47 protein-coding genes and 3 riboswitches are annotated in these 54651 nt (G+C 41.3%); of the genes, 7 read left to right on the top strand and 40 right to left on the bottom strand.

The genetic code is table 11. The features are described 5' to 3' along the window. Positions 1-113: 113 nt before the first annotated feature. The 4 genes from NCY30_RS02330 to NCY30_RS02315 form a co-directional block, all read right to left on the bottom strand. The gene (locus NCY30_RS02330) at positions 114-560 is read right to left on the bottom strand and encodes a hypothetical protein (protein WP_006426338.1); all 447 of its coding nucleotides are present in this window, start codon (positions 558-560) and stop codon (positions 114-116) included. Between the two features lie 40 nt (positions 561-600). Next, entirely contained in the window at positions 601-933 is a 333-nt protein-coding gene (locus NCY30_RS02325; RefSeq protein WP_028087922.1) for a DUF3784 domain-containing protein, read from the bottom strand. 176 nt (positions 934-1109) lie between these two features. Continuing rightward, the gene (locus NCY30_RS02320; RefSeq protein ID WP_008394179.1) at positions 1110-2405 is read right to left on the bottom strand and encodes a tyrosine-type recombinase/integrase; all 1296 of its coding nucleotides are present in this window, start codon (positions 2403-2405) and stop codon (positions 1110-1112) included. Positions 2406-2491: 86 nt separating this feature from the next. Then, on the bottom strand, positions 2492-3121 hold the full coding sequence (locus NCY30_RS02315; RefSeq protein ID WP_015530715.1) for a helix-turn-helix domain-containing protein: 630 nt from the start codon (positions 3119-3121) through the stop codon (positions 2492-2494). Between the two features lie 171 nt (positions 3122-3292). On the opposite strand from NCY30_RS02315, the gene NCY30_RS02310 reads away from it, so the two are divergent. The 5 genes from NCY30_RS02310 (at position 3293) to NCY30_RS02290 (ending at position 6712) form a co-directional block, all read left to right on the top strand. Further along, positions 3293-3523 carry a helix-turn-helix domain-containing protein gene (locus NCY30_RS02310; protein WP_004843519.1) on the top strand — a complete coding sequence of 77 codons (231 nt, stop codon included), beginning with the start codon at positions 3293-3295 and terminating at the stop codon, positions 3521-3523. Between the two features lie 140 nt (positions 3524-3663). Continuing rightward, positions 3664-3978, top strand: coding sequence for a hypothetical protein (locus NCY30_RS02305; RefSeq protein WP_008394181.1), 315 nt, complete (start codon positions 3664-3666; stop codon positions 3976-3978). Further along, positions 3978-4349, top strand: coding sequence for a hypothetical protein (locus tag NCY30_RS02300; RefSeq protein WP_015561462.1), 372 nt, complete (start codon positions 3978-3980; stop codon positions 4347-4349). Before NCY30_RS02305 ends, NCY30_RS02300 begins: the two co-directional genes overlap by 1 nt. Further along, positions 4306-6027, top strand: a complete 1722-nt coding sequence (locus NCY30_RS02295; RefSeq protein WP_015530716.1) for a MobA/MobL family protein — start codon at positions 4306-4308, stop codon at positions 6025-6027. Before NCY30_RS02300 ends, NCY30_RS02295 begins: the two co-directional genes overlap by 44 nt. Continuing rightward, entirely contained in the window at positions 6005-6712 is a 708-nt protein-coding gene (locus NCY30_RS02290) for a DUF6040 family protein (RefSeq protein ID WP_008394183.1), read from the top strand. Before NCY30_RS02295 ends, NCY30_RS02290 begins: the two co-directional genes overlap by 23 nt. A gap of 195 nt (positions 6713-6907) precedes the next feature. Here NCY30_RS02290 and NCY30_RS02285 read toward each other — a convergent pair whose 3' ends face one another. The 13 genes from NCY30_RS02285 to tdh form a co-directional block, all read right to left on the bottom strand. Further along, positions 6908-9235, bottom strand: a complete 2328-nt coding sequence (locus NCY30_RS02285) for an ABC transporter permease (protein WP_006859032.1) — start codon at positions 9233-9235, stop codon at positions 6908-6910. A 14-nt stretch (positions 9236-9249) separates the two neighbouring features. After that, the gene (locus NCY30_RS02280) at positions 9250-9915 is read right to left on the bottom strand and encodes an ABC transporter ATP-binding protein (RefSeq protein WP_006859033.1); all 666 of its coding nucleotides are present in this window, start codon (positions 9913-9915) and stop codon (positions 9250-9252) included. A 151-nt stretch (positions 9916-10066) separates the two neighbouring features. Continuing rightward, a complete protein-coding gene (locus tag NCY30_RS02275) occupies positions 10067-11098 on the bottom strand; it encodes a sensor histidine kinase (RefSeq protein ID WP_006859034.1) in 1032 nt (343 codons plus the stop codon). Further along, positions 11095-11784 (bottom strand): response regulator transcription factor, encoded by a 690-nt coding sequence (locus NCY30_RS02270; RefSeq protein ID WP_009265522.1) that lies wholly within the window; start codon positions 11782-11784, stop codon positions 11095-11097. Before NCY30_RS02270 ends, NCY30_RS02275 begins: the two co-directional genes overlap by 4 nt. A gap of 249 nt (positions 11785-12033) precedes the next feature. Continuing rightward, positions 12034-12273 carry a DUF6061 family protein gene (locus NCY30_RS02265; RefSeq protein ID WP_006859036.1) on the bottom strand — a complete coding sequence of 80 codons (240 nt, stop codon included), beginning with the start codon at positions 12271-12273 and terminating at the stop codon, positions 12034-12036. A gap of 789 nt (positions 12274-13062) precedes the next feature. After that, a complete protein-coding gene (locus NCY30_RS02260) occupies positions 13063-13506 on the bottom strand; it encodes a hypothetical protein (protein ID WP_006426341.1) in 444 nt (147 codons plus the stop codon). Beyond that, positions 13493-13708: a helix-turn-helix transcriptional regulator gene (locus tag NCY30_RS02255; protein ID WP_033119795.1), complete on the bottom strand. Its 216-nt coding sequence runs from the start codon at positions 13706-13708 to the stop codon at positions 13493-13495. The genes NCY30_RS02260 and NCY30_RS02255 overlap by 14 nt, the downstream gene beginning before the upstream one ends. A gap of 259 nt (positions 13709-13967) precedes the next feature. Next, on the bottom strand, positions 13968-14165 hold the full coding sequence (locus NCY30_RS02250; protein WP_161169773.1) for a hypothetical protein: 198 nt from the start codon (positions 14163-14165) through the stop codon (positions 13968-13970). Between the two features lie 46 nt (positions 14166-14211). Next, on the bottom strand, positions 14212-14646 hold the full coding sequence (locus NCY30_RS02245) for a hypothetical protein (protein ID WP_055303552.1): 435 nt from the start codon (positions 14644-14646) through the stop codon (positions 14212-14214). A 158-nt stretch (positions 14647-14804) separates the two neighbouring features. Then, complete coding sequence (gene ppdK, locus NCY30_RS02240; RefSeq protein ID WP_055283630.1) at positions 14805-17429, bottom strand: pyruvate, phosphate dikinase; 2625 nt, start codon at positions 17427-17429, stop codon at positions 14805-14807. Between the two features lie 176 nt (positions 17430-17605). After that, positions 17606-18994: an aminopeptidase gene (locus NCY30_RS02235; protein ID WP_022415103.1), complete on the bottom strand. Its 1389-nt coding sequence runs from the start codon at positions 18992-18994 to the stop codon at positions 17606-17608. Between the two features lie 122 nt (positions 18995-19116). Next, entirely contained in the window at positions 19117-20319 is a 1203-nt protein-coding gene (locus tag NCY30_RS02230; RefSeq protein ID WP_118224548.1) for a glycine C-acetyltransferase, read from the bottom strand. Between the two features lie 58 nt (positions 20320-20377). Next, positions 20378-21439, bottom strand: coding sequence for an L-threonine 3-dehydrogenase (gene tdh / locus NCY30_RS02225; RefSeq protein WP_022415101.1), 1062 nt, complete (start codon positions 21437-21439; stop codon positions 20378-20380). Positions 21440-21719: 280 nt separating this feature from the next. On the opposite strand from tdh, the gene sstT reads away from it, so the two are divergent. Then, entirely contained in the window at positions 21720-22940 is a 1221-nt protein-coding gene (gene sstT / locus NCY30_RS02220) for a serine/threonine transporter SstT (protein WP_022415100.1), read from the top strand. Between the two features lie 133 nt (positions 22941-23073). On the opposite strand, the gene grdD is transcribed toward sstT, so the two are convergent. The 21 genes from grdD to NCY30_RS02115 form a co-directional block, all read right to left on the bottom strand. Further along, on the bottom strand, positions 23074-24228 hold the full coding sequence (gene grdD / locus NCY30_RS02215; protein WP_250818441.1) for a glycine/sarcosine/betaine reductase complex component C subunit alpha: 1155 nt from the start codon (positions 24226-24228) through the stop codon (positions 23074-23076). Positions 24229-24240: 12 nt separating this feature from the next. Beyond that, positions 24241-25779: a glycine/sarcosine/betaine reductase complex component C subunit beta gene (grdC, locus tag NCY30_RS02210; protein ID WP_022415098.1), complete on the bottom strand. Its 1539-nt coding sequence runs from the start codon at positions 25777-25779 to the stop codon at positions 24241-24243. A 114-nt stretch (positions 25780-25893) separates the two neighbouring features. Beyond that, positions 25894-26355 carry a glycine/sarcosine/betaine reductase complex selenoprotein A gene (gene grdA, locus NCY30_RS02205; RefSeq protein WP_080543115.1) on the bottom strand — a complete coding sequence of 154 codons (462 nt, stop codon included), beginning with the start codon at positions 26353-26355 and terminating at the stop codon, positions 25894-25896. 77 nt (positions 26356-26432) lie between these two features. Beyond that, positions 26433-26750, bottom strand: coding sequence for a thioredoxin TrxA (gene trxA / locus NCY30_RS02200; protein WP_022415097.1), 318 nt, complete (start codon positions 26748-26750; stop codon positions 26433-26435). Between the two features lie 55 nt (positions 26751-26805). Next, on the bottom strand, positions 26806-27750 hold the full coding sequence (gene trxB / locus NCY30_RS02195) for a thioredoxin-disulfide reductase (RefSeq protein WP_173819317.1): 945 nt from the start codon (positions 27748-27750) through the stop codon (positions 26806-26808). Between the two features lie 32 nt (positions 27751-27782). Beyond that, positions 27783-29093 carry a glycine reductase complex selenoprotein B gene (gene grdB, locus NCY30_RS02190; protein WP_161169768.1) on the bottom strand — a complete coding sequence of 437 codons (1311 nt, stop codon included), beginning with the start codon at positions 29091-29093 and terminating at the stop codon, positions 27783-27785. 18 nt (positions 29094-29111) lie between these two features. Continuing rightward, on the bottom strand, positions 29112-30392 hold the full coding sequence (locus tag NCY30_RS02185; protein ID WP_250818440.1) for a glycine/sarcosine/betaine reductase component B subunit: 1281 nt from the start codon (positions 30390-30392) through the stop codon (positions 29112-29114). A 72-nt stretch (positions 30393-30464) separates the two neighbouring features. Then, complete coding sequence (locus NCY30_RS02180; RefSeq protein ID WP_006426357.1) at positions 30465-30845, bottom strand: GrdX family protein; 381 nt, start codon at positions 30843-30845, stop codon at positions 30465-30467. Positions 30846-30989: 144 nt separating this feature from the next. Then, a riboswitch (glycine riboswitch) is annotated at positions 30990-31102 on the bottom strand. Between the two features lie 210 nt (positions 31103-31312). Next, entirely contained in the window at positions 31313-32686 is a 1374-nt protein-coding gene (locus NCY30_RS02175; RefSeq protein ID WP_055181299.1) for an alanine/glycine:cation symporter family protein, read from the bottom strand. A gap of 247 nt (positions 32687-32933) precedes the next feature. Next, on the bottom strand, positions 32934-34334 hold the full coding sequence (locus tag NCY30_RS02170; RefSeq protein ID WP_028087060.1) for a glycine--tRNA ligase: 1401 nt from the start codon (positions 34332-34334) through the stop codon (positions 32934-32936). A 74-nt stretch (positions 34335-34408) separates the two neighbouring features. Next, complete coding sequence (gene recO / locus NCY30_RS02165; protein WP_055181300.1) at positions 34409-35128, bottom strand: DNA repair protein RecO; 720 nt, start codon at positions 35126-35128, stop codon at positions 34409-34411. Next, the gene (locus tag NCY30_RS02160; protein WP_155512084.1) at positions 35100-35270 is read right to left on the bottom strand and encodes a hypothetical protein; all 171 of its coding nucleotides are present in this window, start codon (positions 35268-35270) and stop codon (positions 35100-35102) included. The genes recO and NCY30_RS02160 overlap by 29 nt, the downstream gene beginning before the upstream one ends. Positions 35271-35345: 75 nt before the next feature. Then, a complete protein-coding gene (gene era, locus NCY30_RS02155) occupies positions 35346-36242 on the bottom strand; it encodes a GTPase Era (RefSeq protein ID WP_022415088.1) in 897 nt (298 codons plus the stop codon). A 33-nt stretch (positions 36243-36275) separates the two neighbouring features. Next, entirely contained in the window at positions 36276-39197 is a 2922-nt protein-coding gene (locus tag NCY30_RS02150; RefSeq protein ID WP_139010057.1) for an insulinase family protein, read from the bottom strand. A 235-nt stretch (positions 39198-39432) separates the two neighbouring features. Then, the gene (locus NCY30_RS02145; protein ID WP_171054418.1) at positions 39433-41046 is read right to left on the bottom strand and encodes a Na+/H+ antiporter NhaC family protein; all 1614 of its coding nucleotides are present in this window, start codon (positions 41044-41046) and stop codon (positions 39433-39435) included. 182 nt (positions 41047-41228) lie between these two features. After that, a riboswitch (Lysine riboswitch) is annotated at positions 41229-41414 on the bottom strand. 146 nt (positions 41415-41560) lie between these two features. Further along, positions 41561-45103, bottom strand: a complete 3543-nt coding sequence (nifJ, locus tag NCY30_RS02140; RefSeq protein WP_139010055.1) for a pyruvate:ferredoxin (flavodoxin) oxidoreductase — start codon at positions 45101-45103, stop codon at positions 41561-41563. Between the two features lie 186 nt (positions 45104-45289). Then, positions 45290-46870 carry an ABC1 kinase family protein gene (locus NCY30_RS02135; protein WP_022415084.1) on the bottom strand — a complete coding sequence of 527 codons (1581 nt, stop codon included), beginning with the start codon at positions 46868-46870 and terminating at the stop codon, positions 45290-45292. 14 nt (positions 46871-46884) lie between these two features. Continuing rightward, on the bottom strand, positions 46885-47298 hold the full coding sequence (locus tag NCY30_RS02130) for a phasin family protein (protein ID WP_250818439.1): 414 nt from the start codon (positions 47296-47298) through the stop codon (positions 46885-46887). Between the two features lie 21 nt (positions 47299-47319). Then, entirely contained in the window at positions 47320-47697 is a 378-nt protein-coding gene (locus NCY30_RS02125; protein WP_028087068.1) for a diacylglycerol kinase, read from the bottom strand. 249 nt (positions 47698-47946) lie between these two features. Further along, on the bottom strand, positions 47947-49404 hold the full coding sequence (locus NCY30_RS02120) for an alanine/glycine:cation symporter family protein (protein ID WP_284709548.1): 1458 nt from the start codon (positions 49402-49404) through the stop codon (positions 47947-47949). Between the two features lies 1 nt (position 49405). Next, positions 49406-49510: riboswitch (glycine riboswitch) on the bottom strand. Positions 49511-49741: 231 nt separating this feature from the next. After that, the gene (locus NCY30_RS02115; protein WP_250818438.1) at positions 49742-50275 is read right to left on the bottom strand and encodes a DUF3877 family protein; all 534 of its coding nucleotides are present in this window, start codon (positions 50273-50275) and stop codon (positions 49742-49744) included. A gap of 147 nt (positions 50276-50422) precedes the next feature. Between NCY30_RS02115 and NCY30_RS02110 the strand changes: the two genes are divergently transcribed. Next, complete coding sequence (locus NCY30_RS02110) at positions 50423-51688, top strand: dihydroorotase (RefSeq protein ID WP_022415080.1); 1266 nt, start codon at positions 50423-50425, stop codon at positions 51686-51688. A gap of 616 nt (positions 51689-52304) precedes the next feature. Here the strand turns inward: NCY30_RS02110 and NCY30_RS02105 are convergent. Together NCY30_RS02105 and NCY30_RS02100 are read right to left on the bottom strand one after the other, a co-directional pair. After that, on the bottom strand, positions 52305-53246 hold the full coding sequence (locus NCY30_RS02105) for a TIGR03943 family putative permease subunit (protein ID WP_006426381.1): 942 nt from the start codon (positions 53244-53246) through the stop codon (positions 52305-52307). A gap of 74 nt (positions 53247-53320) precedes the next feature. Beyond that, positions 53321-54415: a CobW family GTP-binding protein gene (locus NCY30_RS02100; protein ID WP_022416266.1), complete on the bottom strand. Its 1095-nt coding sequence runs from the start codon at positions 54413-54415 to the stop codon at positions 53321-53323. Between the last annotated feature and the right edge of the window lie 236 nt (positions 54416-54651).

Genomic DNA, 54651 nt, shown 5'->3' with positions numbered 1-54651 from the left:
TCATTCTTTAAAAGTAAATCTAACCATTCAAAGAAATCTTTGTTGTTTTTATTCGATTTTAACCTATCAAGCAATCCCATACTTCGACCTCCGAAAACTGGAATTTGTAAATATCATTTTACATTTTTATATGAAATCATAATATGACTTGGTGCAAATAATACTGATGCAATAATCAATAGCACTGACCTACTCATAATCCCACTAAATAAGAACAACATTGAAGGAATAATAGAAAGTGCTAATGCTCTGAAAACGCTGTTTTTCTTAAAACATATAATCCAAATAGCACAATAAAGCATTACCAATATGGTATCTACAATCAGATATAGTGCAAATGCTTCGTCAGACCACCACCCGAACCAAGTTCCCGGAATATTGATTATCATGAATCCGAAACAACCCAATCTCCCTACTTGTTCTGTGACCTCAACATATTTATTGTTCCACTTATTATCAAATCCATCTTTGCACTTAATCGCAAATACAACATTGGGTATCATAATGACTGCAATAAAAATCAGCCCAAAAACATTAAACCATTCCATATTATCTACCATCACAAACTTCGATTTTCTCAATTCTCCAAACTTGATGTTATTACTTTCTGCATAGTGTGTTTCCTAAAATGATAATTACCACGACATCAACCAAAATAATCCCCAATGCAATATATATAAAAAATGCAGGCAAAATATTTTCAAACAAGCTCATAGTTAATGCAAGAATTGCTATAATAGACATTCCAATTCCCATTGTTCTGCATAACTTCTTTTCATCATATTTTTCCTTTTCTTCTCTTGAAGCTGTATTATATCCAGAAATGAACCAGCTTCCATGTCCAGAAAGTAAAATAATAGAAAGTACAGCAAATATCACAAAGACAATCCACACTATCCAATCAGAGCCTGTTGCTAAATCTGCTAATTTCATTTACATACTCCTCCTTACATTTCATTTTCTTAATTCTATAAACTGGAATTTATATAATTATCTCTCTAACTTTCCCCATTTTATAGGCTTTCCCGCCTGTCCATTAGTGAAATGATATGTAGTTTCCCTTATTTTTGCCCTTATGAGATAATCACAAGGGAAATAAGGGAAATTTTTTAGTCATTGCCTACCACTTTATCAAGAAGCCGAACCGATTTTCGTTTCGCATCTCTTGTGGAGTGAGCATAGACGTTCATTGTGGTACTGACATCTGAGTGTCCTAACAATTCCTGCACATCTTTTGGGGCAGCTCCATTTGCTAAAAGGTTGCTTGCATAGGTGTGACGTAACTGGTGGAAATGAAAGCCTTCAAATCCCTCTAATGTTTTTGCTACCTTTCTGCATACCGTTCCCAAAGTAGTCGGAAGTTCCAGACAGCCATCAGGTCTTAAGCAGACGAAAGAAATTTCTTTATAATCTGCCGGGACTTCCTCTGTTCTGTCTAAGCAATAATACTCGTAGTACACTCTGTTTTTCTCTTTGACCTCTTTGTAGTAGTTCGTGTGATAAAGTTCTCCATACTGCATTCGATTTTTTAACTGCTCTTTCCGGGCATTACGGAAAATCTCTACCAGCGTATCTCCAAAATCAACAATCCTCACTTTTTTCCGCTTGGTTGGTCCGATGATATATTTGCGTTTTGAGCCATCATATCGGATGCTGCGTCTTATGGTAAGGCATTGTTCTTCCAGATTTACGTCCTGCCATGCCAAACCACAGGCTTCTCCAATACGAAGCCCGGCATAATAGGCTATCTGGATTGGAAGTATTGCGGCTGGGTTCTTTTTTTGAAGATACGTAAGCAGTCTTTCATAATCTTCTCGTGAAATTGGTTGGATATTTCCGTCCATGTCCTCATCCGAAAACAAATCAACTTCGTCCGTCTGATACCGCAGTTTAATATACTGCATGGGATTGAACGTAATATACTGTTTTGGAAATACTGCAAAGCGGAAGGACTGCTGCATGACTGCGGAAAAAGAATGGATGTAATCTTTGCTGTAACCCTTTTTCTCTTTTCCATCGGGATGAACTCCCCCAAAGGAAAGCAAATCAAAGAAGGATTGCAAATGCTCAGAGGTTACATTTTTTAATTTCCGTTCTGCCAATGGGTGTTTCTTGATATTTCGGATTGTTCCGAGGTAATTCTCCACAGTACCATTGCTGAGCGTACCTGTTTTTAATTCCTCCTCTGCCCACACATCCAGAAGTTGTCCGACTGTGAGATTTTCCGCTTTGGCAACAAATTTCTTTTTTTCATAATCATCCATTGCCTGACGGAGCAGCTTTTCAGTTTCACTTTTGCTTTCTGTTCCAACGCATTCTTTTTGAACAAGATTGCCGCTTGCGTCCTCTACATAGAAGCGGTAGTACCATTTCTTTCCTTTTTTTCTTACAGATCCTTTTGCCATAATCGTATATCTCCTTTCGATATTAGACAATCGGAACTGATGAAATGCTTCGTGCGTGTAAGTATATCATAACTCCGGTTGTCTTACTATACCGATTCGGAATCTTCATATAAGACTTCTGATAAAAGATTTGCAAGCCTTTGTTCTGCTGTTTTTGGTTTCTTGGAATAGAGCCTTACAACGTCTGCCATCTCATTAAGAGCATTGATGGTAGGAGTGATTTCCCTTAAGAACATAATCTCATTATATTCCTCATTCGATTCAAACCCTATTGTTTTGGCAATATCCGTCTGACCAGCATTCCCCTTGAAATTTTTGCAGGCGAACTGGAAGGAATCCAAAAACAGACCATATTGTTTTAACATCAGCAGTAATAAATCTTTTGAAAAAGCATCTTCTTCTTTGGTAAGGGCAAGCGGTAACTGTTCCAGAATATCTCCCATCGCATCACGAATCTGTAACTCTCTCTTATCCGTAATGTCGGTTTCATATTCATCTGTTTCCCCTTTGAGCCATTCCACAGATACATGGAGTGCTTCCGAAAGACCTTCCAGCACCATTTTTTTCGTATTGTCAATCGAACCATTCTCATAACGCAGGATTGTAGAAGCGGTAACCCCCATCTTTTCTGCGACATAAGGCTGTGTCAGATTCAATTCCAGACGGCGCTGTTTTACTCTGCTGCCTATCAGCTTGCGTAGTTCTTTATCTTTCATGCTGACTGCCTCCTTTTTCGGTATGTATGAATTATAGCATTGTTTTTCTAAAATTGCAATATGCAACATAAAGTTTGTTTTTGATATTTCGTAACGCTTGACAAAAAGATATGAAAAGGATATACTTACATCACAAGAATTGCATAATGCAATTTATAAGGAGGTGATTATATGACGCAAAGAAAAATTGCATTATCCATCGAAGAAGCTGCTGACTATACGGGAATCGGCAGAAATACCTTAAGACAGCTTGTAGAATGGAAGAAACTTCCAGTATTAAAGGTTGGTCGCAAAGTCCTGATTAAAACCGATATTCTGGAAATGTTTATGGAAGCTAATGAAGGTCGTGATTTGAGGGATAGAGGAAATGTAAAAGCCGTAACAAGAACTGCGGCAAATTAAAAAGGCGGCTTCCGAAGAAACCGCCAAAGGTTCTATCAGACCGAAGCCATGATATACCTACACGCAAGAAGATTATACCATGTGCTTCTTCTGATACGCAACCGAGAACTTATGTTTGTGAAGGAAAGGAGAATGTAAGAATGGCAAAATCAACAAAAAGTTATGAAGAACGAATGCTTGAAATGGAAAAGAAGGAACAGGAAAGCCTTGAAAAAGCAAAACGATATGCAGCACAGAAGAAAGAACTTCTAAAACGAAAGAAAGCCGAAGAAAGTAAAAAACGAACCCATAGGCTCTGTCAGGTTGGCGGTGCGGTGGAATCCGTTCTTGGTGCGACTATTGAGGAGGAAGACATCCCAAAGCTGATTGGTTTTCTGAAAAAGCAGGAAGCCAATGGGAAATTTTTCTCAAAGGCAATGCAGAAAGAAACAAATACCGATATGGAGGAAGTGTAATGGCGGATGGGATGAGTTTTTCATTCCCTTCATTGCTTTTTCATGAAGGGCGCACTTATGGACAACCAGAGGTCGTCCCAATAAGTTTGCCACAAGTGGCAACCGGTCTGCGCTCACGCTTGCCGGGCTCGTTCCGTCGGCGGGGCTTTCAGCCAGACCTGCTCATGCCACAGGAGGCACTCTTCGCCAGAGAGGCGCATTCCATGCAGGCTGCTATGCGCAGGGCACTCTTACGCAGAGGGCGTTCTGGCAATGCTGCTTTTTCTAAAATCGAAAGCAATGTTGCCGGAAATCTATACCGGATGTGCAGAAAGGAGGAATCCAGATATGGCGATTTTTCATTACACAATCAAAATAGTCGGACGAAGTAAAGGGAAATCTGTTATCTCCGCTTCCGCATATCTCAATGGGGATGTGATGAAAAACGAGGAAACCGGGAGAATCAGTTATTACACTTCTAAAAAAGAAGTGGTCTACACCAGTCTGATGATGTGTGAAAACGCACCTCCTGAATGGCAGATAGTACCAGAAGAAAATATAAAACGCTTTCAAAAATCTGTCCGCTACAAAAGGTCAGAAGATAAAGAAGCTGCTTTAGAAAAATTCAAAATCACATTTCAGAAACAGAGGTTATGGAATGAGGTATTGAAGATTGAAAAAAATGCAGATGCCCAACTTGGCAGGTCATTTGAATTTGCCCTCCCCAAAGAATGGAGCAGACAGGAACAAATTCAATATACAACCGACTATATCCAAAAAACTTTTGTAGATAGAGGAATGTGCGCTGATTGGAGTATCCACGACAAAGGGGATGGCAACCCCCATGTCCATCTGCTTCTAACTATGCGTCCTTTTAACCCGGATCATTCTTGGGGAAAGAAAGAAGTCAAGGATTGGGATTTTGTCAGAGATAAAAACGGAAATATCGTGATTGATGAATCCCATCCGAACTGGTGGCAGGATAAGAAAAACCCTGACCGTCATGGAATCCGTATCCCTGTATTAGACGAAAACGGAATTCAGAAGATTGGAGCAAGAAACCGCCTGCAATGGAAACGGGTGCTGACCGATGCTACTGGATGGAACAATCCAAAAAATTGTGAACTGTGGCGGAGTGAATGGGCAAAGGTATGTAATGAACATCTGCCTTTGCATAATCAAGTTGATCATCGTTCTTATGAAAAGCAGGGAAAACTCCAGATTCCTACCATCCATGAAGGAGCTGACGCAAGAAAGATTGAACAAAAGTTTTTTGCCGGGCAGGAAATAAAAGGCTCGTGGAAAGTAGCGGAAAATCAAATCATAAAACAACAAAACACGTTATTGCAAAAGATACTAAACACCTTTGGGAAAGTATCGGGTGCATTATCATTATGGAAGGAGCGATTAAATGACATTAGAAGAAAGCCGGGAAATTATACCCTTAATGGAATCCATGATTGGTCAAATCGAAGAACAGCAGAACCTAATGGCAGAAATGATTCTGGAAATGCAGAACCGGGACACTCAACTCTCTCTTATGCAAAAACAGAATCAGAAATTACAAAAATTAAACAACGAGTTATCCGAGCTGCTCAACATTTTGCCAAATACCGAGGAACTGCTTTCCAAGATGGAAGAACAGAAAACGAAGATAGAGCTTTTGGAAAACGAAAATCAGCAATGGCAGAAATTGGCACAGAAGCTGAACAGCGAAAACAGTTTATTACTGAAACAGAACACCGAATTGCTGAACTGGAACAGCAGATAGAGAAAGGACGTGATATAGATGAACGAATCCAGAGAATCAAAGAACGCCGAACAGTTGGAAGAACTTCTGCTCTTGACCGAGGAGATACAAGAAGAACTAGAACAGAAAGAACAGCTTATCGTGGAACTGAAGACGCAGCTCAGCGAATCTCTGACCTTGAACGAGAAATTAAACAAAGAGAACAGAGCCGGGAATATTCAAGCATTAAAGAACGACTTGAAGCTGGCAGACAGAGCATTGCGGATCGAGAAAGAGAAGTTGCGAAGCGCAAACGTCATGATAGAGGAATGTCAAGATAAAATATGCTATTTAACACAGGAACGGGATTATGCCCGGACACATCAGAAAATCGTAGAAATACCGGTAGAAAAGCCGGTACTCTATGAAAAATGTGAAGCCTGTAACCGGACAGCCTATCAGAATGCAAAAGCAAAATACGAAACACAAAAAGAGCGACTTGCAGGACAGTATAAAGCAAAAACGGTAATGTTCCAAACAACCTTGTTCCTTCTTGCATGGTATTCGTTGACAACCACTCTTTTTCAGGCAGTACAGTCAGATATGTTCCTTGTCGATTGTAAATCATTCTTCAATGATTTAGCATCATTCATACAAACCTTTGTCGGATGGACGATTGATGCCGGGCATTCTGCGGCACAGATTAGTACAAAAATTCCAAATGCTTTTATAGCCGGAATGGTATATTGGTTATTGCTAATATTGATTGTAGGAATATGTATGGCAGGAACAGGGATGCTGGCGATACTGATAGAAATAAAGGTTATAGAATTATATAAGAAAAACTGTTGGGATGTTATTACTCTACTAATGATACTGACAAGTGTTGCTATTGTCATTTATTTTGGAGAATCAATCAAAAAAGTACTGTCAGTAAATCTTCTATTGCTTTTCGTACTTTCGCAGGGCGCATATGTTGGAATTAGATGTTATCTTAAAGTTTGGTTAGAAAAAAGACCATATTAGTATTTTCAACTTACTGTATAGACAGTAAAATTACTCCATACCAGCCTAGTGAAAATTTACTGTATGAAAAGAAGTATTACAGAGAAAAAAGGCTGTAAAAACAGGAACAGCCAGCCCGAAAGAATTTACGGACTGGCTGTATCAGCAGAGTAATGTAATTGTGGAGCTGACCGAGATATGAAAAGCTTTCTATCATCAATTTCGCATTATTGCAATAACAGATTGCTTCTTCCATGAATGAATAAGCAATATTGTCATCAAACTTTCAAGCATAAACATAGCAACAGCAAAAAGAGTAAAAGCAACAACCGGAAATACAAATCCCGTAGACATGCCTGCATTTTTCAAAAATATACCGATTGCATATCCGCCGGGGATTCCAACAACAGCAGTTATAAGCAATGCAATCAAAGTAGTAAAAAGACCTTCCATCATAAATGCTTGCTTCAACTGCTTATTTGTCATACCAATAGATTTTAGTGTGCCCATTTCCTGTTTCTGTGATAAAAGATTTGTCACAGTAAGATTGATTTGATTGATGACCGCAAATATCCACAAGATGGCTGCAATCGCATAAGCTAATGTAAAACCTGCACGATTGTCTGATTGGTGTTCTACAATAAAATCTTGAAGGGTTTGTAAGCGAACATCCCTATTGTCAGAAACGAGTAATTTGAGTTCTTGCTCGATTATCTCCTGATATTCAGCTTCTGCTTGTATTTCGATTGCGTATGTACAGTCATAACCTGCAAGTTCTTTGAGCATATTTTCCGGCATTCTGAAAATATAGCCACCCATTCCATCATTGCTGGAAGTGATTGCACCAATTTTGAATGCTTTTGTTATTGTTTTACCACTATGATTTTTGAAATTAAAGGTCACAGTATCCCCAATTTGAGGTTTCCAATGGTAAACATCATAAATACGTTCGGGATCACTTACAACTAATTCTGTATCATCAGTAATATTTCCAGACAAAACCGCTGCATTTAGCGACGCCAAATCCTTTTCATTATAGCCGAGCATCAAGGTGCTATCTGAAATATCATTGTCTGTTGAGAAATCAACTGGTACGGTAGCATAAGTAAATATATTGCTAACTCCCTCTATATCTCCAACACGCTTTACATAATCAGAAAAATATTCTTTCTGCAAGAGAGCATCCAAATTTTCACTTTCGTTTTCTAAATCAATGCTGATTTTGAAATCTCCGTACTTCATATCCCAATAACGAGCCATACTCTCGGCATTAAAAGAACTCTGATAACTTGCTGCAAGGAAAAATATAACTCCGCACAGTCCCAATGATAAAATGGTCAATAGAGATTTTTTTCTGTTTCTGGAAAAGCTGATTTTCGCTAAATATACAGGCGTAATACGATGTCTTTTGTGAGTGCGGTAATTTACAATTCCCACTGGATTTTTCAGGGCGGAAATTGGAGAAGTATTCGCTGCAATTTTTGCTGGTTTACGAACACTAATATAAACAAGCAGTATTCCAAAAAGGCATGCGCCACATAGAGAAACAATAAATGCAAATACTGACCAGCCTTTTGATTGCAGACAATAGCTGATGATCGTTCCCATGATACTACCAATTAAAATCCCCGGAACTGCAAGCATATAACCCTGTTTAAGAACTATTTTATAAATTTGCTTTTTACTTGCCCCTATTGTCCGAAGCTGTCCGAACTCAGCAACTTTTTGTCCAACCGAAATATAGAAAATGCTGTAAATTACAAGTGCGGCAGCTAAAAACAAAATGGCAGCAACTACACCATATACCGCATAATTACTGAAGGACAAAGTTGTATTTACATAATCATAGTAACTGCTGACTGTCCAATTATTCAGTCCAGTCTCCTCTGAAATTTGAGATAATATTTCTGTTGCTTCGTCTTTTGTAAGGGTATCTGCATTTTCAAGCCAAACATATCCATTAAGCAGGTTATTTCCACGTAATTCCCGGCATTTTTCAAGTGAAACAAAAACAGGATAAGCGGTAGAAGTTTTATCATGATAAATACCAACAATAGTATAATTCTTCAAAGTACCATCCAGATTCAACTGAACTATGGCGTTGATTTCCGGAGACTTATTTTCACTGGCAAAAAAGGCATCTGTAACAGCAATTTCACTTGCTTTCTCTGGATATTTTCCGTCAAAGGCAGGAATCAAACTAAGCATGTCATCATCATAATAAATCAGAGACAGTTCTTTAGAATTTTCTTTCACTGTTTTGATATTACAGGAAAGTCCTACACTTTTTACTTCTTCGTTTGCTAACAACTTTTCTTTACTGTCCTGCGTAATGTCAAAGAAAATCCCTTGATGTAATCCTTCGATTTCTTTCTGATTTTGATAAATGATATTTTGCACTGTGAGCAACGACATCATTATCATAGCAACGGCTACAATAATTGCCGAAAGGCAAAATAAGTTTTTCTTCTTATCAAAACGCACACTTTTTCGTGCTAATTTTTTAATTACTGCACTGGTATCATTTTCAAAAGGATAATTCATAATTCCCACCTCCTTTAGCCAACAATTTTACCATCTTCAATCCGTACAATGCGGTCTGCGAGTTGAGCGATCTCGTTGTTGTGAGTAATCATTACAATGGTCTGATTAAATTCTCCGCTGGTATGCTTCAAAAGCCCTAACACATCTGCACTGGTCTTGCTATCAAGATTTCCGGTCGGTTCATCAGCAAGGATAATCGCAGGCTTCGTAATTAAAGCTCGTGCAATCGCTACACGTTGCTGTTGACCGCCTGAAAGATTGTTCGGCATATTTTCCAGTTTATCTTCTAAAGCCAACATATACACAACTTCGTCCATAAATTTCTGGTCTACTGTATCGCCATCCAGTTCCACAGGCAGGACGATATTTTCATATACATTCAAAATCGGAACCAGATTATAATTTTGGAAGATAAATCCGATGTTACGACGGCGGAAAATTGTCAATTCATCATCATTCTTTTTTGCGAGTTCTTCTCCCCGTACAATCACGCTGCCGGAAGTGGGGGTATCAAGTCCTCCCATCATGTGAAGCAATGTAGACTTACCGCTGCCGGAAGTTCCAACTACGGCAACAAATTCTCCCTGTTCCACAGTAAAATTTACACCATTAAGGGCACGAGTAATATTTGGTTCTGTGCCGTAATACTTCTTTAAGTCGATTGTTTGTAAAATGCTCATATTCAAATGCTCCTTTCAAGGCTTTCTATCTGTTGATAAAGCCATTGTAAACCACAAATGTTACACAAATGTCCGAGATAGAAAAAATTTTTATCGAAAATCAGAGTGAAATGTTACAACGCTCGGACATTTCAAAAAAAGTGGTTATATCTTACCTTACAGGAAGCATAATAGAAAATTCTGAGCCTTGCCTCAGCTCTGAAACAACCTTGATATAGCCCCCTTGCCTTGTTACAATCTCACGAGCCAAATACAAACCTATTCCCACACCCTGTTGATCGTGTACTTCTTCCTCACGATAGAAGCGCCGGAAGATGGCAGCCTGATTGCTTTCTGAAATGCCCTTGCCGGTGTCGGTCACTTTGACCTCTACGTACATTTCCCACTGAACCACTGATACAGAAATCTTTCCACCTGACGGAGTGTATTTTACTGCATTGTCCAGCAGATTGAAAAGGGCTTCGCTTGTCCACTTGCTGTCATGGGAGATTATCAAATTTTCCGGGCAATCCACGGATACAGCAATTTCTTTTTTCTCTGCGGCATATACAATACTGCTCATGGCTTGTGCAAGCGTATGGAATAAGCTGCTGTCTTTCTTTTCTAATCGTATTGCTCCGGTTTCCAACCGGGACGTTTTAACCAGTGCTTGGAACAGAAAATCCAGTTTATCAGTCTGACTACGTATGCCTTGTAAAAAGTCCATCCGTTCTTCTTCTGAAACAGGCTTTGTTAAAAGTGTGTCCGTTACCATTTGCAAATTGCTGACAGGCGTTTTAACTTGATGTGAAATATCAGAAATCAGCATTTGAAGCTCCTGTCGTTCCATGTCTACCTTGTGCCGGTTTTTCTGCATAATCTCATACAACCGAATTAAGCGGTGGTTGATACGGGCAAAAAGAGTTTCACTATCATTTGACTTTTGTAATTCCTCGTTTCCATCAATCATGTTGTCCAGCGTCCGGCACAAATTAGAAGTAAAATGAGAAAGGCGTTTTCCAAAAATCAGCACCAATAGCCAAATCCAGAAAAACGCACAGAGTGTCAATGTTCCACCCACTATAAAAATTCGTATATCCTGCATTATACCGCCGAAAATACCGGTAATTACCAGCATAGAGAAAACCATGCCAGCACTAACCAGTCTACAAATTTTCTTAGCAGAAAGGTTATTCAGATTCATTTCTTTTCGCCTCCTGTCCATTGATACCCCATACCATAAACCGTTTTGATATATGTGTCGCCATCCGCTTCAATCTTACTGCGAATACGGCTGATAGAAGTAGTAAGGGTATGTTCATCTACATATTTTTCATCAACATCCCACAGTTTTTCTAAAAATTGTTGGCGAGTAAGTACCTGCTTCGGATTTTTAAGAAATAGGTTCAACATTTTATATTCCATCGCAGAAAGTGCTAATGGTTTCCCGTTCAAACTTGCAAATTGTTCCGAAAAATCCAGAAACAAGCTACCATCCTCGTAAATATCCTTAGCTGGTTTGTGATGCTCCAACATAGCGAACATGGCTTTGATTTTTCGCTGCAAAGCACTAATCGAAAAAGGTTTCGTGATATAATCCACTGCACCAGCTTCATATCCCCGTATCTGATTGCTTTCCTGATCGTTGGCAGTTAGAAATATAACTACTGTATCAGGATGCTCTGGCTTGATAAGACGGCATAGGTCATAACCATTTCCGTCTGGTAAATTTATATCCAGCAATACCAAATCAAAAATGTTTGTTTTTAATGATTCAGCGGCTGTCCTTGCATTCAGAACAGAAGTTATTGTGTAACCGTCCAATTCCAAATTATAAGTAAGCGTTTTATTCAAAAGATTATCATCTTCGACAATTAAAATATGCTTCATATTATCACTTCCTTTTCTTTTTGCAGATAGTATAACAGGCAAATGTCCGAGAATTGTTACAAGGACAAATATATTTTTCATTTTACAGCTTTTTTCTGTGTACTGCAATTTTATAAAAGAAAGGACAGCAGTGTCAAATTGCTGTCCTTTCTTTTATCATAGCTGGTAGTGTATAAGCGTGGGTTCATCATATCGGGTGTGGTATCTTTAACTACAGGAAACTCCCTACAACACTATCTCACTTCTTGCTTAATAAAGTTCTAATGAATCTTCTGTATCCACCCACATCTGTAAATTGCCATCAAGATATAATCTTGCATATTCCAAAGGCTCATCCACAGCCAATGAAGTAAGCGCACATTCTGATCCATATGTGGTTTTTAAATTTTTTTCAGCTTCCCAGCAATCAATGCGAAGCATATATCCAGCACTTGTGTAAACATCAATACTATCGTGGTTTATATTATATTCTGCATAAATTGTTCTCATCGTATCTTATCTCCATTTTCTTTTGATAATCAGTTACAGAGTTAAATATCGAAAACATTTCAATCAGTTCACCATGTCGTTATTGTTATATGTTATATTGTGTTATGAAATTTTCTTTCCCTTAATTTTTCCCATATTAAGGTTCATGAAAAGCAATGGGAAAATGTAACACAAGGGAAAGAGTAAGGGAAAGTTCACTTGCTACAAACTTAGTATTTTCAAGGGTTTGCGAAGAATTTGATAATCAAATATAACAGTTATTAAATTTCCTAAAATATGTGAAATATCAACTGAAATTTTACGATTTTTTGTTTTTCAAAAAGTCAATAGTTCTTTTCACGATAAATACGATACATATCAAACCTACAATCCCACAAACAATAGAGTCCTTTAAGTCTGCAAATCCTCCTGTGTACTGCATTGCATAATAATAACCCGTCCATATCAGTATCAATACGAACACACTAATACTTAACCAATAAGACTTTTTCTTCATCTAATTTTCCTCACATTGAACTTCCGATTTGCTTGTTCCATAAAATTCATTTTATTCGCCTTCAAACTTGCTGGCGGCGAACAGCATTTTATGCTGTTTGCAGACGGCAAGTCCACAAGGGATAGCCGCATAAGCGGCGCAAGGGAGTGTAGCTCCCTTGACGGAACGAAGTGACGAAACATTCTCGGTCGGGCAGTTTTTTCTGCTGACTGGGAATGAAGCTCCGCAGGACGCACATACTCCCGATAGGAGAGTATAGAAGTGCGCCCTTTAGTTCCTAAAGGGATTTTTCCTTAATACTTTTTCATCAGCTTATTAAAAATGACAATTCCTGCGATAACTTGAAACAGTAAATATCCGCTGAGATAGAGTACAATCATGCGAGCATTATCAATGACTTCCAATGCTCCGAGAATACCGAAAACCAAAATGGAGAAACAAACAACCAGCAGTCCTAAGCTGTAAGTATATCTTCCGGCTCTATCTCTGATTTTTGTTTTCAACTCGTCATGCTGTTCAATTCGTTCGTTCTCCAAACGCTCTTCGTATCGCTCTTTATTTTTGGGGGAACTCCAATAAAAATATTTGCATATCATCATAATTCCGGGGAAGATACCTGCGCCCGCAAAGCCCCATAAAATGCCCTCTAACTTTGTTTCAATCAACAGCGCAACAATCAAACAAGCCACGCCGAAAAGCACATATAGTATCCCGGTTATCAAATTACTCTTTTTCATTTTCTGCACCTCTTTCATAGATAAAGATTTCTTCAATTCGTTTGCCAAAAAAGTCTGAAATTGCAAAAGCTAATTCCAATGATGGATTATACTTTCCTGTTTCGATTGAACTAATGGTTTGCCTTGAAACACGAAGCATTTTTGCAAAATCATCCTGATTTAGTCCTCGCTCCTTTCGTAATTGCTCAACTTTATTCTTCAAAAAAACGCCTCCTTGCATGACAAGTTTCCTTTACAATCTTACTATAGCATGACACGCTCATCTTGTCAAGTTTCCTTTACAATATTTACTTCTTTATCATGGGAAAATACCGATTTGTCTTTATCATCATACTACCACACCCAAAAACTTTTGTACATTTTTCACGTAAAAAACCCCTCACACCATAATTGATGTAAGGGGTTTTCTATATAAGCTAATTAACGTTCTATGTTAGTCACCTACAGTGTACTATTTCTGGTTAAGCCCAATCGTCATTATCCGTATTGAATGAAAATGTGCCAACTAATTCAATAGACCATTTATTATCTGTATCTTCATATAAATTAAAGATAATCGCTTTTATTTCACTACTCAATTCATTCTTTAAAAGTAAATCTAACCATTCAAAGAAATCTTTGTTGTTTTTATTCGATTTTAACCTATCAAGCAATCCCATACTTCGACCTCCGAAAACTTGAATTTATCTTGCAATTAGAAACCATTTATCTTGTATATGGTTCGGTGTCTTTTCCATCATATACAAATGCTTTTATATCCGTATTTTCATCAACCTCAGCATGAATACCTACCGTGTATTCTTTATCTGTAACATTCTGAAAAGAATAGCAACCACCAGCAGGAATACTGTCAGATACAAGTTCCTGTTTTCCTTCACAGAGCAGATGTACAGTAATGTCAAAATCGTTTCTGTTCTGGACTGTCAACACGCCTGTATTAGACAAAATTTTTGCGTCAGAATATGTAATTACATAGGAATCAGGCGTTGATTTTTCCGCACAGACCACAGAACACTCCCACTTTGTCTTTGCTTTTCGATAGGCTTCCGAAGACTTATATGTTGAAAATATAATCATTGTACTTATAGCAAGAATGCCAATGATGACAAACGCTATTGTTACTTTTTTCTTCACAACCATCACCTCCACACACAAATTCCTATTTATCTTTATCATCATACTACCATATCTAAGAACTTTTGTACATTTTTCACGTAAAAAACCCCTCACACCATAATTGATGTAAGGGGTTTTCTATATAAGCTAATTAACGTTCTATGTTAGTCACCTACAGTGTACTATTTCTGGTTAATTGCTGCCTGTGCTGCTGCAAGACGAGCGATTGGTACACGGAATGGTGAGCAAGATACATAGTCAAGACCGATCTTGTTGCAGAATTCAACTGAAGATGGATCTCCACCGTGCTCTCCACAGATACCAACGTGAAGGCTTGGGTTAACTGGCTTACCTAATTCGATAGCCATTTCCATTAATTTACCAACACCTGTCTGGTCAAGCTTAGCAAATGGATCGTTCTCGAAGATCTTAGCATCATAGTAAGCGTCTAAGAACTTACCAGCATCGTCACGAGAGAATCCGTATGTCATCTGTGTTAAGTCGTTTGTACCGAAGCAGAAGAAGTCAGCTTCTGAAGCGATCTGATCAGCTGTAAGAGCTGCTCTTGGGATCTCGATCATTGTTCCAACTTCGTACTCAAGATCGCTGTTTGCTGCTGCAATCTCAGCGTCTGCTGTCTCTACTACGAATTTCTTAACATATTTAAGCTCTTTGATGTCTCCAACAAGTGGGATCATGATCTCTGGTTTTACGTTCCAGTCTGGGTGAGCTTTCTTTACATTGATTGCTGCACGGATAACAGCGCTTGTCTGCATCTTAGCAATCTCTGGATATGTTACTGCAAGACGGCATCCACGGTGTCCCATCATTGGGTTGAACTCATGAAGGCTGTCGATGATTGTCTTGATCTGCTCAACAGTTTTACCCTGAGCGTCAGCAAGTTTCTTAATGTCTTCCTCTTCTGTAGGAACGAACTCATGAAGCGGTGGATCAAGGAAACGAATAGTAACCGGGTTACCTTCCAGTGCTTCATACAGTTTTTCGAAGTCTCCCTGCTGTTCTGGAAGAATCTTAGCAAGTGCTGCTTCTCTTTCTTCTTCTGTCTCAGAGCAGATCATTTCACGGAATGCATCGATTCTGTTTCCTTCGAAGAACATATGCTCTGTACGGCAAAGTCCGATACCTTCTGCACCAAGTTCGCGTGCTTTTACAGCATCGTGTGGTGTATCAGCGTTTGTACGAACTTTCATTGTTCTGTATTTGTCAGCCCATCCCATAATTCTTCCGAATTCACCAGCGATTGTTGCATCAACTGTTGGGATGATACCATCATAGATATTACCTGTAGAACCATCAAGTGAGATGCAGTCTCCTTCATGATATTCTTTTCCGGCAAGTGTAAATTTCTTATTAGCTTCGTCCATTGCGATGTCACCGCAACCAGATACACAGCATGTACCCATACCACGAGCAACTACGGCTGCGTGAGATGTCATACCACCACGAACTGTCAGGATACCCTGTGCAGACTTCATACCTGTGATATCTTCTGGTGATGTCTCAAGACGTACAAGAACAACTTTTTCTCCTCTTTCAGCCCATTCTACAGCATCGTCAGCTGTGAATACGATCTTACCGCAAGCAGCTCCCGGAGATGCTCCAAGTGCTTTTGCAAGTGGTGTAGCCTCTTTCAGGGCTTTTGCATCGAACTGTGGGTGAAGCAGAGAGTCAAGGTTACGAGGGTCGATCATTGCAACAGCCTCTTCCTCTGTTCTCATTCCTTCATCAACAAGATCACAAGCGATTTTCAGAGCAGCTTTTGCTGTTCTCTTACCATTACGTGTCTGTAACATGTACAGTTTACCATGCTCTACAGTAAACTCCATATCCTGCATATCTCTATAGTGTTTTTCAAGAGTTTCACAAACCTGTTTGAACTGTACGAATGCTTCTGGGAATTTCTCTTCCATTTCTGAAATGTGCATTGGTGTACGAACACCGGCAACTACGTCTTCTCCCTGTGCATTTGTAAGGAATTCTCCGAACAGACCGTTCTCTCCTGTAGCTGGGTCACGAGTAAACGCAACACCTGTACCACAGTCATCTCCCATGTTACCAAATGCCATCATCTGTACGTTAACAGCTGTTCCCCATGAATATGGGATATCATTGTCACGACGATATACGTTAGCTCTTGGGTTGTCCCATGAACGGAATACAGCTTTTACTGCTTCCATTAACTGTTCCTTCGGATCAGATGGGAAATCAGAACCAATCTTCTCTTTGTATTCAGCCTTGAACTGGTTAGCCAGCTCTTTCAGGTCTTCTGCAGTAAGTTCAACGTCCTGCTTAACACCTCTGTCAGCTTTCATCTTGTCGATCAGCTCTTCGAAATATTTCTTTCCAACTTCCATAACTACGTCAGAGAACATCTGGATGAATCTTCTGTAGCAGTCCCAAGCCCAACGAGGATTTCCTGAAGCTTCAGCAAGTGTCTCAACTACTTCTTCATTTAATCCAAGGTTCAGGATTGTATCCATCATACCAGGCATAGAAGCTCTTGCTCCAGAACGAACTGAAACGAGAAGTGGATTCTTCTTATCTCCGAATTTCTTTCCTGTAATTCCTTCCATTTTATCGATGGCTTCCATAATCTGACCCATAATTTCGTCATTGATCTGTCTGCCGTCTTCGTAGTACTGTGTACAAGCTTCTGTTGTTACAGTGAAGCCCTGTGGTACCGGAAGACCTAAGTTTGTCATTTCAGCAAGGTTTGCACCTTTTCCACCAAGAAGGTTTCTCATGGTTGCGTTACCTTCTGTAAACATATAAACCCATTTTGCCATTTGTCATGACCTCCTAAAACTAAATTTTCTAAGTCGCACTTCATATTTTACTGTTTTTGCCAGTTTTCGTCAAGACTTTCACCAATAAATCTGCTGATTTTTCCTGTGTTTTTCAGTCATTGTGCACAATTGTGCTTATTTTCGTACATTCAAGTGCAAATATACGACTTCCTTTTTTAGATATTACGCAAAAACGACTTATATCCTCTGTAAGCCTCGTATACATCTGCCTTACTTGTTACTTCCCATGGTGCATGCATACTTAAGACTGCCACACCACTGTCGATAACTTCCATGCCATAATTTGCCATGATATAAGCAATTGTTCCACCGCCTCCAATGTCGACCTTTCCAAGTTCAGCGAACTGATACGATATATCTTCTGTATTCATCGCACGACGTATTTCTGCCAGATATTCTGCATTGGCATCATTGGAACCACTCTTTCCTCTTGCTCCGGTAAATTTATTGAATACCAGCCCTTTTCCAAAGAATGCCGCACTCCGTTTTTCAAAGGCTTCCGCATACATCGGATCATAAGCTGCGCTTACATCAGAAGAAAGCATTCTGGAATTCTGAAGCGCACGACGTACTTTCAATTCTGATTCCCCTTCTGTAAGAGCTACCAGTTCTGCCACAACATTTTCAAAGAAGCGGGAATGCATACCGGTTGCACCAACACTTCCGATCTCTTCTTTGTCAACCAGGATGCAGCATGAGGTACGCACTGCTTCTTCGACATCCAGCATAGCGAATAATGAGGTAAATGCACACACTCTGTCATCCTGTCCGTAAGCCAGTATCATACTTCTGTCAATTCCACAATCTCTGGCCTTTCCTGCAGGTACGATTTCCAGTTCTGCCGACAGAAAATCTTCCTCTTCCATATCATAATAATCTGTCAGAATCCGCATGACATTGGCTTTTACTGCTTCTTTCTCACTCTCATCCAGTCTTTCTTCTTTCTCAAGCGGGCGGCTTCCGATCAGAAGATCGAGTTTTTCTCCTTCGATCACTACACTTGCTTTCTTTTCCATCTGTTTTCCTGCCAGATGGATCAGAAGATCTGTCACTACAAATACCGGATCCTCTTCTTTCTCTCCGATACTTACTTCCTGTACTGTTCCGTCGGTCTTAACAATCACTCCATGAAGAGCAAGAGGCAATGTCACCCACTGGTATTTCTTAATGCCGCCATAGTAATGCGTATCCAGGTAAGCAAGTTCTTCGTTTTCATATAAAGGATTTTGTTTCACATCAATTCTTGGCGAATCAATATGCGCTCCCAGTATGTTCATACCATTTTCCAGTGGTTCTTTTCCGATCCGGAACATGGCAATACTTTTTCCCATACATACTGCATAGACTTTATCTCCTGTTTTTAAACTTCCTTTGATATCATTCAGGTTACGATACCCCTGCTTTTCAATCTCTTTCACAGTCAGACGGATACATTCTCTCTCCGTCTTTCCTTCATCCAGGCATACTTTATATCTGTCATTGATCTGATCCAGTTCTTTTAACTGTTCCTGTGTGTATGTCTTCCATGCATTTCTTCTTTCCATTGTCAGTCTCTCCTTTCAAGTTTACGCTGTGTTTAGTATAACACAAAAAAGAAAATGGTACGCACCACTTTTCATAAATGCTACGTACCATTTTTTCTCATCTTTTATTTATTTTTATCCGGTTATTTATTTAATCCCATCTCTTCTCTTACTTCAATAAAACATTTTACGATGAAATCAATATCTTCTTTTGTATGGCTTGCACATACCTGTGTACGGATTCTTGCTTTTCCCTTCGGTACAACCGGGTAAGAGAATGCTACAACATATACACCTTTTTCCATCATACGTTTTGCGAATTCTGCTGCTGTCTTCTCATCATAGAGCATAACAGGTACGCATGGATGTGTTCCCGGAATAATATCAAATCCGTTATCTACCAGCTGTTTTCTGTAGTATGCAGTTACCTCTTCCAGGTGATCACGAAGTTCTGTACTCTCCTCCAGCATGTCAAACAGTTCCAGGCTGGCCCCTGCAATTGCCGGTGCCAGAGAGTTAGAGAACAGGTACGGACGGCTTCTCTGTCTTAACAGATCAATGATCTCTTTCCGTCCGGATGTATATCCGCCGGATGCTCCTCCAAGTGCTTTTCCCAATGTTCCGGTAATGATATCCACACGGCCTTCCACACCACAGTACTCTGCTGTTCCACGTCCGGTCTTTCCTACAAATCCGACCGCATGGCTGTCATCAACCATAACCAGTGCGTTATATTTATCAGCCAGATCACATACCCCTTTTAAATTACAGATGATTCCATCCATAGAAAATACGCCATCTGTAGCGATCAGTTTGATTCTTGCTCCGGCTTCGTCTGCTTCTTTTAATTTTGCTTCCAGATCTTCCATATCGTTATTCTTATAGCGGAAACGTTTTGCTTTACACAGACGTACTCCGTCAATGATAGAAGCATGATTCAGTTCATCACTGATGACTGCATCTTCTGCTGTCAGAATTGTCTCGAATAATCCTCCGTTTGCATCAAAGCATGAAGAATAAAGGATCGTATCGTCTGTTCCCAGGAATCCGGAGATCTTTTTCTCCAGTTTCTTATGAATGTCCTGTGTTCCACATATAAAACGTACAGATGCTACTCCGTATCCTTTTTCATCATATGTTCTCTTAGCTGCCTCGATCAGTCTCGGGTTATCCCCCAGTCCAAGGTAGTTATTCGCACACATACAAAGAAGTTCTCTTCCGTCTTCCATCTTCACTCTTGCTCCCTGCGGGGATACAAAAGGTGCCTCTCCTTTGAAAAGCCCGGCTTCTTTGATTCCTTCTACTTCTTTTGTATAAATGCTTAAAATATCGTCTTTACGTGCCATTTTCTCAACCTCTCCATTTTTATTCTGCCTTTTTCCTACTTTGTTCCATGCACTCTTCTTAGTCATTTACATGTGCCCAGTCCAGAATGACTTTTCCCGAATTACCGGAGATCATAGCGTCAAATCCTTTCTGGAAATCTTTGATGTCAAAATGATGTGTGATGATATCTGAGATATCGAGTCCTGCCTGTAACATCGTAGACATCTTGTACCATGTATCCCATACTTTACGTCCATAGATTCCTTTCAGATGTAATCCGTTGAAAATTACTGTCTCAAGATCTACTTTAGCATCTGTTCTCTGTAATCCTAACAGTGCAATGTGTCCGCCGTGCTTCATATTGTGGATCATATCATCCAATGCCACCTGTGATCCGGACATCTCAAGACCGACATCAAATCCTTCTGCCATTCCGATCTCTTTCATGACATCTTTCAGATTCTCTTCTTTTAAGTTAACTGTTCTTGTTGCTCCCAGCTTCTTCGCAAGTTCCAGTCTGTATGGATTCATATCCGTTACCACAACATGTCTTGCACCCGAGAACTTCACGATTGCTGCTGCCATACATCCGATCGGGCCTGCTCCGGCGATCAGCACATCCTCCCCCAGTGCTTCAAAAGAAAGTGCTGTATGTGTTGCATTTCCAAATGGATCAAAGATTGCATACATCTCTTCCGGAATGTTCGGATTACATGGCCATACGTTACTTGACGGAATCACAAGATATTCCGCAAATGCTCCGTTACGGTTCACGCCGACACCTTTCGCATCCTTACAGTTCTCCTTGTGTCCTTCCAGACAGTTACGGCATTTTCCACATGTAATATGTCCTTCACCGGATACCAGATCACCGATCTTGAACCCCTGTACACCTTCCCCTTTTTCTACGATCTCTCCAACATACTCATGACCTGCTGTAAGGCCGATTGGAATCGTATGCTGTGCCCAGTCATTCCACTGATAAATATGTACATCCGTTCCACAGATTGCTGTCTTGTGGATCTTGATCTTCACATCATTCGGTCCTACTTCCGGAATCGGAACACGCTTCATCCACAGTCCTTCCTCCGGTTTTTCCTTTACCAGTGCCCACATCAGACCATCATTATTTAATTGCATATTATATGACCTCCCAAAAACACCATCTCCCCAGATGGCAATCTCTTTATTAACAATGGTTATTATACCACTCTTACTGCATATGCACAACCTCTAAACGATATTTTTTTGTTTAATATGACAATTTTTTCACATACTTTTTCCTTTTTTCTTGTCATTTTGCACCAAAAATAATATTTACTTTCCTGCTCTTTTCCTGTATAATCATAATCATACTTGCGAAAAGCAAAAAAACAAAAGAGAGGGGTGCGGGATTCAAAAAAATCCTGCCAAAAAAACAATGAAAGATTTAATCAAAAAATGGAACAGCATCAGCCTAATCAAACGGATCATCTGCGGATTGATCATTGGTCTGGTTCTTGGTCTTGTTGTTCCGCAGGCATCCGTAATCTCGATTCTCGGAACCATGTTCGTCGGAGCACTGAAAGGAATCGCCCCGCTTCTGGTATTCTTCCTGGTTATGAGTGCACTCTGCCACATGAAGTCTGGTCAGAAGACCAATTTAAAATTTATTATCATTTTGTACATGGTTGGTAACCTTGTATCTGCCTTTGTAGCCGTTATTGCCTGCCGGTTATTCCCGGTAACACTGACCTTTACAGACACTGCTTCTGCTACCGATATCACTCCGCCAAGCGGAATTGCGGAAGTGCTCACCAACCTTTTGAACAATCTCGTTAAGAATCCGGTTGATTCCATTGTCAATGCTAATTATATCGGTATTCTTTTCTGGGCAGTTATTTTTGGAATTGCATTAAAACACGCGAACAAGGGAACAAAAGATGCACTGGAGAACATTTCCGATGCAACGGCGACCGCAGTTCAGTGGATCATCAACTGTGCTCCGTTCGGTATCATGGGACTGATCTTCTCTACGATTTCAGAACAGGGACTGGATGCATTACTTTCTTATGGAAAGTTAATCCTCGTTCTGGTTGGAAGTATGGCTGTTGTTATCTTCATTATCAATCCGGTCATTGTATTTATTTTCACAAAACAGAACCCATTTCCACTGGTATTTACCTGTCTGAAAGGAAGCTTTATCACAGCATTCTTCACCAGAAGTTCTGCTGCCAATATTCCGGTTAATATGGAACTTTGTAAGAAACTTGGTCTGGACGAAGATACCTACTCTATTTCCATTCCACTTGGAGCTACGATCAACATGGCAGGGGCTGCGATCACAATCTCTGTAATGGCTTTATCTACCGCTCATACACTGGATATCCATGTAGATTTTCTTACATCGATCATTCTCTGTGTACTTGCTGCATTAAGTGCCGCAGGTGCTTCCGGAGTTGCCGGCGGATCTCTTCTTCTTATCCCTATGGCCTGCAGCCTCTTCGGTGTACCGAATGATGTTGCCATGCAGGCTGTCGGTGTTGGATTTATCATCGGAGTTATCCAGGATTCCTGTGAGACAGGCCTCAATTCTTCATCCGATGTACTTTATACAGCCATTGCTGATATCCGTGAAAAGAGACTTCGCGGTCGGAAATAATACATAGAAGCTGCCACTGGCAGCTTCTATTCCATATTAAAAAATACCGGGAGTGGAAGAATCTTTCTATTGATTCTTCCACTCCCGTATTTATTCTTATTTTTTCACTCAAACCATTGGATTCCGTTATCCTTTAATTGATATATCCTGCCTTTTTAAGCTCCTCTTCTGCCTTTGCAAGATTCGCATCAGACACACGGATAATCGGTCCTGTACAGCCCATTCCGCTCTCTGCATAGATGTTCTGCTTCCACAGTACTTTCACCGCATCTTCCAGATCCATAACTTCTATTCCCGCAATCTGGGATGTCACGATCTCTTTTGGCGGAGCCTTTACTTCTATGGCTTCCGATGCCGGTTTCGACATCTGTTTTCTTGCCGCCAGAATATCTTTTAAACCGGCTTTGTCTGCTGCTACAAATTCTTTCTTTGCGATCTCAAATACTTTACTTTTTACCAGCTCCGCCGCATAACGGATTGCGCCTGCGATCACCGGTGCTCCTGACGCCCTGGATACAATCATAACCAACTGTTCATAACCTTCCCCGACACCAGGGCCATAACCATATCCGGATGCTTCAAAGCTGCCTCCTGTTGTGTAAGAAGATAACATCTTCACCATGATATTTCCGGTCAGCGAATCACATACCATAATGTCCGGTGTTCCCTGCAGTACATCATTTCCACGCATTACACACCCCCCGTCAGCTCTTGCTGATTCAGCAAACGTAATGTCGTATCCGTTTTTCTCAAGTTCTTTTAATGCCATCTCCGTCTGGCGTGCACCATCCACATTCAGGATTCCCACTGTCGGATGCTCCTTACCACACGCCTTTGCAGCTATGATTCCATAGATTGTATTTTTGATCATTCCTTCTATACGGTCTGAACTGGAAGTTCCGGTTGTATTGGCAATGAACATCTCTCTTCCCTTCGCCGGAGTCACAACACGTCCAACCGTCGATACACCAATCGGGAATGGGAAATGCATCGTTACTGCACCGTCTACTTCATGCGATGCAAGCATTTCTTCCATCTTCTTATGACCGTCTTCATCATCTGTTACCTTCACGGTAGTAATGCCATCTGCTTCCAGTGTTCCGATATAATATACGTCAATTCCATCTTTTGCTGCCATCTTTGCGGCTTCCATGGCATTCTCTTCTCCATGTTCGCTACCCATTCCGGTCAGTGCAATCCTCGGTTTCTTTCCAAAGTTTCCGGTCTCCAGACCTTCTGCCATCTGCAGAAATGTGTCTGCAATGATTTTTTCAATCTTATCTGCCATCCTGCACACCCCCTATTCAGCCATCAGGGTTGCTGCAAATTCTTTCATCGCCTTTGCGATCAGTCCCTTTACTTCTTCCTCAGATACACCGGCAGCTTCTTCCTGTACAGCTGCTGTATTGCCATGAATAACGAATGATACCCCATCGAAAAGGTTCGTCATACGTCCAAGGAACAGGCTTCCTTTTCCGATGATCATTGCATTCTTAATCTTTCCATCCAGAATGTCTTCTCTTGCAAATCCTACATATGGGACACCGGAAGGAATGTGACCCTGTGTCGGTGCCCATCCGGTCAGGCCATGTTCTTTTGTAAAGTTTGCAAGTTCTTTTCTGTCCAGCTCGCCTCTCTTAACAGCCAGTGCACCGATCATCTTATAATTGGCAAGCGGTACATCTCCTGCTCCTGCCGGTTTTGTGATATCCGGATTCTGCATCTCCGGTGAGAATTTATCGATATCCGTAATTTTCATTCCTGCACGGTCAAGCGGGTCTGCTACCAGGCTTCCGATTACATTCTGCGGTGCAGAACCGGTTCCCACACTGTGGCGTCCAAGCATTCCGAGATCGATCTCCGGATTCACTCCGTCATTCTCAGATACAACAACTGCAAATCCTCCCAGGCAGTCTTCCAGGATCGGAAGGCCTTTCTTTACATGATCTTTTCCGTTCATACCAAGTTTTGCAGTACAGCCTCCTGCTGTAACGACAACCGTCTTATACGCGCCTGCTTTTACCAGTGCGGCTGCCTCGATCAGTGCATGTGTCGGTGCTGCACAGAATCCTCTGGCATCTGATCCGGTTGCATTGACAAGACCTGCCACCTCTGCTGCCGCCTTCGCAAAGTTACCGCCGCCTCTTTGGTTCATATCTCCACAAGCTTCTTCCGCACAGTCAATTACATATTCAACATCTGATTTCTCAATTCCTGCATTCTTCACAGCATAGAGAAGGGCAAGTACACTGGAAGCCTTGCTCATAAGATTTTCATGCATAACATGAGAAGACAGGTTCACATCAATGTCATGTGCCGGTTTTACACAGCCCACTAACTGATGCTCAAAATATAATGGTTCCGCATGATCTTCGCTGATCAGCGTTTCGATCTCAGAAAGTTCCACCCCTTCATGGATTTTTTCAACTATGTCATCAGAGATTACCGGATCTTTGGCAAATGTTTCTTTATATTTTTCAACAAATGCTTTGTCCAGTCTCACTACTTCGAACATATCACATGCCTGTACCAGAAGCAAGAATTCTTCTTCCGGCATGATCTCTCCATATTTTCCGTAACGTTCTGCCCCTTCTTTTTTCTTGTCATAATACGGGAATTCTATTTCGGCAAGTTCATCCGGATGTGCATTACCGATATAAGTCTGGTTCGGCCAGTAAGACACTGCCTCTTCATAAGAACGGAGATGCTCCGGTACTGCTTTTAAATATTCCGAATCTGGATTCACAACTCTTTCTGTTGTCTGTGTTGTTCCGTTGTATAAAACCATATCTGGTGTATGTACTAATACATAACTTGCCCCTTTAATTACACTGTTCATTGGTTATCCACCTTTCCATTTACCTCAAAATAAATACCCTGAAATTTAGAAAAAGGACAGTCCCTGTAGGAACACAACGGACCTGTCCTTTTCATTCGTATGAGAAACTTCGGACTATAACTGATCTCTGATAGCCTGCATCTCTGAAACGATATCATCAACATCTAATACCATTTCCATCATGCCTACCTGCTCATCATAAACCGCTTCGTCAAACTCTGCTTTCATCTCTGGTTCGCATACGTGATATACCGTGAGTCCAAGCTGGACCCCTGTCAATGGACCTGCGAAAGTAGGATCGCCTAAAGTTACAGTCTCAGCTGCAAGACCTGCAGCCTCTCCTTCTGCTGCACCAAGAACCACTACTAAGTTCTCTGCACCATATTCTTCAGCGAATTCTTTTACTCTCTTCTGGTTTTCCAGATCCATTGCGCCTGCGCTCGTTCAGACGAAACATTCCGTAGATGAGAATACGATCTCAGCACCTGCAGTTTTTACACATTCTGCGATAGCCGGTCCCGGAATTCCATCACGGTCTCCGATAATTATTGCTTTTTTCCCTTCTAAAATAGCCATAATTACGATCTCCTTTCTTTTTTATTTAAACCTTATCAAGGTCATTCATCTATGATTTAGAAATTACCTCTCGAGAATCAGATATATTTCTTAATCATTGCTTCAATTGCTTCAGCTGTACAGTCATCTTTTACCAGCTCTTCTACTTTTTCCCCGTCTTTATAGATTGCCATTACAGGAAGTCCAAGAACTTTCTGGGCAATTGCAAGACGGCGTGCTTTTGTTGTATTTAACGATGTGAATTTGAGCTTGTCCCCATAAGTATCTGCAAATTCATGTACCTTCGGCATCAGTGCCTGACAAGGAACACATCCATCTCCATAAAAGTCAACAAATACATAACCTTCTGCTTTTAATACTTCTTCTTCAAACGTAGTCTTATCTACATCTATCATGTCATTTTTCCTCCTTTTTTTATTATAATGACCCGGTTAAATTCCGGAGTTTCTCCTAAAAATAATCTGACATGCTGCGTTCGACCTGAACAGCTGCGATCGCACCATCTGCTGCCGCTGTTACCACCTGACGCAGGCTCTTTACACGTACATCTCCTGCTGCATATACACCCGGAATATTGGTATGCATATCAGCATCCGTCTTAATGTACCCTCTTTCATCCATGTCAATGACGCCTTCAAAGATCTTTGTATTCGGAACCGTTCCGATAAATCCGAACAGCCCGAACATTCCGTCTTCCGGATCTGCTTCGACTTTTGTTACTTCTCCGGTCTTAACATTCTTCACATACATTGCCTGAAGGATGTCGTCACCTTCCAGTTCTTCTACGACACTGTCCCACATAAAGAAAAGCTTCGGATTCTTAAATGCTTTTTCCTGAATTGATTTTGCAGCCCGCAGTTCATCTCTTCTGTGAATGATCGTAACTTTTCTTGCGAATTTTGTCAGATACATAGCCTCTTCTACCGCGGAATCCCCACCGCCGACTACATATACTTCAAAATCTTCAAAGAAGTTCGCATCACATGTTGCACAATACGAAACACCTTTTCCTCTGAACTGTCCTTCTCCCTTGCATCCAATTGATCTTGCATGTGCACCGGTAGCAATGATCACATTCTTAGCACGGTATTCATTTTTTTCACTTTTCAGAATTTTTACATCGCCTTCCAGTTCTACCTCTTTGATCATATCCGATACTCTTTTGGCCCCGAATTTTTCGGCCTGCTTCGTCATCCTTGCGATCAGGGAAGGTCCTGACTCCCCTTCTACGATCTGTCCAGGATAATTCTCAATCTCATCTGTGATTGCAATCTGTCCGCCATCCTGTCCTTTTTCAATGATCAGAACATTCAGCCGGCTTCTCCCTGCATACAGTCCCGCTGCCAAACCAGCAGGACCTGCACCAAGGATGATAACGTCATAAATCTCACTCATTTTACGTTATATCTCCTTTATTTTTACATGTATTACTCGAAAATGGTCTGTCCGTCAACTTCTGTTGTCAAAGCTTTCAATGCTTTTTCTACGATCTGACGGCGTAATTTCTTTTCTTCTTCCTTATCCAGTGCCGGATTACCAAGTGGATGTGGAATTGCAACTGCCGGTACGATTCTGTTTGCACCAACTGTCATAGAAATCGGAGTGACTGTACAAATATGTACAACAGGAATTCCTGCTCTTTCGATTTCTTTTACCATCGTTGCACCGCAACGAGTACAGGTACCTCAGGTAGAGGTAAGGATTACTGCATCTACTCCGTCGGCTTTTAATTTCTGTGAATATTCTGCTGCAAATGCTTTCGCAGATGCTACAGATGTTCCGTTTCCTACGGTTGCATAGAACAGATGATGAAGCGATCCGATCACACCTTCTTTTTCCATATCGCGAAGAACATCTACCGGAAGTACACGGTCCGGATCTTCATTCGCATATACCGGATCATATCCGCCATGTGCAGTCTCATATGTCTCTTCTGTAAGATCTGTAACTCCTGTAATATCATACTCTCCATAGTGAGAAGCACTTGAACTTTCTATGTGGTCCGGGTTTCCCTTTGGAACGATACCACCGGAAGTAACCAGGGCAATCTTCGCATGTGCAAGATCCTTCACTGCCGGATTTGGTTCTACTCTGTCAAAATTCGGCATCGGATATTCTGTTACATATGGCTTGTCATTCAATTTCTTGATCAGCATCTTAACCGCACGTTTGGATCCTCTTTCTTTTTCGAAGAAGTTTACACGTACACCATTTGGGATATATCCTTCTTCTGCAGATGAACCGATTTTTTCTCCTTTTGCCAGTTTCACTGCCAACGGAGCAAGTTTCTTCACTGCATCCCTCATACCTGCCGCACTGTTCTTTGTTGAGATCATGTAGACATCATTCTTGAACATATCTGCTCCAGGGTTTTCTACATACATACCTGTAACTGCAGGAATTCCAAGTTCCTCCTGAACAGCTGCCGCAATTGTACCGCAAGCCACACCATAACGTCCTGCATTGAATGCCGGTCCTGCAATAAATACATCCGGTGCCTGCTCTTTTACCATTGCAAGAATATCTGCTTTTGCTTTTTCAAGGTTCTCATTGAAGTAAGAATCTCCGCAAATAACTGTTGCAATAATCTCTGCTTCATCTTTAAAATTCTGTGTCAGTGCCAGACCAGGTCCTACAACTTCCCCAACACGAATTTCTGCAGGATAGTCTGCTTTTTCCTCTCCACCAATCTGTGCAAAGAACTGGTTGATATAATGAACTACTTTTATCTTAGACATATTCTTATCCTCCCTCTTCTATCTTGCACTCAGTTTATTGAAACCTGTCTCATTTGTTGCACCTGTGATTACCTGAAGTTCTACTTCCAGAGATCCGTCCTCACGCAGTGTCTCTTCACTTGCTCCGGCAATCTTTGTCACATAATCCAAAGTTCCAATTACTTTATCAAGTTTTGGCAGGATAACAACTTCATTTGCATTACCACCTGTTACAACCGCATCTGCTGCCACATCTGCGTCCGCAAGAGACTGTGATTTTCCATCACGTCCGGCATACTCATCTGTAATAATTACAGTCTTGATGCCTTCTGCTTCGACCTTCTTACAGTTCATAATAAGGTCTGTATCCGGATTACCAAATCCTTCCTGTGATACGATAACGCCATCCAGATCTAACATCTTACACAGTTTTGCTGTCCAGTCAGAAGATCTTTCTTTATCTGCAAGGTATACATTTTCATTTGTAATGATCTGACATACAAAGTTCAGTGTCTTTCCATGTTCTTCAAACAGATCATGAACAACCGGATTATTCTCATGTACATATGTAGGATTCTTATCACATGCAGATACACAGTTACCGGAGACGATTGCTCCGTCCATGATCTCTGTAGGACTTAAGATTGTAGGAAGTGTCTTCTTTGCATCCACTCCGTATACATAAGTGTCATGTAAGAGTCCCTGGCTTTGAAGCATCTGGACATATGCAACTCTCGGAAGATCCGGATACTGTGTGATTCCTTCTTTGATACCGCATGTCTCATACACTTTTGTCTCATCTGGTGTAAGCTCACGCGCTAATTCCCCAATGTAAGCTGCTACCCGGAATCCGGCAAACCGGACTGCTTTTTCATATTCATGCTGCTTGATACCTTCTACAGGTTCACATACCATAACCAGATTCAATGTCTTGGAAAATGGTGTGTAATCAGCTCCCGGTCCGGTCATGTCAATGATACCTTCCTGGAAACCGACGATTCTTCCTGCTGTTACAACAGCCATTCCTTTTAATGCATATGTCTTTCCAGAACCAACGGTATCAACTTTTGAAATAATTCCCGGGAATACCCCGCCTTTTCCCTCAACTTTTACTCTTGGTTCGATCACATCTTTTACCGGTGTGATTCTTACTGATTCTCCTGGTTTCGCAATATCAAAAGTGACTGTTTTGATATGCTCATCTTCCAATGCTACCGCTTTTACAGCTCCTTTATCTACATACAGGATTCCATCTTCAATCTTTGATGTATCCGCAAACTGGATATCCTTAATGTAAATATTCCCCATTTCTAATCTCACGATCTTTTCCTCCTTTTTTCATCTTCTTTTATAAAACGCTACCCGTTTTACAACCTCTTTTATCACTGTCTTCTACCAGACATCCGCAGACGCCAGTCCGCTCTCTAATAAAGTCCAGTCAACCAATTGAAAATCCTTATAAACTTCTTCTTTGTAATACTTACTTTTATCTTGAAATTTCTGACATACCAGAATCGCATTTTCAATCAATCTGACAGATTCCCCATCCACCTTCTCCTTTCTCTCAGATATCAGCACAGATTTGTACGGTGTTTCCTTTGGTTTTACACTTCCTGATAATGGATGTGTCAATAATCTGTGACCTTCGTAAATTCTGTCCCTTACTACCTTCAGAAGTTCTTCATAAGAGAGTTCCAGATAGATTACCTCATGTGTATCATCCAGCCTGGATCGTACAAGCGGATTATTTGTGATCACCATATACTTACTCATTCATGTCCATCCTCTCTTATGTTATTTCAACCAGCCTTAGAAAATAAAAAGGACGTTCCACGCCAGTTACTGCGTTCAAACGTCCTTTTCTGTCTTTCGTCCTGTTAAATCTAATTCCCCTTACAGTACAAGATTCAGAATGTAGTCCCTTTCTCCGTCCTTTTGCCTGAAAGTTTCGTCCGGTTTTTCTCCATTTTTTTCGATACCGGTTTGCCTCTTCGGCGGCTGCCCTGGCAGCTCTCTCTTGAGAAATATCATCCCACTCTTCTTTTCAGTTATAGAAAATTTTTATATCATTTATTTTCTTCCTCTATATTACATCATTGTTACTTATATTGCAATACTTTATCTTTTTTTATCTTTTTTTAGTTGTTTTGAACAATTATGTAATCTGCTTTTTGTATATTTTTCTATTTTCCCTCCGTTTTTCGTTTTCACTTATTCATTATTCACAAAGTCTTTTTTCTTTATTTTACTTTTTTATTTTTTAAGAAATTATGATAGTAATCGTCATGCAATTCTTTCATCTGGCTGCTCAGGAAGAACAATGCAAGAATATTAGGAATTACCATCAATGAATTGAAACAGTCTGCCATATTCCATACCAGATCAACCTGTGCAAGTGAACCTAACAATACACAGAGCGAAACCAGAACCGCATACGGCTTTACTGCCTTTTTTCCAAATAAATATTTCACATTGGCCTGCCCAAAGAAATACCAGCCAATAATCGTCGAAAATGCGAAAAAGAACATACAGATTGCAATAAATACATTACCGAATTTTCCGAATACACTCGAAAATGCATACTGGCTGAGTGCTGTACCTGTAAGCCCTGTCGGAATCGACTGTGTTGTAATAATCACCAGTGCCGTCAGATTCAGAATTACAAAGGTATCAATGAATACACCGATCATTGCTACAAATCCCTGCTCTACCGGATGTTCTACTTTCGCTACCGCATGTGCGTGAGGCGTCGATCCCATACCTGCTTCATTCGAGAACAGTCCTCTTGCCACACCTTTTGTGAGTGCAAGCTTTACCGTTGCTCCCACTGCTCCGCCACTGACTGCAGACGGTTTAAAAGCACCTACAACGATAGAATAAAATGCATATGGGATTTCTTTAAAGTTTGCAAAGATTACAATCAGTGATCCGATAATATAAAAACATGCCATGATTGGAACAATCGTCTCTGTAACTTTTGCAATTCTGGAAATTCCTCCGACAAATACAAACAATGCGATAGCCGCTATAATGATCCCCACCACTATCTGTGGTATACCAAATGCAGTATGAAATGCTGACGCTATCGAGTTGGACTGTACCGCATTTCCCATAAATCCCAGTGCAAAAATAATCAGAACAGAAAAGACAGCTGCCAGGATTTTTCCAAAAGTACCTTTGAAAGCCGCCTGGATATAATAAACCGGTCCGCCTGTTACATGCCCGTCTTTTCCTACATGCTTATATTTCTGAGCCATAATAGCTTCTCCGAAAATGGTCGCCATTCCAAGAAATGCCGCAATCCACATCCAGAAAATCGCTCCCGGTCCGCCTATTGCCAATGCTGTTGCCGCTCCTGCAATATTCCCCGTTCCTACCTGTGCTGCAATAGCCGTTGCAAGTGCCTGAAATGATGACATACCGTCTTTTCCCGCCGTTCCTTTTTTCGAAAACAGTCCGCCAAACGTTCTTTTCCACCCGGCCTTAAATCCACGTATCTGGATAAATCCGAGCCGGATCGTAAATATAACACCTCCTCCTAACAGCAGAATGATCAAAATATAATCTGCCAGATAATGCTGAATCAGTAATACGATATTATTCAGTTTATCCAAAGTCTTTCCTCCTTACTTATAGATTTTACGAATAATGAATTAAGTCTTTTCTATAAATATACTCTTTCATTTATTTTAAATCAATATTTTATTTTATTTTTTATTTTTTTGTACATTATGCACAAATCAATTTCTACATACCTGCATATATAAAAAAAGACCGTGAAACCGCCATGCATGCACTTTGGCATACATAGCCGATTCCACGGTCTCTTGTTTTATCTCTTATGCTTCAATTTTCTGATTCTTACCACTCGAATTTCTTCTCAAAGTAAGCATCCAGATCTTCAATCTTGATTCTTTCCTGTTCCATGGTATCTCTGTCACGGACAGTTACTGCTCCGTCTTCTTCAGAATCGAAATCGTATGTTACACAGAATGGTGTTCCGATCTCGTCCTGACGACGGTAACGTTTTCCGATATTTCCACGGTCATCATATTCGCAGTTGTATTTCTTGCTTAACTGTGCAAATACTTTCTCTGCGCCTTCATTCAGCTTCTTAGAAAGCGGAAGCACACCGATCTTAACCGGTGCCAGTGCCGGATGGAAGTGAAGAACCGTACGTGTATCAGGCTTCTCCTCTGTTCCGATCTCTTCTTCATCATAAGCACTGCAAAGGAATGCAAGTACCATACGGTCTGCACCGAGTGACGGCTCGATAACGTATGGGATGTATTTTTCCTTTGTCTCATCATCAAAGTATGTCAGATCCTGTCCGGATACATTCTGATGCTGTGTTAAGTCGTAATCTGTACGGTCAGCGATTCCCCACAGTTCTCCCCATCCGAATGGGAATAAGAACTCAACGTCTGTTGTTGCTTTACTGTAGAAAGAAAGCTCTTCTTTATCATGATCACGGTAACGTACTTCATCATCTTTCAGTCCTAATGCAGACAGCCAGTTCAGACAGAACTTCTTCCAATAATCAAACCATTCAAGGTCTGTGTCCGGTTTGCAGAAGAATTCCAGTTCCATCTGTTCGAACTCTCTGGTACGGAATGTAAAGTTACCAGGTGTGATCTCGTTACGGAATGATTTACCGATCTGTCCGATACCAAATGGCAGTTTCTTTCTGGATGTACGCTGTACATTCTTGAAGTTTACGAAGATTCCCTGTGCAGTCTCCGGACGGAGATATACCGTATTCTTCGCATCCTCTGTTACTCCCTGGAATGTCTTGAACATCAGGTTGAACTGACGGATATCTGTAAAGTCATGCTTTCCACATGTCGGACATGGGATCTGATTCTCATCGATAAAGTTCTTCATCTGCTCCTGTGTCCATGCATCTACCGCACCATCCAGTTCAATGTTATTCTCTGCACAATAATCTTCGATGACTTTATCCGCACGGAAACGTTCGTGACACTGTTTACAATCCATCAGAGGATCACTGAATCCTCCGAGATGTCCACTTGCGATCCATGTCTGTGGATTCATAAGGATCGCACAGTCCACACCTACATTGAACGGAGATTCCTGAATGAATTTCTTCCACCATGCTTTTTTTACATTGTTTTTCAATTCTACTCCGAGATTACCATAATCCCATGTATTTGCAAGCCCGCCATAGATCTCAGATCCCGGATATACAAATCCTCTTGCTTTCGCCAATGAAACGATCTTATCCATAGTCTTTTCTGCCATTTTTTTATCCTCACCTTCTAAAAATATTCATAATTGTAATTAATTATAGCGTCTGACTTCTTTGTTTTCAAGCCTTATCGCACAATTGTTTCCAATATCTCCAATGATTTGAAGCGTTTTCCCAGATATTCATCCAGATATGCTTTTGTAAGTTTCTTCAGTTCTTTCAGCACATCTTCTTTTACCACGAAAGTATATAGTTTCTCAACCGGAGAACACACGATGTACTGCAGTGTATATAATGTCGACGGAAGCAGCCGGATTCCATCGGAAATATGTCCGGCACACTGCGTGCATATCACACCACCCCGCCGTATACTGAACACTTTTTCCCGCTCTCTGTCCCCGCACATAATACATTCCATCACCTGCGGTCCTTCCCCGTTCACGGTAATTGTCTTCAACTCATAGATGCATCGTATCAGTTCATTCGGAATATGGACATTCGTCAACGCTCGCAGCGTCTGATACAGAAGTTTCAGCATCTCTGTCTCATCATTCGCCTCTCTTGCATAATATCCCGCCAGATCCATAAAATAGAATCCATAATACGCACCTTCTACATCTGTACGCAGTTCCTGGAAATAATTGGAAATAGAGGCCGACACCAGTGTGTAGGATGTCCGCCCCTCATACACAGTAAACTCTCCAAAAGAAAAAGGGCTCGTCACTCCCATCAGTGCGCTGTTCGGTCTTCTTGCACCGCGTGCGAATGCCGAGATCTTCCCTCTTTCCCTGGTCAGTATTACCACTCGTCTGTCATATTCACCTATCGGTGCTGCTGTCAGTATCATGCCAGTCAGTGTAATCTGATTTACCAATTGTATCTCCTTCTTTGTATCTGTTCATCGTCTCCTCACAGATACGCATTCCCTTATAATACAGATAATCTTCTATCTTTCCCGTTGTGACGAATCTGTCCCAGTACTCTTCCATATGATCACCTCATCCTTTGCCAGGGCATATTTTTTCTAATGCTCCAAGATTAGGTTCTCCCATGGATACTGCTTTTTATTCGTCCTCGCGGTATCCAAAATTTTTCATCAGGAATTCACTGTCTCTCCAGTCTTTCTTTACTTTGACCCAGAGCTTGAGATTGACCTGCTGATCCAGCATTTTCTCGATCTCATAACGTGCAGTACTTCCGATCTTTTTCAACATACTTCCTTTTTTACCAATAATTATCCCCTTGTGTGAATCGCGCTCACAGATAATTGTTGCATCGATGTGCATCACTTTATTTCTGACTTTCATACTGTCGATGGCAACTGCGATACCGTGCGGAATCTCTTCCTGCAAGCAGTGCAGTGCTTTTTCACGGATCAGTTCGGCCACAATCTGACGCTCCGGCTGATCTGTAATGGTATCTTCATCATAGAACTGTGGTCCGTACGGAAGGTATTTCATGATCACTTTTACAAGCTCATCGGTATTGTCACCGTTTCTCGCAGATACCGGAACGATTTCTGCAAAGTCATAGACATCTTTGTACGCAGCGATTGAAGGAAGAATCTCTTCCTTCTTCACGCTGTCGATCTTATTGATGACCAGAACGACCGGTGTCTTTACCTTTTTAAGCTGGCTGATGATATGCTGTTCACCTGCTCCGATAAATGTTGTCGGCTCTACCAGCCAGAGCACCACGTCAACTTCATTCAATGTACGTTCTGCCACATTGACCATATACTCCCCAAGCTTGTTCTTTGCTTTATGGATTCCCGGTGTATCCACGAACACAATCTGACCGTCATCTGTTGTAAGTACGGTCTGGATACGGTTACGTGTCGTCTGTGGTTTATTCGATGTAATCGCGATCTTCTGTCCGATCAGCTGGTTCATCAGAGTTGATTTTCCAACGTTTGGACGACCGATCAATGTTACGAATCCTGATTTATAATCCTTTTTCATATTTTCTCCTGTTCTTTTATCCGTTGAAGACAACTAAAATGTCGTCACATTTTTAAACATATCTTTTGCTTCTTCTATCTTCTCTTCGCTTCCGATCACGCAGACCTGTCCGGCTTTCATCACTGCCTCTACGACATCCGCCAGTTTCCGGATATCTTCCTGTCCTGCCTCAAGGATCTGCAGACGCTCTTTCTTGATTGTCTCTGCACTGACTTTATTCATGTACAGATTGAACGAACGGTCTCCTTTTGCAGACGGTGTCATCGGCTGGTCAATATTACTCATAGTTCCGATAATATATTTATTCATATCACGATCGCTGACGGTAAAGTTTCTCAGATAATCGGCAATGCCTTCGTAAACTTCCATCGTTCTTTCCAGGTTCGGATCACGGTAAGATACAAAATAGCCCTCTCCGGTACGGCTGAATCCGCTCATGCAGCCATAAGCGCCGCCTTTGACACGGATATTCTGCCACAGGTAATCATAGCTTAAGATCACCTTTAAGATCTGCAATGCACCCGTATAATCTGCCCCGTTATCAATAAAGTTGCCGACTCTTGCCACATACTGAACTTTGGAAGCAGTCTTGAATCCTTCATTCTTCATCTCACAGTGCAGTACGCATCTGGTATCTTCCACCGGATCTTCGAACATTGCTTTCTTCAGACCTTCTACCAGCTCTTCCATGCCGTTCAGGCCCTCTTTTGCAGCCGTGTAACTGATCATCATATTGTCTGCACGGAACAGCTTATGGGCCAGCATCTGAAGCTTCTGTACCAATACGTCTTTTTCTTCTTCAAAATGTTCCTCGATATAAGCGATCTTATCATAGAACTCGATACCGCTTGTCATGTCTTTTAACTTAGATGACGGAGATGCATAAGACATCGCACGAAGCACTGCTGTTGTATGTCCGGATGACTGGAATTTCATAAGAAGTCTTGACTTCTGCATCGCAAGAATCTCTCTGATTCTCTTGGTATCTCCCAGTTTCGAACGTGTCAGGATCTCCTTCATCATCCGGAATACGACTGGCAGTTTCTGATATAATGCCTTTCCTTTGATTTCAAATGTTGCTTTGAATTCTTTTTCCGGCACTTTGGAAATGTCTGTATACAGTTCCAGTGATGTTCCGATACCGCCGGTATGCACGTTGATCTCATTAAAGAGTTCTCCGTACTTATAATTCTCGGTATCAATGACTCCAAGTACTCCCTGCAGGATTCCGACATACGGAAGATCTGCTTCTTCCACACCTGACATATCGAATAACACATCCACGTATCCGATGCCATTTGTCTCAATCTCATGGTATACTACCGGTACATCTGCGATTCTTTTTTCTTCATTGATGATTGGCTCAATCTCTTTTGAAATATCTTCTCTTGAAAGAACCGGGATCTTCTCAAGATCTTCTACTGCATCCGGTGCTGACTGATATGCCTCTAATGCATTGGAACGCTCTACCAGTTCTTTTCTTTCTTCTTCTGTAAGACTTTCTTTGTATGCCTGCAACTTCTCCTGAAGTTCTTTGTCCATTCTTGCAGTACGTCCTTTTTCCGGCTTGATCAGCACAATCGCACCGTGCGTATTCTCTAACAGATATTTGCGGATCAGTTCTTCATAATATCCTGTTCCGACCTGTGCCTTTAAGAACTCGAATGTATCCAGCGCTTCGATATGGATAAATGGTTTTTCGTCATCGTATAACCAGCTGTCCATAATCTGCAGTCCGTACATCAGTCCCTTCGGATAACCTCCGAAATCCGCCTCTCTGTAACGGAACTCATTATAATTGATTCCGGCTTCGAGAGCTTTCTTATCCATTCCATTTTCAACAATATCTTTTAATGTATCCTCGATTACTTTCACAAATGCTTCTTTCTGTTCTACATTCGCATTCTTCGCAATGACAGAAAAGATCGGCTGATAAATTCCGTTGTCATACGATCCCATAATGTCTTTTCCGATCCCGGCATCCGTAAGTGCTCTCTTAAGCGGTGCTCCCGGTGCAGATAACAATGCATAATCCAATACTTCAAATGCCAGATACAGCTTCTCATCCAGGCTTGTTCCAATGACTTTATTGTAAGAAATGTAAGTATTATCCTCTTCTGATTCATCGCTTGCTATGGAATATGGCATCTCTTTTTCGATCACTTTATCAAATGGTTCCTGATAGCGGATCTTGGAATCTACCGGCGCATAGTCGAATTTGCTCAGATATTCCTGATCCAGCCAGTTTAATTTTTCTTCCATGTCCATATTTCCATACAGGTAAATGTAACTGTTTGACGGATGATAATATCTTCTGTGGAAATCCAGGAACTGCTCATACGTAAGTTCCGGAATCACTTCCGGATCCCCGCCAGATTCGTTCGCATATGAGGTATCCGGGAACAGTGTATTCAATACCACTCTGTCCAGCACACCTTCCGGTGAAGAGAATGCTCCCTTCATCTCATTATATACAACACCGTTGTAAGCCAGATCATCTTCCAGAGAATCCATCTTGTAGCTCCAGCCTTCCTGACGGAAGATCTCTTCATGCTGATAAATATTCGGATAGAATACCGCATCCATATATACATGCATCAGATTCTGGAAATCCTTATCATTACAGCTTGCTACCGGGTAAACCGTCTTATCCGGATAAGTCATTGCATTTAAAAATGTATTCAGTGAACCCTTTACCAGTTCTACGAACGGATCCTTCGCCGGGAAATTCTTAGATCCACACAGTACGGAATGTTCCATGATATGTGGTACTCCGGTACTGTCTGACGGCGGTGTACGGAATCCGATATTGAATACCTTGTTGTCATCATCATTTTCTATCAGTAAGATCCTTGCCCCGCTCTTCTTATGCTTTAACAGCATTCCGTGGGATTTGATCCCTTTTAAATCTTCTTCCTTTACTAATTCGTAAGCACTTAAGTCTTTTACACTCATGAATTTCTATGTTCTCCTTTCGTCTGCAATCTTCCATTTTCCCAAAGCAGAAGATTCTTCTGCCCCGCAATATATCTACTGGAATAATTGCCACTCATGCAAGATATTATAACACCTTTCTTATTATTCTGCACCTATCAAAAAAAGACTCCAAAGCAACTTTTGCGCCACATACTTTTATGCAAGGCAAAGAGTCTTTGAAGTCTCTGCTAATTTTAATTTTTTAACAAATCATTTATGAATGGCTTTCTGTTCTCTTCTTCATGAGCAGTAAAGCTGCTACCAGAAGTACCATACCGATTGGAAGACAGATCAATGCATTCTGAACAAATCCGGCAATTACATAAGTAATGCAGGAAACAACTGCAACGGTTGCCGCATACGGTAACTGTGTCGTTACATGGTTGACATGATTACACTGCGCTCCCGCGGATGCCATGATCGTTGTATCCGAAATAGGCGAACAATGATCTCCACATACAGCTCCCGCCATACAAGCTGAGATAGAGATGATCATCATAGTCTCGTTCGTTCCCTGGAATACCGCTACTACGATCGGAATCAGGATTCCGAATGTTCCCCATGATGTTCCAGTTGCAAATGCAAGGAAGCATCCTACGAGGAAGATAATTGCAGGCAGGAAGTTTAATAATCCTCCAGCTGCGGACTGCATAACATTAGCCACATACTCTGCTGCGCCAAGACTGTCTGTCATTGCTTTTAATGTCCATGCAAATGTCAGGATCAGGATTGCAGGTACCATAGCCTTGAATCCTTCCGGAACACATTCCATAGATTCACGGAACTTAAGTACTTTTCTAAGTGCATAGAATACAACCGTAACAACCAATGCGAAGAAACTTCCAAGCATCAGACCTACCGATGCATCACTTGCCGAAAATGCTTTAACAAAGCCTGTTCCACTAAAGAAGCCTCCTGTATAAAGCATACCGCAGATGCAGAAAATGATCAGGACCACTATCGGGAATACCAGATCGATCACTTTTCCCTTTTCTTTTACGATCTCATTCTCAGCATTTGCATATGGCCTGTCCGGTGTAGTATAGATATCACCCTTTACAGCATTATCTTCATGTAATTTCATCGGGCCATAATCAATCTTAAGCACTACGATCAAAACCATTGCAAGAATTGTGAGTAAAGCATAATAGTTATATGGAATCGCACGCATAAAAATAGAAAATCCATCTTCACCTTTTACAAATCCTGTTACAGCCGCTGCCCATGATGAGATTGGAGCGATGATACATACCGGTGCCGCTGTCGCATCGATCAGATACGCCAGTTTTGCACGTGATACATTGTGCTTATCTGTGATCGGACGCATAACACTTCCAACTGTCAGGCAGTTAAAATAATCATCAATAAAGATCAGGATTCCAAGCACGATCGTTGCAAGCTGTGCCCCAACTCTTGTCTTGATGTGAATACTAGCCCAACGCCCAAATGCTGCCGAACCTCCTGCATTATTCATCATGCAGACCATAATTCCAAGAATAACCAGGAATACCAGGATTCCCATATTATAGCTATCTGTCAGTACTCCTACGATTCCATCTTCAAATATATGCAATACTGCCTTTTCAAAATGGAAATTAGACCAGAAGATTCCTCCGATCGCAATTCCGACAAACAAGGAACTATACACTTCTTTCGTGATCAGTGCAAGACCAATTGCCACAATTGGGGGTACCAGTGCCCAGAATGATGAATACATCTTTGGTACATACTCTTTTCCTCCATCTGCCGCAAATACGGTAATTGCACCGCATGCAAAGATCATGAGGCAGGTGAGTACGGCAAAGAGTAATTTTTTTCTTTTTCTCATAACTCTCTCCTTCGTTTTTTTCCAAAAAAATACCATGAACAATTTCCTCTGCGTGGATTGCTCATGGCATATATCATCTTATAAGCAGGACATCCGTATTTTCAGATCATTCAACACTTCATTTATGTCCTCTATATAACTCTAAATACAAATTACATAATTAAACTCTTATATCTTCTATATACTCCGATAGCGCTCCACTTACTGAAGTGACAGTCCGCAGCATATTCTGCTGCGTCCCAGGAAGTATATCTCGAATATAATAAGGGATGATATCTTCCTTCGGCAGTTTTCCCTTTCAGGCAGAAATGATTTCCCTTTATCTGTTATTCTGCCTTACTGATGAAACCTGCGCCTCTATCTAGTCTCATTATTCATATAATAATATTTTTATCATCTTTGATCTATTTTGTCAATACAATATGGCAAATGCATGGCAACGCAAAACTCTCGCAGATCCTTTCGAATCTGCGGGAGTCATGATTTATACTATTCTATTGCTAATCAGATATGATTACTCCTCTACTTTGTAAAGGTCTGCCAGTTTTGACAGGTAATCGTATCTTTCCATAGCCTCTGCCTCATTCTTAGCGAAGAGTCTTGCAGCCTTTTCCGGATTAGCTCTCTTAAGAGCATTGTAACGAACTTCTCCGTCAAGGAATGCCTGGTAATCTTCTTCCTTAGGCTGTTTGCTGTCAAGAGTGAACTTGCTTCCCTTTTCAGCTGCTGGATTGAATCTGAAGTTGTTCCAGTATCCGCATTCTACTGCTAACTGTTCCTCTGTCTGAGCTTTGCTCATACCCTTCTTGATACCATGGTTGATACATGGAGCGTATGCGATGATCAGAGATGGTCCCGGATAAGCCTCAGCCTCTGCAATTGCTTTTACAGTCTGGTTGAAGTCTCCACCCATAGCGATCTGTGCAACGTATACATATCCATAGCTCATAGCCATGCTTGCAAGGTCTTTCTTCTTCGTCTCTTTTCCGCCTGCTGCGAACTGAGCTGTAGCACCAGTCTTAGTAGCCTTAGAAGACTGTCCACCTGTGTTAGAGTAAACCTCTGTATCGAATACCATGATGTTGATGTCTTCACCACTTGCTAATACGTGGTCAACTCCACCGAATCCGATATCGTAAGCCCATCCGTCACCACCGAAGATCCACTGAGATTTCTTACCGAGGAAGTCTTTATTCTTAACGATGTCTTTGCATGTATCACAGTCACATCCGTCTAATGCTGCAACTAATTTATCTGTAGCATCTCCGTTTGTAATACCACATGTGAATGTATCGAGGTATTCCTGGCAAGCTGCCTTAACCTCTGCTGAAGCCTGCTCTGATGCTGCAACAGTTTCAACTTCTTCTTTCAGTCTCTTTCTGATTGCTTTCTGAGCAAGTAACATACCATATCCAAACTCTGCGTTGTCTTCGAACAGTGAGTTAGACCATGCAGGTCCCTGTCCCTTAGAGTTCATTGTGTATGGTGTAGACGGTGAAGAGTTACCCCAGATTGAAGAACATCCTGTTGCATTAGCGATGTACATTCTGTCACCAAATAACTGTGTGATCAGTTTTGCATAAGGTGTTTCTCCACAACCTGCACAAGCTCCTGAGAACTCAAGTAATGGCTGTTTGAACTGGCTTCCCTTAACTGTCTCTGGTTTGAATTTAGCAACAACTTCTGGTTTAACCTCGATCTCACGTCCGAAATCAAAGATATCCTGCTCTGCTGCATTTTCTTCCATGTTTGCCATAACAAGAGCTTTTTCACCCTTCTTACCTGGACATACATTTACACAAGATCCACATCCTGTACAGTCATAAGCTGATACAGTCATAGTGAATTTCATTCCCGGCATACCGATCATATCGATAGCTTTTGTTCCTTCTGGAGCTTTTGCAAGCTCTTCCTCTGTAAGTGCTACCGGACGGATAACTGCATGTGGGCAGACATATGCACAACGGTTACACTGGATACAGTTTTCTGACTGCCATACAGGGATATCTACTGCGATACCACGTTTCTCATATGCTGCACTACCTGATGGTGTAGATCCATCTGCATAGTCAGTAAATGTAGATACTGGCAGAGTATTTCCTTCCTGAGCATTAACCTTAGACTGGATGTTCTTAACGAATGCTACAACATCGTCTTTTCCACCCTTAACTTCTGGTGTGAATAATCCTTCGTCTTCACAAGATTTCCAAGATTCCGGAACTTCGATCTCAACTACCTGTTTAGCACCGGCATCGATAGCATCGTAGTTCATCTGTACGATCTTGTCACCTTTTCTTCCGTAAGTAGCTTTTGCAGCTTTCTTCATCAGATCGATTGCTTCTTCTTCCGGAATGATAGATGCCAGTTTGAAGAATGCTGACTGAAGGACTGTATTGATACGTCCGCCAAGTCCGATCTCTTTACCGATCTTGATACCATCAATTGTGTAGAACTTGATGTTGTGATCAGCGATGAATGCTTTTACCTGTCCTGGTAAATGTTTCTCAAGACCTTCCATGTCCCAAGAGCAGTTCAGAAGGAATGTTCCTCCGTCAACTAATTCCTGAACCATGTTGTATTTGTTTACATAAGATGGGTTGTGACATGCTACAAAGTTAGCCTTGTGAATCAGGTAAGTAGATTTGATTGGCTTCTTACCGAAACGCAGGTGAGACATTGTAACACCACCAGACTTCTTAGAGTCATAGTCGAAGTAAGCCTGTGCATACATGTCAGTATTGTCACCGATGATCTTGATAGAGTTCTTGTTAGCTCCTACAGTACCGTCAGCTCCAAGTCCCCAGAACTTACAGTTGATTGTTCCTTCTGGTGTTGTAACCAGTGGTGCACCAACTTCAAGTGAAAGATTTGTAACATCATCGTTGATACCGATTGTGAATCTTTCTTTGTCTGCGTTGTTGAATACTGCAACGATCTGTGCAGGTGTTGTATCTTTAGATCCTAATCCGTAACGTCCGCCGTTAACCGGTACTGCGTCGAACTTAGATCCCTTTAATGCAGAAACAACATCCAGGTATAATGGCTCTCCCTGAGCTCCTGGTTCTTTTGTTCTGTCAAGTACATTGATGTATTTTACTGTGTCAGGAATTGCATCAATTAATGCCTGTGCACAGAATGGTCTGTAAAGACGAACCTTAACAACACCAACTTTTTCCCCAGCTGCTGTTAAGTAGTCGATTGTCTCTTCGATTGTGTCACATACAGAACCCATAGCGATGATAACTTTCTCTGCATCTGCTGCTCCGTAGTAGTTGAAGAGTTTGTAGTCCGTTCCGATCTTCTCGTTAACTTTATCCATGTACTCCTGTACGATAGCCGGCATAGCGTCGTAGTATGGGTTACATGCTTCTCTTGCCTGGAAGAAGATATCCGGGTTCTGAGCTGAACCTCTCTGGCATGGGTGATTTGGATTCAGTGCATGATTTCTGAATGCATCGATTGCGTCCATATCTACCAGATCTTTCAGATCTTCATAATCCCATGTCTCAATCTTCTGAATCTCGTGTGATGTACGGAATCCATCGAAGAAGTTGATGAATGGAAGTTTTCCTTTTAATGCTGCACAGTGTGCAACTGGTGTTAAGTCCATAACTTCCTGTACGCTGGATTCGCAAAGCATTGCTGCACCAGTCTGACGACAGGCGTAAACATCAGAGTGATCTCCGAAGATATTCAGTGCGTGGCTTGCAAGCGCACGAGCGGATACGTTAAATACTCCAGGAAGCTGTTCTCCTGCTACTTTATATAAGTTAGGAATCATTAACAGAAGTCCCTGTGATGCTGTAAATGTTGTTGTCAGAGCACCAGCAGAAAGAGATCCGTGTACTGCTCCTGCAGCACCAGCTTCTGACTGCATCTCTGTTACCTGAACAGTCTGTCCAAATATGTTCTTTCTTCCTTCTGTAGCCCATTCATCTACATGTTCCGGCATAACTGATGATGGTGTAATAGGGTAAATTGCTGCAACTTCTGTATATGCATATGAAGCATGAGCTGCGGCCTGGTTACCATCCATGGTCTTCATTTTTCTTGCCATTTTCGTTGTTCCTCCTTGATAATAGTACAAATCATATATTGACGTGTATGGTTTTATTATATCTCCTGTCTATGGAAAAGTCTAGTTATTCTCTTGGTTATTTTGTTCATTTTTAGGTACAAATGCGGATTCTTGTAGCATTTTGTCGGGCATATTTGCCCATAAAACTGAGAATAAATCCCAAATTCATTTGGAAAGAATATGCTTAATAAGCACATACATCACAATCGCAAATGCAAATAAATACCCAATCGCACCAATTGCCGGGATTCCGCAGATCTTCGGGCTCATATTGGTAGTGCAGATAATGCTTGAACTGATCAGCAATGCCATCACCCACAATCCCATTACCACATTCCGCACCAGACGCCTCAGTAACTGTGCCAGATCGTTGGATGCATGCAGATCCAGGTTAACTCTTGTCTGACCTTTCATCAGACCATGTAGTGCATCCGCCGCAAGTCCCGGGACTTCTACTGCTTTATGCATCGAACGGTAAAGATTCTTTCCTGCATGTTTTAATTCTTTTTTCCAATCCAGATCTTTCCACATACTCTCTGAAATATGTCTGGATGCGATCTCGATCATATTGATCTGTGGAGCAATGTCTGCAAGCACGCCTTCCATGTTAGTCAATCCTCTTGCCAGCATCGTCAGACCATGCGGCATACGGATCTTATTTTCCTTCATCACTTCCATAAGATCCATCATCACTTCTGCAACATCGATCTCTCCCATATCTAAGGACCCATACTTCGACATCAGTTCACTGATATCTTCATACAATACGCTCTGATCTGGTTTCTCTTTAAATTCACCCAGTGCCATGACTGCTTCCTGGATCATGCCGATATCATTTTCTGCAATGCCGCGGATTGCTTTTCCGATCAGTTCTTTATCCCGTTCGGTCAGTCTTCCCATCATTCCCATATCGATCCATACAATCTTGCCATCCTGGATCTTTACATTTCCCGGGTGGGGATCTGCATGGAAGAAACCGTCTTCCATCACCTGTTTGATATAATTATCGATCAGCTTGATCCCTATCTCTTCCAGATCGTATCCGCCTGCCAGAAGTTTCTCTTTATCATCGATTGCAGGCCCTTCGATGTATTCCATGACCAGCACATGCATGGTTGTATATTCCTGATATAGTTTCGGTGTTCTTACATATACGACATCCGCATTCCGTCTGGCAAACTCTTCCATATTCGATGCTTCGGTGAGAAAATTCATCTCTTCCCGTGTCACATTCCAAAGTTCATCCAGTACCTGGTCGAAGTCAGCCATTCCTTTCAGACTGATCGGCGGCATCAGCTTTACTGCCTTCCGAAGGAGTCCGATATCTCTTGCCATAATTTCATAAATACCTGTTCGCTGAACCTTGATAACAACCTGTTCACCGCTGAGCAGTTCTGCTCTGTGGACCTGTGCAATGGATGCTGATCCCAGTGGTGTATCGGAAATAAATGCAAATATTTCATTCCACGGACAACCATATGCCTGTTCGATCACTTCTTTTACTTCCGGAAATTCCATCGGAGTTACTTCTGAACGCAGACACATCAGTTCATCACAATATCTTTTCGGTAAAATGTCTGAATGCAGTGACATAATCTGACCGATTTTAATATAAGTAGGCCCCAGATCCTCCAGTATCATCCGGAGTTTCTGAGGCGTAATTCCCCTGGTGATTCCATATTTATGAAGTACGGATGTAATCTCCTTTAACCTGGTACGGTATTCTTTGGATTCTCCCTTACTCATGAACCTGTTCCTCTTTAAATATCTTCGTTCTCAGCTGTCTCTTCTTCCGCTGCTTTCTCTGCCGCATCTTCGCATACGGATTCGTCTGTCACATCTTCTACCGTCTCTGCTGCTTCAAATTCTTCCTGTTTTTTCTCCATCTCATCAATTCTCTGTTTCAACAATGCCATCTGTTTCGGAGTCATCTTATCCAAAAGCTCATCCAGTTCTTCCGGTGAAGATGTTTTTACTTTTACATTCACTTTTTCTTTTACTGTCGACTTGATGTTATGCTTAAGTTCTTCATTCAGTGCTTTGCCCTGTTCAACAGTCAGCTCACCCTTTTTCACCATCTCATCCAGAAGTTCTTTTGATTTCTCTCCTGTGACTGCAACTGCTCCGATTCCTGCAAGTAATACTTTCTTTAATCCGCTTCCTAATTTTTCCATAGGTCGTTCTCCTTTCGATGTCTATATAGACAGGCTTTCCAAAAGCTTTGGAATAAATATGATCATCCCTGCAATTGCTGCCATGATTGCCGCGATCAATACTGCTCCGGCCGCCGCATCTTTGGCAAGCTTTGCAAGCGGCTTTCTCTCTTCCGTGACCAGATCAACCACTGCTTCTACCGCCGTATTCACCATTTCCAATGCCATGACAAGACCAAACAATGTCAGGCAGATACACCACTCTACCGGTGTAATATGAAATACGAATCCTGCGATCACCACACAAACCATTGCCACACAATGAATCTTCATATTCCGTTCCTTCGTTACCACTGCAAATATTCCGGCAAATGCATAACCGAAGCTTTTATACAATGGATCTTTCTTTTGTTTCTTCATTTTTGCACCTGTCCTTTGTTTTCTTACATTTTAACACATTTTGCACAAATTTACACAAACATTGTATGTATTTTGTTTTATTTTAGAAATAATACGGACTTTTAAAGAAAAGTATGACCTTTTATAAATTCTGCATCCAGCATATTTTTTCTATCAAAATAAGAGGACAAAAATAAATACAGGGATTCTGCTTCTTATACCAAAATCCCTGTATTTTATCACCATATGCTCTACAGAACTTATATTCTATTATGCATTCTCTGCATTCATTCCTTTGAGAATTCTCTGATTCTTCTCTTCCACATTCAGCTTTTCCGTAAATGCTTTCGTTTCTTTTACTATGACTTTGCTGAGCGCAAGCAAGGCTATCAGATTCGGGATTGCCATCAATGCATTGAAGATATCTGCGATATTCCATACTGCCGCAACCGTCATATATGGTCCGATGAATACACATATAATATAAAGCCATCTATACGCTCTTACAGCTTTCATATTCTTATTAAACAGATATTCCAGGCATCGTTCTCCGTAATAATCCCATCCAAGAATCGTTGTAAATGCAAAGAATACCAGACAAATCATCAATGCAAAGGATGCCACAACCGGCGGGAACGGAAGTCCCTTCTGGAAGGCCGCTGTCGTAATTTCCACACCTTCCAGTCCCGTATTCCATGTTCCTGTTATGACAATAGAAAGTCCTGTCATCGTACAGATTACGATCGTATCAATAAATGTACCGGTCATTGACACCAGTCCCTGTCTTGCAGGTTCTTTGGTCTGTGCTGCAGCCGCTGCGATCGGTGCGCTTCCAAGTCCGGATTCATTCGAGAAGATTCCTCTGGCAATACCTTTCTGCATTGCTACGATCATACTTCCCATTGCACCACCGGCCAGTGCGCTTCCGGTAAATGCTGATTTTACAATTGTTACAATAGCTGCCGGAATTGCGGTAATATTTGTCACCATGATAATGACTGCCAATACTACATACAGAACCGCCATGAACGGAACGACGATCTCAGATACTTTTGCAATTCTCTTGATTCCACCTAATACAACCATTCCGACACATACCGTCAGTACCAGACAGGATATTACAGTTGCCCATGAATAATCATTTCCAAATAATGCTACTGTATGTGCCATGTTCGGATCAAAAAAGTTACGGACTGCAGATGAGATACCATTCACCTGTGTAAATGTACCGATTCCGAATAATCCAACCCCTGCTCCAAAGAATGCAAATATCTTTGCAAGCCATCTGAACTTTACACCCATTCCATTCTCAATATAATAGAATGGTCCGCCAAGTACATGCCCGTCTTCATCGATCGTACGGTATTTTACTGCCAGAAGACCTTCTGAATACTTTGTTGCCATTCCTAAAAATGCTGTCAGGATCATCCAGAATAACGCTCCTGGTCCACCTGCAGAAATTGCAGTTGCCACACCGACGATATTACCGGTACCGATTGTTGCCGATAATGCGGTACAAAGAGCTCCAAAGCTAGTTACTTCTCCGTGTCCATCTTCTTCATTTTTCACCATGAATTTTAACGCTTTCCCAAGATACCTTACCTGAAGAAGGCCCAAGCGCACAGTCAGAAAAATTCCTGTGACCAGAATTAAGATGATTAACGGAAGTCCCCATACGACTCCGTCAAACCATGTGATAAAAGTGTCAATACGTCCCAAAATTTCCATAATTCATTCCTCCATCCTTTTGCCTGAGAGATTTGCAGATCTGTTTTCTGCTTACACCTTCGGCGCTTTTCATTTCATTACGAAAAGACTCTCCTGAGTTTTTTATGATAACGTAATCGCATTGCAGCAAATTCGTCAAAGCAATTGTCATTATTTTGAGAATAAGTCCTCACCCAAATCGCTTTAGCACGTCTTTGCTTTAGCACGATGTAGTATAGCTTATCATGAATCTTTACATATAGCAAGATATTTTATAATTAAAAATGCAGGCAGCATTTATAAGTTATAATTATAATTCCTGTCTGCATCTGTATTTTTATTCTTTTCCGACTGCCTTTCAGAATCCGAAATCTGCATAATCTTCCGGCAAAAAACGGTGATAGATCACATGACACCCTTCGTCCTTAAAGCAGTAATAGTATTCGTCCTCATTTTCTTCCGGAAATCTTACCCAAAAGTCAAATTCTCCGTTGTGCATATCTCCCACCCTGATATCTTTTGCCTCTTTCTGAAATATCGCAAGGATATCTTCTTTTTTGATTCCGTGATTCATCATCAGCTCCACCAGCTTTTTGATGAATTCATTTTCTGCCGTATGTTCATGTACATAGACACTTCCCTGTTCCGGAATATGCAGGCAGAATCTGTCTTTTTTGTGCGTTACACAGATATCTCCGAGTTTTTTCTTTACTTCTTCCGGGAACTGTTCCAGACGTGTCTGCATCTCATCCACATCGTCATCCGCCTCAAAGAAATGATTGAGGGAAATCAATGGATAATACAAACGGATCTCTTCTTTCCGAAATCCAAGTTTTGCCTGTTCTTCTTTTATAATATCGATCAAATTTTTTTCCAAACGTTTAAATCCCATTTCTGTTCTACGTGCTCCTTTTATTTCTCATATATTCAGCTTTCCTGTTCCATGTCTCTTAATTGACAAGCCCATTTCCAATACATTATACTACATTTATAATATTTACTGTATTTTAACATCAGATTTTTAAGGAGGAAATTTATCATGATCATCAAACATGGACTTGTGGTTGATCCTGCATCTGGTCTGTCCGAGCATATGGATATACTGGTGAAGAACGGAAAAATTGCAAGAATCGCACCTGAAATTTCAGAAGATTCCGAGGAGATTCTAGAAGCCGGAGGACTCGTTGTCGGACCGGGACTCATCGATACACATGTACATTTCCGTGATCCGGGATTTACATATAAAGAAGATATCCATACAGGAGCAAAGGCATCTGCAAAAGGCGGGTTTACTACTGTAATCTGTATGGCGAATACATCCCCTACGGTCGACAATACAGACACCCTAAAAGATAATCTTGCACGTGCTTCCAAAGAAGATATCCGTATCTTCCAGGCTGCTGCAATCTCCCGTTCATTAAAGGGCCGGGACGAAGTAGACATGCTTGCATTAAAAGAAGCCGGGGCATGCGGATTTACCGATGACGGCATCCCTCTTCTGAATGCTGAGTTCTGCTATCAGGCGATGAAAAATGCCGCAAAGTTAAACGTTCCGATCAGTCTTCACGAAGAAGACCCGGCTTTTATCCGCAACAATGGAATCAATCATGGCAAAGTATCCGATGCACTCGGCATCTACGGTTCTCCATCCATTGCCGAAGAAGCACTGGTGGCAAGAGACTGTCTTCTGGCGCTCCGTTCCGGTGCAGATGTTGTAATCCAGCATATCAGTTCCGGTGTATCGATTGATCTGATCCGTACATACAAAAAACTGGGAGCAAAATTACACGCTGAGGCAACACCGCACCACTTCTCCTTAACAGAAGACGCTGTTTTGGAACATGGCACGCTGGCAAAGATGAATCCGCCGCTTCGTACGGAAAATGACCGCCAGCAGATTATTGCAGGACTCGCTGATGGAACTATTGACCTGATTGCTACGGATCATGCCCCACACAGCACAGAAGAAAAATCCAAACCGATCACAGAAGCCCCAAGCGGCATTATCGGTCTCGAGACCTCCCTTGCACTCGGTATCACCAACCTTGTAAAGCCCGGATATCTGACCATGATACAACTTCTGGAAAAAATGACAGTGAACCCGGCAAAGCTATACCATCTGCCTTACGGAACAATTCAGGAAGGTGCAGATGCAGACTTTGTTATATTTGACCCTGATGAAACATGGATCCCGAAAGAATATGCTTCCAAATCATCAAACTCACCATTTACCGGAGAGGAACTTACCGGTAAGGTGAAATATACGATCTGCGGAGGAAACATCGTATATTCTGATATAAAATAAGCTTGGGATTTAATTTATTAACTGGAGAAACGGCCTCTCAGTCCTTGAAGGAAACAATAGATAAGGCTTCTTGTTCAGGTTCCATACCATAAGAACCACTAAGAGAGTCAGAATCACCTAAAAGCAAAGGAACTACGCTCAAACTCGGCGTTCGCCTCAAACACGTTCGCTTCGTTCCTTTAACGGTGCTTCTGACTCTCTAACTGTTTCTAACGGCATTCCACATTCACAATAATCCTTATCTATTGTTTCCTTCAAGTCGTGACTGGCAGCGAATGTTAATAAATAAAATGCCCGGAAGTGTAACCCGGTGAAGGCCACTACGGTTACGCACTTGCCATTTCATTCTTAAGGTATTCGACACACACGGAATAAAAAGTAGAAAGCCGTTCCAGTGAATGTGAAGAAGGTGTTGGAAATAGTTAAGCGTCAAAATTATGCGTTGGGTTTTCGAAATTTGCCTGTTTGAGCCGAATGGCGAGTTGCAAATTTCGGAAGCCCGTTTTTAGCATAATTTTGACGCTTTAGTATTTCCCGCCGACGGAACCTGAACAGGAACGGCTTCCTACTTTTTATGCAGGTCCGGGTCGTCGTGCCTTTCTGAATTAAATCCCAATTACCCTAAATACACAACCTTATCTTCCGGCTCTGCGGCTGGTTCCATATCGATCAGGTACAGTACCGGCTGTTTATTTCCAAAGGAACTTACTGCCTCGTACTCGAACCTTGCACGGATCTGCATCCAGGATTTTGCTTTTACATCGATCTTCTTTTCTGCTTTGCATGGATATCCGTAATAACGTACATCTTCCGCGCAGCATGTCATGATCTCTCTGACCGGAACGAACATATTGTCCGGCATTCCCTTCGGGCGGAAGATCTGTCCTTTGAAGTCGATTTCTTTATGCAGATATAATTCCGGATGATCATATGCATCCACATACCACACACCAAAATCAACATCATCCAGTACGATCTTGTCTCCTTTTACATCATATGGGAGATCTTCTTCGGATGGCTCGATGATCTTGCCTTGCATATCTTCAAAGATCAGCTGTGCCATCGGATTCTGTACCTTCAGTGCACGTCTGAATCCGGATCTGTTAACACCATCTGCACATCTGTTAACAACGATCAGCTCAGACTCTGTGAGCTGTTCCATCAGCATATTTCTCATATTCATCAGATACATATCCAGTGTTGTACCATTTACGGTAGAGTATACTCCCTGAAGTTCAAAACTTCTCGGATATCTGATTGAAAGCAGATCCTCCAGCTTCCACATTCCATTGTACTCGATGATAATCTGTGCCGGATGATAGTTTCTTTCACAGTTTTTGAAAAATACAGTGTTCAACTGGTCAAATTCTTCGATTTTCAGAACTGCCATATTTTTTTCTTTTAAATATTCTTCCGGATACTCTTCTTCTCCTTCTTCACAGAGAAGTAACAGTGTAAGTCCCGGTTCAATCCATTCCTGTTCCATCAGGGTATCCTTGATCATGGTTGTCTTACCACTGTCTAAGAATCCCGTAACGATAAACATAGGTGTTGCCATACTCGCACCTCTTTCTTTTATGGTTATATTGTGATTTTTGGCTCCATAATAATATGGAGCCAATTATTAGTATCCTATACGTGGAATAATTTCAGAAGGTCGTCCTCTTTCAGGTCTGTTCCGATTACACAGATACGTCCTGTGTAGTCCGGCTGTCCTTCTCTTACTTCGTACTCTTCCGGTACTAAGTCGAACTGTTTCCATGATCCGTCTGTCATCTGGATAATACCTTTGGAACGAAGAATTGTTCCGTAAGATGTTGTCTCTGACAGTGCCTTCAGCAGATAATCCAGTTCTTCTTCGGTATATTTATGAACAGTCTCTTTGCCCCAGCTTGTAAACACATCATCTGCATGATGATGGTGGTGATGATCGTGATCGTGTCCACAGCAGCAATCGTGATCATGGTCATGATGATCGTGGTCATGATGATCGTGATCGCAGTGATCATGATCGTGGTCATGGTGATCATGGTCACAATGGTCGTGATCATGATGGTCATGGTGATCGTGGTCACAATGGTCGTGATCATGATCGTGATCTTCATGATCTTCAAACAGGCTCTCAATCTCAGCACCCTTTGTCAGTGCATGACTGATTGCCTCTTTGCCAAGCTCATCCCATGGTGTAGAGATGATCGTTGCTTCTGCATTTTCTTCACGAAGTGTGTGTACGCATTCTTCTACTTTTTCATCTGTCATCATCTGTGTACGGCTTACTACGATTGTTGACGCATGCTCTACCTGATCTTTGAAGAATTCTCCAAAGTTCTTCATGTACATTTTTGCCTTTTTACCATCTACAACTGTGATTCTTCCGTCAATTTCAATGTCCGCATCTTTTTCTACAGCTTCAATTGCTCTTGCTACGTCAGATAATTTTCCAACTCCTGATGGCTCAATGATTACACGGTCCGGATGATACTCATCTAATACTTTTACCAGAGCTTTGCTGAAGTCACCTACCAGTGTACAGCAGATGCATCCTGAGTTCATCTCTGTAATCTCGATTCCTGCATCTTTTAAGAATCCGCCATCGATACCGATCTCGCCAAATTCATTCTCGATCAGCACAAGTTTCTCTCCTGCCCATACATCACTGAGCAGCTTTTTGATAAATGTAGTTTTTCCTGCTCCGAGGAATCCTGAAATAATATCTACTTTTGTCATGTTTATTGCCTCTTTTCTATCTATTTTCAAAATTAATAAAAGTCCCGACACATATATTATCACAAACAGCGGGTGGTTGCCAGTCCCCCAATTCTAATATTTTTCTCAACTTTTTATAAATCACCCGCAAACTCTGCTGCTCATTATAGATATTTTGATTGCAGACAATTTCTTCTTGTACACATAGTAGAGTAAAAAAACGATATCTGTACCGGATGGTACAGATATCGTCTGCT

It is taken from the genome of Dorea sp. MB18-49, from assembly GCF_023669465.1.
Taxonomy (GTDB): domain Bacteria; phylum Bacillota; class Clostridia; order Lachnospirales; family Lachnospiraceae; genus Dorea_A; species Dorea_A longicatena.
Note: the sequence above shows the minus strand (reverse complement) of the source record. Positions and strands in the feature narration are given on the sequence as shown.

Bases quoted from the DNA above. Each gene is read 5' to 3' on its own strand.
- NCY30_RS02330 (WP_006426338.1), bottom strand. From the start codon at position 560: ATGGTAGATAATATGGAATGGTTTAATGTTTTTGGGCTGATTTTTATT.
- NCY30_RS02325 (WP_028087922.1), bottom strand. From the start codon at position 933: ATGAAATTAGCAGATTTAGCAACAGGCTCTGATTGGATAGTGTGGATT.
- NCY30_RS02320 (WP_008394179.1), bottom strand. From the start codon at position 2,405: ATGGCAAAAGGATCTGTAAGAAAAAAAGGAAAGAAATGGTACTACCGC.
- NCY30_RS02315 (WP_015530715.1), bottom strand. From the start codon at position 3,121: ATGAAAGATAAAGAACTACGCAAGCTGATAGGCAGCAGAGTAAAACAG.
- NCY30_RS02310 (WP_004843519.1), top strand. From the start codon at position 3,293: ATGACGCAAAGAAAAATTGCATTATCCATCGAAGAAGCTGCTGACTAT.
- NCY30_RS02305 (WP_008394181.1), top strand. From the start codon at position 3,664: ATGGCAAAATCAACAAAAAGTTATGAAGAACGAATGCTTGAAATGGAA.
- NCY30_RS02300 (WP_015561462.1), top strand. From the start codon at position 3,978: ATGGCGGATGGGATGAGTTTTTCATTCCCTTCATTGCTTTTTCATGAA.
- NCY30_RS02295 (WP_015530716.1), top strand. From the start codon at position 4,306: ATGGCGATTTTTCATTACACAATCAAAATAGTCGGACGAAGTAAAGGG.
- NCY30_RS02290 (WP_008394183.1), top strand. From the start codon at position 6,005: ATGATAGAGGAATGTCAAGATAAAATATGCTATTTAACACAGGAACGG.
- NCY30_RS02285 (WP_006859032.1), bottom strand. From the start codon at position 9,235: ATGAATTATCCTTTTGAAAATGATACCAGTGCAGTAATTAAAAAATTA.
- NCY30_RS02280 (WP_006859033.1), bottom strand. From the start codon at position 9,915: ATGAGCATTTTACAAACAATCGACTTAAAGAAGTATTACGGCACAGAA.
- NCY30_RS02275 (WP_006859034.1), bottom strand. From the start codon at position 11,098: ATGAATCTGAATAACCTTTCTGCTAAGAAAATTTGTAGACTGGTTAGT.
- NCY30_RS02270 (WP_009265522.1), bottom strand. From the start codon at position 11,784: ATGAAGCATATTTTAATTGTCGAAGATGATAATCTTTTGAATAAAACG.
- NCY30_RS02265 (WP_006859036.1), bottom strand. From the start codon at position 12,273: ATGAGAACAATTTATGCAGAATATAATATAAACCACGATAGTATTGAT.
- NCY30_RS02260 (WP_006426341.1), bottom strand. From the start codon at position 13,506: ATGAAAAAGAGTAATTTGATAACCGGGATACTATATGTGCTTTTCGGC.
- NCY30_RS02250 (WP_161169773.1), bottom strand. From the start codon at position 14,165: ATGGGATTGCTTGATAGGTTAAAATCGAATAAAAACAACAAAGATTTC.
- NCY30_RS02245 (WP_055303552.1), bottom strand. From the start codon at position 14,646: ATGGTTGTGAAGAAAAAAGTAACAATAGCGTTTGTCATCATTGGCATT.
- ppdK (WP_055283630.1), bottom strand. From the start codon at position 17,429: ATGGCAAAATGGGTTTATATGTTTACAGAAGGTAACGCAACCATGAGA.
- NCY30_RS02235 (WP_022415103.1), bottom strand. From the start codon at position 18,994: ATGGAAAGAAGAAATGCATGGAAGACATACACACAGGAACAGTTAAAA.
- NCY30_RS02230 (WP_118224548.1), bottom strand. From the start codon at position 20,319: ATGGCACGTAAAGACGATATTTTAAGCATTTATACAAAAGAAGTAGAA.
- tdh (WP_022415101.1), bottom strand. From the start codon at position 21,439: ATGCAATTAAATAATGATGGTCTGATGTGGGCACTGGTAAAGGAAAAA.
- sstT (WP_022415100.1), top strand. From the start codon at position 21,720: ATGAAAGATTTAATCAAAAAATGGAACAGCATCAGCCTAATCAAACGG.
- grdD (WP_250818441.1), bottom strand. From the start codon at position 24,228: ATGGCAGATAAGATTGAAAAAATCATTGCAGACACATTTCTGCAGATG.
- grdC (WP_022415098.1), bottom strand. From the start codon at position 25,779: ATGAACAGTGTAATTAAAGGGGCAAGTTATGTATTAGTACATACACCA.
- trxA (WP_022415097.1), bottom strand. From the start codon at position 26,750: ATGATAGATGTAGATAAGACTACGTTTGAAGAAGAAGTATTAAAAGCA.
- trxB (WP_173819317.1), bottom strand. From the start codon at position 27,750: ATGAGTGAGATTTATGACGTTATCATCCTTGGTGCAGGTCCTGCTGGT.
- NCY30_RS02180 (WP_006426357.1), bottom strand. From the start codon at position 30,845: ATGAGTAAGTATATGGTGATCACAAATAATCCGCTTGTACGATCCAGG.
- NCY30_RS02170 (WP_028087060.1), bottom strand. From the start codon at position 34,334: ATGGCAGAAAAGACTATGGATAAGATCGTTTCATTGGCGAAAGCAAGA.
- recO (WP_055181300.1), bottom strand. From the start codon at position 35,128: ATGATACTGACAGCAGCACCGATAGGTGAATATGACAGACGAGTGGTA.
- NCY30_RS02160 (WP_155512084.1), bottom strand. From the start codon at position 35,270: ATGGAAGAGTACTGGGACAGATTCGTCACAACGGGAAAGATAGAAGAT.
- era (WP_022415088.1), bottom strand. From the start codon at position 36,242: ATGAAAAAGGATTATAAATCAGGATTCGTAACATTGATCGGTCGTCCA.
- NCY30_RS02150 (WP_139010057.1), bottom strand. From the start codon at position 39,197: ATGAGTGTAAAAGACTTAAGTGCTTACGAATTAGTAAAGGAAGAAGAT.
- NCY30_RS02145 (WP_171054418.1), bottom strand. From the start codon at position 41,046: ATGAGAAAAAGAAAAAAATTACTCTTTGCCGTACTCACCTGCCTCATG.
- nifJ (WP_139010055.1), bottom strand. From the start codon at position 45,103: ATGGCAAGAAAAATGAAGACCATGGATGGTAACCAGGCCGCAGCTCAT.
- NCY30_RS02135 (WP_022415084.1), bottom strand. From the start codon at position 46,870: ATGAGTAAGGGAGAATCCAAAGAATACCGTACCAGGTTAAAGGAGATT.
- NCY30_RS02130 (WP_250818439.1), bottom strand. From the start codon at position 47,298: ATGGAAAAATTAGGAAGCGGATTAAAGAAAGTATTACTTGCAGGAATC.
- NCY30_RS02125 (WP_028087068.1), bottom strand. From the start codon at position 47,697: ATGAAGAAACAAAAGAAAGATCCATTGTATAAAAGCTTCGGTTATGCA.
- NCY30_RS02120 (WP_284709548.1), bottom strand. From the start codon at position 49,404: ATGGAAATTTTGGGACGTATTGACACTTTTATCACATGGTTTGACGGA.
- NCY30_RS02115 (WP_250818438.1), bottom strand. From the start codon at position 50,275: ATGGGATTTAAACGTTTGGAAAAAAATTTGATCGATATTATAAAAGAA.
- NCY30_RS02110 (WP_022415080.1), top strand. From the start codon at position 50,423: ATGATCATCAAACATGGACTTGTGGTTGATCCTGCATCTGGTCTGTCC.
- NCY30_RS02105 (WP_006426381.1), bottom strand. From the start codon at position 53,246: ATGGCAACACCTATGTTTATCGTTACGGGATTCTTAGACAGTGGTAAG.
- NCY30_RS02100 (WP_022416266.1), bottom strand. From the start codon at position 54,415: ATGACAAAAGTAGATATTATTTCAGGATTCCTCGGAGCAGGAAAAACT.